We start from the raw sequence: 57,671 nt of genomic DNA on the forward strand, positions 1-57,671 counted from the left end.
AGTCCGACGTCGATCTCGACGGCGCTGGTGCGATACAACCGGGTGAACTCGAACGGCAGGCGCCCATCCAGCGTGCCATCGGTGAGGGTCAGCAGTTCTTCGCCGGTGACCATCGACACCGGACAGCCGTTGGTGCACGTCAGCAGGGCGCAATCGGCGCTGTCGCCGTTGGGGTTTTTCGCTTGATTCGAAGCGTCGTCGCGAGGTTCGTGACGCTCCATCCGGGTTGTGTTCCGCGATTTGTCCCGTGCCATGGGCGCGGGGTTCGGCACGGTCAACACCTGCGAGTCAGCCTGACGAATGTTCAGCGGGATCGCCGGCGTCGGCTTCAATGGCACGTCGCGGGCATTGACCAGCAGTGGCTTCAACGCGCTCGCATGCTGCAGCAGTTTTTCACTGTTGGCCTGCAGGTCGGCGAGTAGCGCAAACAGCTGTTTAATGTCATCCCAGATGTCGTGCAGGGCCTTCTCGAGCCCGCGCCAGTCGGCCTGTTGCAACTGGCGGTAACGATCACCGAAACCGGCGCTGGAAAATTCCGTCCACAAAGGCTGAAACCCCGCCCACTCGTCGCGAAGCCTGCCCTCCAGCCCGCCCAGAATCCCTTCGTAAGAGGCGTAAAGCGCTTTGACCTGCGCGGTGGAAACATCGGGAAAGAAGGTGATGCGATAACGCTGGCCCCGGTCGCAGTCGCTGACTTGCAGAATGCCGCTCGGGCCGATGCTGTTGTTCAGGGCGAGAAGCCGATCGGTTTGGAACATTCGCAGGCACTCGCGCACGTGAAAGAGGTGCGCGGACTTTGCGGGGGATCAAACAGGAAAGAAGTCGGGCAAGTAGGCGTTAGCTGTAGGGCATTCGTTAAATATCAGCGAGCCATTCAACGGCCCGCCGACATTGCCCGTTGCTGAATGTCCGTTGGCCTCGCTATGCTGCTGAACCCATTAATCAGGTCCGAGCAGCGGCGCCGACGATGCCGCCTGGGATGTTTTTGATAACGGATCCGATGATGAATGCACCGATGAAGGCGTTTGGCCCGATCAAGGCCGTGATTTTCGACATGGACGGTTTGTTGCTGGACACCGAAGGCATCTACACCGAAGTCACGTCGCTCATTGCCGAGCGTTACGGGCGGACTTTCGATTGGAGCGTTAAACAGAACATCATCGGTCGTGGGGCCAACGATCTGGCGAACTACGTGGTGCAGGCACTGGATCTGCCGATCAGCGCCGAAGAGTTTCTGGTGATCCGCGAGCCGTTGATGCGCGAGCGTTTCCCCAAGGCGCAGGCGATGCCGGGTGCGGAGGAACTGATTCGTCACCTCAAGGCGCACAACATTCCGATCGCCGTGGGCACCAGTTCATCGCGACAGTCGTTTGGCCAGAAAACCACGTTGCACCGCGACTGGTTTGCGCTGTTCGATTTCATCGTCACTGCGGACGATCCGGAAGTCGGTGCCGCCAAGCCGGCGCCGGATATCTTCCTGACCGCCGCTCGGCGTCTGGGCGTCGCGCCCGAAGATTGTCTGGTGTTCGAGGATTCGCCATTTGGCGTCACCGCAGCCAAGGCGGCGGGGATGACAGCCATCGCGATTCCCGATGCGGCCATGGCCGATGAGAAATACGCCCATGCCGACGGGATTTTGCGCTCGCTCAAAGCGTTCGCCCCGAGTGCCTGTGGCTTGCCGGCGCTGGAGTGGGCTTGATCAGCCGATAAGCACGCATAAAAAAACGCCACCCTCTGCAAAGAGGCGGCGTTTTTTTGTACCCGGGATTCAGCGTAATCAGGCGCCAAAACCACCGTCGATGGTCAGGCTGGCACCGGTGATGTAGCCGGCTTCAGGGCCTACCAGGTAAGCGACGAAACCGGCGATTTCATCGGCAGTGCCATAACGACCGACCGCCATCAGCGGGATCAGGCTTTCGGCAAAATCACCATGGGCCGGGTTCATGTCGGTGTCTACCGGGCCGGGCTGCACGTTGTTGATGGTGATGCCGCGCGGGCCGAGATCGCGCGCCAGACCTTTGGTCAGGCCGACCAGCGCCGATTTGCTCATCGCATACACACCGCCGCCGCCGAAGGGCATGCGGTCGGCATTGGTGCTGCCGATGTTGACGATGCGCGAGCCTTCGCCCATGTGTCTGGCGGCTTCCTGAGAAGCAATGAACACACTGCGCACGTTGATGGCCAGGGTCTGGTCGAAGTCTTCCAGTTTGAAATCTTCCAGTGGCGCGATGGCCAGTACGCCGGCGTTGTTCACCAGAATATCGAGGCGGCCAAAGGCTTCGACAGTGGCGCTGACCGCGTTGCGGATGGCTGTTTCATCAGCGCTGTCGGCCTTGATCGCCAAGGCTTTGCCACCCTTGGCGGTGATGCTGTTCTGCAGTTCTTCGGCCTTGGCGGTGGAGCTGACGTAGGTGAACGCGACAGCGGCGCCTTCGGCAGCCAGACGCTTGACGATGGCGGCGCCGATGCCGCGGGAACCGCCTTGAATCAGAGCAACTTTACCGCTGAGGTGTTGAGTGGTCATGTTCGATCTCCAGAAAATTCAAGGCAGGGTGCCTTGTTGTTGGAGCCGAGTATCGGCCGCGCATCGACAACCGTGTAGACCATGATTGCTATAGTCTGTGTAAACCAGAAGTTTATAGTGGCGATCATGGAAACGTTCAGCAGCATCGAATGCTTTGTGCGAAGTGCCGAAGTCGGCAGTTTTGCCGAGGCCGCCCGGCGCTTGAGCCTGACTCCGGCAGCTGTCGGCAAGAGTGTGGCAAAGCTCGAGGTGCGCCTCGGTGTAAGGCTGTTCCAGCGTAGTACACGCAGCCTGGCGCTGACCGAGGCCGGTCAGTTGTTCTTGAGTCAGGTCAGCGCCAGCCTGACGACCATCCAGAATGCCGTGGCCAACCTGGCCAGTGTCGAAGGGCTTCCGGCGGGGTCGCTGAAAGTCAGCATGGGCACGGCTTTCGGCTGCCTGCATATCGTGCCGATGCTCGGCGAGTTTTTGCGGCGATACCCGGCAATCAGCCCGGATTGGCACTTCGATAACCGCCAGGTCGATCTGATCGGGCAGGGGTTCGACGCGGCCATCGGCGGCGGTTTCGAGTTACCCCAAGGCGTCGTCGCCCGCAGGCTGAGTCCGGCGCATCGGGTGTTGGTGGCGTCCACGGATTATCTGCAGGCCAATCCGTCCATTACTGAACCGGACGAACTCAAGTATCACGACGGCATTCTGATCCGCTCGCCGCAAACCGGGCGCGTGCGTTCCTGGCAGTTGACCGGCCGTGATCCACAGATCTGTCGCCCATTGACGATCAAGGCGCGCATGACCATGAGCGACTCCGAAGCGGCTTGTATCGCGGCGAGCCAAGGCCTGGGCGTTGCCCTGGTGAGCATGCCGTTTGCCTCGGGGTATCTGGAGTCGGGTCGGCTGCAGCGGGTGCTGCCGGACTGGTACATCGACGACGGCTACACCTCGATCTACTACGCCGAGCATAAGTTGCTGCCGGGCAAGACCCGGGCGTTTGTCGACTTTGTGATCGAGCAGTTTGCCGAGCGCGGGTTGGCGCAGCGGTTCAGTGCTATCTGAGTTCGGCTTTTGACCGAGTTGCGGCCATCGCGAGCAGGCTCACTCCTACAGGGGAACGCATTCCAAATTGTAGGGGCAAGCCTGTTCGCGAAGCACGATAACGTGGTCTAGCGGGCAAACCGCTCCGCCCAGCCAATGATCTGTTTCGGCCGTGGCGTCGCATACGTCCGCACCTTGGACGTCGACAACCCCAGGCGCACCAGCGATTCGGCGATGGTCACCGCCGCCGTCACGCCGTCGATCACCGGTACTCCGGTACGCCGACGAATCTGTTCATCCAGTCCGGCCATGCCGCCGCAACCGAGACAAATCACCTCGGCCTTGTCCTGGGTTACCGCCAGTTCCGCCTGCTGCACGATGGCTTCCAGCGCCCGTTGCGGCTCGTGTTCCAGCTCCAGCACCGCCAGACCGCTGGCCCGCACCGAGGCGCAGCGATCCCACAGGCCCGAGAGTTTCAAACGGTCCTCGATCAGCGGCACGGTGCGATCCAGCGTGGTCACCACCGAATAGGCGTGGCCGAGAAACATCGCGGTGCTGGCGGCGGCGTCGGTGATGTCCACCACCGGCACGTTGAGCAGCTCCTGCAATCCTTCGCGGCCGTGCTCGCCGTAGCCGGCCTGAATCACCGCGTCGAACGGTTGATCGTAAGACATCACCCGGTCCATCACGGCGATGGCCGCCAGGTAACTTTCGAAATTGCCTTCCACCGAGTCGGCGCCGAAGAACGGCGTCAGGCCGACGATTTCCGTACCGGGGGCTGCGACCGCCTGCGCCGAGCGGGCGATGGCCTGGGTGATGGATTCGGTGGTGTTGACGTTGACCACGAGAATTCGCATGAGAAGTCCTTATTGCGGGCAGTTCAGCGGCCCGAAGCCCGGGCCGCGAGGGAGTTAATGGCTGACGTTGTCGACGGCAATGGATTCGCCGCTGACGTCGGCGTAGTGCGGCTGACGCTTGGCGATGATCAGGTAAAGCATGGCGGCGATGCCGGCACCCACCAGCCAGGAGAACGGCGAGATGCTGTGGAAACCCGGCACCAGCGCCAGGACGATGGCGATCAACGCAGCGGGAATGAACGCCGCCACCGCGCGGAAATTCACCCCGCGGCTGTAGTAATAAGCGCCGTTGGGATCTTCGCTGTAGAGCTGCGGGACGTGGATCCGGCCTTTGCGGATCAGCCAGTAGTCGACCATGATCACCCCGTACAACGGGCCGAGCAGGGCGCCGAGACCGGACAGGAAGTACACGATCACCAGCGGGCTGTTATAGAGGTTCCACGGCAGGATCAGCACCGCGATGGTCGCGCTGATCAGCCCGGCGCGGCGGAAGGTCAGGTACTTCGGCGCCAGGTTGCTGAGCACGAAGGCCGGAGCGACGAAGTTGGCCATGATGTTCACCGCCACGGTGACGATCAGGAACGCCAGGCAACCGAGCACCAGGAAGAGCGTGTTGGGGATCGAAGCGATGATTTCGGTCGGGCTTTCGATGATCCGCCCGTTGATCTGAAATTGCGCGCCGCACAGCAGGACGGTGATGGTGGCGAACACCAGAATGTTCACCGGCAAGCCCCAGAAATTGCCGATCCTGATGGTCTTGCGGCATGGCGAAGAGCGGGCGAAGTCGCAGAAGTTCAGGATCAGCGTGCCGTAGATCGCCAGCCACAGGGCGCCGCCGGCAAAGATGTTGCGCCACATCTCGCCGCCGCTCAGCGGTTCGCGGATCGACCAGGCAATGGTGCCGTTGGCCTGGGTGTACATCCAGGCGGCGAGGGCGGCGACAGTCAGCAGAATCACTGGTCCGGCAAAGGCTTCGTAACGGCGGACCATCTCCATGCCGTAGGCGAGGATTGCCAGTTGCACGAACCAGATCACCACGAAACATACCCAGCCCAAGGTCGACAGGCCAAGGATTGAATTGTGGTCGTAATCGGCGAAGCCGGGGTGAATTGCCGTCAACAGCACGCGAAACACTACCGACGCCAGGTACGTCTGAATCCCGAACCAGGCGATGGCGATTACCGCCCGGATCAACGCCGGAATCTGCGCGCCGTGGATGCCGAAACTGATCCGGCTGATCACTGGAAACGGCACCCCGGTTTTCTGTCCCATGTAGCCGGACAGGTTCATGAAGAAGTACACCAGCGCCGCGCCGATCCCCAATGACAGCAGAATCTGCCAGCCCCCCAGGCCCAATGCATACAAGCCGATGGCGAACGAGTAGTTGGCGATGTTGTGCACATCGTTGGTCCACAGGGCGAAGATGCTGTATTTGCCCCAGCGCCGACCTTCGGCCCGGGTCGGTGCCAGGTCGCTGTTGTGCAGACGGGGGCTGAGTTGTAACGGTTCAGCCAGGCCATCGTGGGACGATGGCTGGTCGAGGGCAGAGGCGGGCAGATTCAGCGCGATATTGTTGGAGAGACTTGTACGCATTCCGGCAGGCTCCTGATGAGCGGGCCGCGATGACTGTGCATGAGCCGAAGGCTCGACAAATCTTCGTCGCGGCCAGCAAACATCACTGGTTACGGGGCATCTGCAGCCTGTACGGGATAGGGCGCTTCAGGCTTGCGGATCGAAAGTGTGAGTTTATGTTTTGCAGTTTTGTATACAAAACATGTATGCACTTAAGCCAGATCTGTGCCAGGTGACGATCTATGCGTAGCCGTCCTCATTTCGAAAAGTTATCGATGAGCGCTAAGTATTTGAAAATAATTGGTTATAAATTGACCGATTGAACAGGTATTTATTTTTGACAGGGGATTTTGCGCAGGTGGCAAAACGCAGGGACGTGCAGAAGGGATGTAACTTTTCAGGGCGTGAAAACCAAAAGTGCACACATAAATGGCACCGATGGTGACATTCGTGTGTACACATTTTTCATGGCACCACAAAACGAATGTGGGAGCGGGCTTGCTCGCGAATGCGGTCTGTCAGTCACTGGATTTGTTGACTGAAACGACGCCTTCGCGAGCAAGCCCGCTCCCACAGGGGGACATCATTCGGGCAGAGACTTACGCCTTGCTGATGATATTCCCCGCATGCAGCCCGCATTCTTTCTGCGTTGCTTCTTCCCACCACCAGCGACCTTCGCGTTCGTGCTGGTTCGGCAGGACCGGGCGGGTGCAGGGTTCGCAGCCGATGCTGATGAAACCGCGTTCATGCAGGCTGTTGTACGGCAGTTCGAGCATGCGGATGTAGCCCCAGATCTCTTCGCTGGTCATCTGCGCCAGCGGGTTGAACTTGTACAGGGTGCGTTCCGGGGTGGAGAACGCGGTATCGATTTCCATCACCGCCACGGCGCTGCGGGTGCCGGGGCTCTGGTCGCGGCGCTGGCCGGTGGCCCAGGCTTTGACGCCGGAGAGCTTGCGGCGCAGCGGTTCGATCTTGCGGATGCCGCAGCATTCGCCATGGCCGTCCTTGTAGAAGCTGAACAGGCCTTTTTCCTTCACGAACGGTTCCAGCTTCGTGTAGTCCGGCGACACCAGTTCGATCTCGATCTTGTAATGCTCGCGCACCTGATCGATGAAGCGATAGGTCTCCGGGTGCAGCCGGCCGGTGTCGAGGCTGAACACCTTGACGTTCTTGTTCAGCTTCCAGGCCATGTCCACCAGCACCACATCCTCGGCGCCACTGAAAGATATCCACAGTTCATCGCCGAACTCGGCAAACGCGAGTTTCAGGATGTCCTGGGCGGATTTGTTGGCATAGGTCGTGGCGAGTTCCACGACATCGAACGTTGGGCTCATCAGGGCGGCTTCCTACAGGTCGGTGGCGCTGGGCGCTCTATATGGCGGCGATGTTAGCAAAAAGTGGCGGGGTACGGGGTGCCCGCTGCATTGCGCCGTGGCAGGGGAGTCGCTAGAGTTCGGGCTGGCTGGACCCAATAATCAATGCAAATGGAGTGTCTTGTGGAAATTGCTTGCCTGGATCTTGAAGGGGTACTGGTACCGGAAATCTGGATCGCTTTCGCCGAAAAAACCGGAATCGAATCCCTCAAGGCCACCACCCGGGACATTCCCGATTACGACGTACTGATGAAGCAGCGCCTGCGCATCCTCGACGAGCACGGCCTGAAGCTCTCGGATATTCAGGAAGTGATCGCCACGCTCAAACCGCTGGACGGTGCAGTGGAGTTCGTCGACTGGCTGCGTGAGCGCTTCCAGGTGGTAATCCTCTCGGACACCTTCTACGAGTTCTCTCAGCCGCTGATGCGGCAACTGGGCTTCCCGACCTTGCTTTGCCACCGTCTGATCACTGACGACAGCGGCCGGGTGACCAGCTATCAATTGCGTCAGAAAGATCCCAAGCGTCAGTCGGTCCTGGCGTTCAAGAGCCTGTACTACCGGGTGATTGCGGCGGGGGATTCGTATAACGATACGAGCATGTTGGGCGAGGCGGATGCGGGGATTCTGTTCCATGCGCCGGAGAACGTGATTCGCGAGTTCCCGCAGTTCCCGGCGGTGCATACGTTTGCCGAGTTGAAGCAGGAATTCTTGAAGGCCTCGAACCGGGATTTGAGTCTTTAGTCGTCGGGTCTGACGCCTTCGCGAGCAAGACCGCTCCCACATTTGGAATGCATTCCAGGGTGGGAGCGGGCTTGCTCCGGGCGGGCGTTCCGACGAAGCTTTTAAGCTTTTAGAGGTTCTGCAAGGTGTCGAGTAGAACCTTCACTTTAGTAATCGACTCCTGATACTCCGCCTGCCAGTCCGAATCGGCAACAATCCCGCCACCGCCCCAGCAACACACCTGCCCATCCTTGACCAGCAGGCTGCGAATGGCGATGGAACTGTCCATCTCGCCGCGCACGTCCAGATACAGCAGCGAGCCGCAATACAAGCCCCGCCGCGTTGGCTCCAGTTCGTCGATGATCTGCATCGCACGAATCTTCGGTGCGCCGGTGATCGAACCGCCGGGGAAGCTGCCGGCAATCAGGTCCAGTGCGTCGCGGTCATCCGCCAGTTCCCCGGTCACGCTGCTGACCAGGTGATGCACGTTGGGATAGCTTTCCAGACTGAACAACTCCGGCACCCGCACCGAGCCGATGCGGCAGGTGCGGCCGAGGTCGTTGCGCAGCAGGTCGACGATCATCAGGTTTTCTGCGCGATCCTTGGGGCTGGCCAGCAGTTCGGCGGCGTTGGCCGCGTCTTCGGCAGGCGTCAGGCCACGGGGGCGGGTGCCTTTGATCGGGCGGGTTTCCACCTGCCTTTGGCTGACTTTGACGAAACGTTCCGGCGACAGACTCAACACTGCGCCGCCGTCGGGCAGGCTCTGGAAGCCGGAAAACGGCGTCGGGCAGGCCTCGCGCAACGCGCAATAGGCCAGCCACGGATCGCCCTGACACGGCGCGCGGAAGCGCTGGGCGAAGTTGACCTGATAGCAATCACCGGCCTGGATGTATTGATGAATGCGCTCCAGTGCCTGGCGATAGTCATCGGCTGACAGGTCGGCGGTCATCGGCGTGTTCAGTGTGAACGGCGTCAGTGTCGCCGAAGCTGGCTGAGTGAACAGCGCGATCAGCCGCTGTTGCTCACTGTCGGCCAGCGACGGGTGAAACACCAGTTGGCTGGTGGCTGTCTGGTGATCGCTGATCAGCGCCCAGTCGTACAGACCGAAACGCGCGTCGGGCAGTTGCAGGTCGTCCCGGGCCTGGCTCGGCAGGTTTTCCAGATGCCGGCCGAAATCGTAGCTCAGATAGCCGATCAGGCCGCCGGCGAAGGGCAACTGATAGTCTGCCGGCAGCTGCGCTTCGCCCAGGCGGGTCAGGTTATCGCGCAGGCGTTGCAGGAACAGGCTGCCGCTTTCGTTCGGCAACACCGCCAGTTGTTCCAGCGGCCAGGCGCTGAGCAGGTCGTAACGGCCACGGTCGGCACTCGGTCGGCCGCTGTCGAGCAGCACGGCGCCGGGCGCATGACGGATGGCCGCGAAGTAGTCGGCGGGATTGGTGCGGTAGGGCAGCGGGTGTACGGAACAGGTCAACATGGGCGGGGCAGATCGGCCATTGAGGCGGGGTGGGGATTGTAGTCCTCTGCGGGAGTTGCTCCTAGAGGGGATGTCGGCGATGAGCGGATTGGGTGCGGGGAGTCCGTCTTCGCGAGCAAGCCCGCTCCCACATTGGATCTTCAGTGTTGATCAGATCTCAGTGGGAGCGGGCTTGCTCGCGAAGGCCGCGCCTCGATGCTGGATCAGCCCTCGACCGCTGGAATATGCCCAAACATTTCCTGAGTAAACGCCACCCGTTCCTCGACCGACTCCGTCACCCCGCGTGCTTTCAGATCCTCCAGATGCGCCTCGACCGCATGCGTACGCTGGGTCAGCCCGCAATCGTTGGCAATCTGGATATTCAGCCCCGGCCGCGCATTCAGCTCCAGAATCAGCGGGCCTTTCTCCTGGTCCAGCACCATGTCCACACCGATATAACCCAGCCCGCACAGCTCGTAACAGCCAGCGGCGAGTTTCATGAAACCGTCCCAGTAGGGCAGTTGCACACCGTCCACCGCGTTGGTGGTGTCGGGGTGTTTGTTGATGATGTTGTTCAGCCAGGTGCCGCGCAGTGTCAGGCCGGTGGCCAGGTCGACACCGACGCCGATGGCGCCCTGGTGCAGGTTGGCCTTGCCGCCGGACTGGCGGGTCGGCAACCGCAGCATGGCCATCACCGGGTAGCCCATCAGCACGATGATGCGGATGTCCGGCACGCCTTCGTAGCTGATGCTCTTGAAAATCTGGTCCGGGGTTACCCGGTATTCGATCAGCGCGCGGTCGCGATGGCCGCCCAGCGAATACAGGCCGGTGAGGATGCTGGAAATATGGTGCTCCAGCTCCTCGTGGGCGAGGATCTTGCCCGACACCGTGCGATAGCGGCCCTCGAAGCGGTCGGCGATCACGATGATGCCGTCACCGCCGGCGCCCTGAGCCGGTTTGATCACGAAGTCGTTGCGCCCGCCGATGATCTCGTCGAGCTTGTCGATTTCCTTCTCGGTGGAGATCACGCCATACAGCTCCGGCACATGGATGCCGGCGGCGATCGCGCGTTCCTTGGTGATGATCTTGTCATCGACGATCGGGTACAGGCTGCGCTTGTTGTACTTGAGCACGTAGTCGGCGTTACGCCGATTGATGCCCATGATGCCCCGGGCCTCCAGGGCCTTCCAGGTCTTCCAGAAACCGAACATCAGGCGTCAGCCTTCTTCAGGAAAGCCTTGAAACGCACCAGTTCGGTCAGGCGGTAGCCGCGATAGCGACCCATCGCCAGCATGAAGCCCACCAGAATCAGCAGGATCGCCGGGAAGGTGAACACGAAGTACACCAGCTCCGGCACGGTCATGATCAGGTGCGCCAGCGAGGCGGCGAACAGCGTGCCGATCGCCACTTTCAGCGCATGGCTGGCACCGCGTTCTTCCCAGGTGATCGACAGGCGTTCGATGGTCATGGTCAGAATCACCATCGGGAACAGCGCCACCGACAAGCCGCGCTCCAGGCCGAGTTTGTGGCTGAACAGGCTGATCGCCGCAATCAGCACCACCACGAAGGTCAACACCACCGACAATCGCGGCAGCATCTGCAGCTTCAAGTGTTCCAGGTACGAGCGCAGCGACAACCCCAGCGCCGTGATCACGGTAAACAGCAGGATGCCGAAGCCCAGTTGTGTTTCGCGGAAGGCCAAAGCGATCAGTACCGGGGTGAACGTGCCGAGGGTCTGCAGGCCGATGAGGTTGCGCAGGATCAGGATCACCAGCACGCCGATCGGGATCATCACCATGATCATGAACGTCTGCTGGGTCTGCAGCGGCAGGCCGTACAGCGAGTATTCGAGGAAGTTGGCGTCGGTGTTTTCGTCGGTCAGCTTGGCCAGACGAATCGCGTTCATCTCGCTGTTGTTCAGGCTGAAGGTCACGTTGGCTTTCTTCGCGCCGTCGACGGTGATCAGGTTTTCATCGCCGGTCCACCACAGCAGGCGGTCGGTCGGTAGGCCTTGTTCACCGGTTTCCGGGTTGAAGTACAGCCAGTCGTTGCCGTTGAAGCTGCGCAGCCACAGTTCCGGGGTTTGCGGTTGATCGGCGACGAGGCGGATGGTGTGGACTTTTTCCACCGGTACGTGGGCAATCGACAGCAGCAGTTCGACGATCTTCGCCTTGTGCGGCGTCGACGGGTCGCCGGCCAGCAGCAGTTTGACGTTGTCATCGTTGGCGTTGTTGACGCGTTTGATCGCCTCGCCAATGAAGGTTTCGACGTCGGCCGAGTGCTGGCGGATCGGTGCGAGCAGGGCTTCGGCGGCGATTTTTTCCGGGCCTTCGATGGCAATGCTGTCGCGGAAGGTCGGGCCTTTGATCTTGGTTTTTTCGGCGGTGTAACGCTTGGTCAGCACCAAACGGTAATAAAGAGTCTGGTTGCCCTTGGCCCGGCGTGCCGACCAGGTGACCTTGCGGTTGCCGTCGACACGATTGACCGCCACGCCGTAGTTATTGGAGATGAAGCTCTCATTGAGGCTGACGTAATCGCGGCTCAGCGGCGGCACGAACATCTGGATCTTCACCGGATCCTTGGTGCTGGCGACGAACTCGACCTTGGCGTCGATATTCCACAGGTCGTCGGTGGCGTCTTCGGTCACCGGGATGCCGAGCACGAAAATCTGATAGGCCGTAACCGAAACGCCCAAGAGCACCAGAATGGTGATCAGGATTTTCAGGTGGAAGGTTAGAGAACGCATGGAAATTACTCGGCGGTATGAGCGGCGATGGTGCAGGCGGGTTTGCCGGCAGCGTATTTAAGACTGGGGTCGACCAGCGCGTCGAAGCGTTTCAGGGCTTCGGAGCCGATCAAAAGCGGGTATTGGAACGCACTACGGTCGGTCAGGTTCACTTCGATGCTGCGCAGCGCCGTCCCCATGCAGATGTCCAGCTCGATCACCGGGCGGGCTGTGTACTTTTTGCCTTCTTCCGGGTCGTAGTCGCCGGCGCGGCGCTTGATCTTGCTGACCCGGGCCAGCGGTCGTTCGATCGGGTGCGAGTGCGCGGCGTCAATTGCCAGATAGAAGCGCACCCAGGACTCGCCATTGCGTTTGAAGCGTTTGATGTCGCGGGCGCTCAGCGAAGCGGTTTTGGCGCCGGTGTCGAGTTTGGCCGCCACTTGCAGATTGATGCCATCAAGCGATGCATATTCGTTGAGGCCGTACACGGTTTTTTCCCCCGCGGCAGCCAGGCCGGGCAGGCAAAACAGTGCAAAAAATGTGGGGAAGGGCTTGAGTCTCATAAATCCTGGTGCGCAGCGTTCCGTTCTCGGTTCAGGTTCCTGGCAAAACTTGCGCAAGCGCCTTCGTGTGCCTATCAGCTTTTTATGACAAGCCGTGCAAATGGCCAGCAAATGCGGGCGGCATTCTAGCACGGTGGTTTTATGGCGCCAGCGCCTGCACAGGTCTATACCCCTTGAGGATTCCCAGTGGGAGCTAGCCCGCCCGCGAAGGCGGTCGGGCATCCTGGAACCGATCTCGACTGACACTACGCTTTCGCGAGCAGGCTCGCTCCCAGATTGGAAGATTACTGACGGTTATTAGACGATTGTCGACAATGTGTATTTATCCTTTGACTGATTCGGGTGAATTGGCTAGTTTTTGCCGCATTGGATTTTAAGGTGTCGACAATATGCTGGATCAACTCGATCCCCCGGTCATCAGTGGCGACGACTCCGAGACGCTCTCGGAAAACGTCTTCCGACGCATCCAGGCGGCCATCGTCAAAGGCGAGATCGCCCCGGGCAGCAAGATCTCCGAGCCTGAATTGGCGCGCACCTACGGCATCAGCCGCGGGCCACTGCGCGAGGCCATTCATCGGCTCGAAGGCCAGCGCCTGCTGGTGCGGGTACCGCATGTCGGCGCACGGGTGGTGTCGCTCAGCCACGCCGAATTGCTCGAACTCTACGAAATCCGCGAATCCCTCGAAGGCATGGCCTGCCGTCTGGCGGCCGAACGCATGAGTGTCGAAGAAATCGACGAACTGCGCCGGGTGCTGGAGACCCACGAGCGCGATGCCGCGTTTCAGGCCGGCGTCGGCTATTACCAGCAGGAAGGCGATTTCGACTTTCATTACCGGATCATCCAGGGCAGCGGCAACCGCACGCTGACGCAGATGCTCTGCGGCGAGCTGTACCAACTGGTGCGCATGTACCGCATCCAGTTTTCCACCACGCCCAACCGGCCGCGCCAGGCCTTCGCCGAACACCACCGGATTCTCGATGCCATCGCCGACCGTGACGGTGAACTCGCGGAATTGTTGATGCGCCGCCACATCGGCGCCTCGAAACGCAACATCGCCCGTCATTACCAGGACGGCGCCGACAATAAGACAGCCACTGAACGAGGTGAGTCATGAGTTCCAAGCAGAACACTCCAGGCCAGCGTTTCCGCGATGCGGTCGCCAGCGAGCACCCATTGCAGGTGGTCGGCGCGATCAACGCCAACCACGCGCTGCTGGCCAAGCGCGCCGGTTTCAAGGCGATCTACCTGTCCGGTGGCGGGGTGGCCGCAGGCTCCCTCGGCGTGCCGGACCTGGGCATCACCGGCCTGGATGACGTGCTGACCGACGTGCGCCGCATCACCGACGTCTGCGATCTGCCGCTGTTGGTGGACGTGGATACCGGTTTCGGTTCGTCGGCGTTCAACGTCGCGCGCACCGTGAAGTCGATGATCAAGTTCGGCGCGGCGGCGATTCACATCGAAGACCAGGTCGGCGCCAAGCGTTGCGGCCACCGTCCGAATAAAGAGATCGTCAGCCAGCAGGAAATGGTCGACCGCATCAAGGCCGCCGTTGACGCCCGCACCGACGACAGCTTCGTGATCATGGCGCGCACCGACGCGCTGGCCGTTGAAGGTCTGGAATCGGCACTGGATCGCGCCGCCGCGTGCATCGAGGCCGGCGCTGACATGATCTTCCCGGAAGCCATCACCGAGCTTGAGATGTACAAGCTGTTCGCCAACCGCGTGAAGGCGCCGATCCTCGCCAACATCACCGAGTTCGGCTCGACGCCGTTGTACACCACCGAGCAGCTTGCTGGAGCGGATGTGTCGCTGGTGCTATACCCGCTGTCGGCATTCCGCGCGATGAACAAGGCGGCGGAAAACGTCTACACCGCGATCCGCCGCGATGGCACGCAGCAGAATGTCATCGACACCATGCAGACGCGCATGGAGCTTTACGATCGCATCGACTATCACACTTTCGAGCAGAAGCTCGACGCGTTGTTTGCACAAAAGAAAGGCTGAATAAAATTCTGTGGGAGCGAGCCTGCTCGCGATGGGCGTTAACGATAACGCGATGTTCCTGATGCGCCGAGGTGTTCCAGCCACCTTCGCGAGCAGGCTCGCTCCCACACGTTTCCCCATACAAATTCAAAAAGATTGGAGAACACAATGGCCGAAGCAAAAGTACTCAGTGGCGCCGGACTCCGGGGCCAGGTTGCCGGGCAAACCGCACTGTCCACCGTGGGCCAGGCCGGCGCCGGGCTGACCTATCGCGGCTACGACGTGCGTGAACTGGCGGCGGACGCGCAGTTCGAAGAAGTGGCCTACCTGCTGCTGTACGGCGAGCTGCCCACCCAGGCGCAACTCGACGCCTACCAGCAAAAACTGGGCAAGCTGCGCGACTTGCCGCAAGCGCTGAAAGAAGTGCTCGAACGCATCCCCGCCGACGCTCACCCGATGGACGTGATGCGCACCGGTTGCTCGTTTCTGGGCAACATCGAGCCGGAGAAAGACTTCTCCGAGCAACGCGACAAGACCGACCGCCTGCTGGCCGCGTTCCCGGCGATCATGTGCTACTGGTATCGCTTCAGCCATGACGGCAAGCGCATCAACTGCGTGACCGACGAGCAGTCCATCGGCGGCCATTTCCTGCACCTGCTGCACGACAAGAAGCCGAGCGAGCTGCACGTCAAAGTGATGAACGTGTCGCTGATCCTCTATGCCGAGCACGAATTCAACGCCTCGACCTTCACCGCTCGGGTGTGCGCTTCGACCCTGTCCGACCTGTATTCCTGCGTCACCGCGGCCATTGGTTCGCTGCGTGGTCCGCTGCACGGCGGTGCCAACGAAGCGGCGATGGAAATGATCGAGCGCTTCTCATCGCCCGAAGAAGCGATCAAGGGCACCCTCGGCATGCTCGAGCGCAAGGACAAGATCATGGGCTTCGGTCACGCGATCTATAAAGACAGTGATCCGCGCAACGAGGTGATCAAGGGCTGGTCGAAAAAACTCGCCGACGAAGTGGGTGACAAGGTGCTGTTCGCAGTTTCCGAAGCCATCGACAAGACCATGTGGGAGCAAAAGAAACTGTTCCCCAACGCCGATTTCTACCATGCCTCGGCGTACCACTTCATGGGCATCCCGACCAAGCTGTTCACGCCGATCTTTGTCTGCTCGCGCCTGACCGGCTGGGCCGCGCATGTGTTCGAACAGCGTGCCAACAACCGCATCATCCGCCCCAGCGCCGAATACGTCGGCGTCGAACAGCGCAAGTTCGTGCCAATCGAACGTCGCTGAATGGTGAAGCTGCCACACAGGTAACGGGATAAACCGGAGCCAATGTGGGAGCGGGCTTGCTCGCGAATGCGGTGTATCAGTCGACAAATCCGTTGAATGACACTCCGCATTCGGGAGCAAGCCCCCTCCCACCGTTGACCGAGTTGGATTCAGTGCCGGTGTCGTGCCCACCCTTTGAAACTACCGTGACCCGAGTCCTGACCCGATGAACACAGAATTCCGCAAAAACCTGCCCGGCAGCTCCCTGGATTACTTCGATGTCCGTGCGGCGGTCGAGGCGATTCAGCCCGGCAGTTACGACACCCTGCCGTACACCTCCCGCGTGCTGGCGGAAAACCTCGTGCGTCGCTGCGACCCGGCCACGCTCACCGATTCGCTGAAACAACTGATCGAGCGCAAACGCGACCTCGACTTCCCATGGTTCCCGGCGCGCGTGGTGTGCCACGACATTCTCGGCCAGACCGCACTGGTCGACCTCGCCGGCCTGCGTGACGCAATTGCCCTGCAGGGCGGCGACCCGGCACAGGTCAACCCGGTGGTGCCGACGCAACTGATCGTCGACCATTCGCTGGCAGTGGAAGCGGGCGGTTTCGACAAGCAGGCGTTCGAGAAGAACCGTGCCATCGAAGACCGTCGCAACGAAGACCGTTTCCACTTCATCAACTGGACCAGGAAGGCCTTCAAGAACGTCGACGTGATCCCGCCGGGCAACGGCATCATGCACCAGATCAATCTGGAAAAAATGTCCCCGGTGATCCAGGTGCGCGACGGCGTGGCGTTCCCTGACACCTGCGTCGGCACCGACAGCCACACCCCGCACGTCGATGCGCTGGGCGTGATCGCCATCGGCGTCGGCGGCCTCGAAGCCGAGAGCGTGATGCTCGGTCGCGCCTCATGGATGCGCCTGCCGGAAAGCGTCGGCGTCGAATTGACCGGCAAGCTGCAACCGGGCATCACCGCCACCGACATGGTGCTGGCGCTGACCGAATACCTGCGCAAGCAGAAAGTCGTCGGCGCGTGGCTGGAGTTCTTCGGCGAGGGGGCTGCCGCGCTGACCCTGGGCGACCGCGCGACCATCTCCAACATGGCCCCGGAGTACGGCGCCACGGCGGCGATGTTCTACATTGATCAGCAAACCATCGACTACCTGAAACTCACTGGCCGTGAAGACCAGCAAGTGCAGCTCGTCGAGCAGTACGCCAGGCTCAACGGCCTGTGGGCCGACAGCCTGAAAGGCGCGCAATACGAGCGCGGCCTGAGCTTCGACCTGTCGTCGGTGGTGCGCAACATGGCCGGCCCGAGCAACCCGCACGCTCGCGTGGCAGTGGCGGATCTGGCGGCCAAGGGCATTTCCGGGCAATGGGATGATGTGCCGGGGCAAATGCCCGACGGCGCCGTGATCATCGCCGCCATCACCAGTTGCACCAACACCAGCAACCCGCGCAACGTGATCGCTGCCGGCCTGCTGGCGCGCAATGCCAACAAGCTCGGGCTGACGCGCAAACCGTGGGTCAAATCCTCGCTGGCGCCGGGTTCGAAAACCGTCGCGCTGTACCTCGATGAGGCCGGGCTGACCACGGAGCTGGAGCAACTTGGTTTCGGTGTCGTCGCGTTCGCCTGCACCACCTGCAACGGCATGTCCGGTGCACTCGATCCGGTGATCCAGCAAGAGATCATCGACCGCGATCTGTATGCCACCGCCGTGCTCTCGGGCAACCGCAACTTCGACGGCCGCATCCACCCTTACGCCAAGCAGGCGTTCCTTGCGTCGCCGCCGCTGGTGGTCGCGTACGCCATCGCCGGCACCATCCGTTTCGACATCGAGAAGGATGTGCTGGGCGTGGTCGATGGCAAGCAAATCCGCTTGAAAGACATCTGGCCGAGCGACGAAGAGATCGACGCGGTGGTCAAGTCGTCGGTCAAGCCTGAGCAGTTCCGTCAGGTCTACATTCCGATGTTCGCCATCCACGAAGACACCGGCCCGAAAGTCACGCCGCTGTACGACTGGCGCGAAATGAGCACCTACATCCGCCGTCCGCCGTACTGGGAAGGCGCGCTGGCTGGCGCTCGACCACTCAAGGGCATGCGCCCGCTGGCGGTGCTCCCGGACAACATCACCACCGATCACCTGTCGCCCTCGAACGCGATCATGCTCGACAGCGCCGCCGGTGAATACCTGGCAAAAATGGGCCTGCCGGAAGAGGACTTCAACTCGTATGCAACGCACCGCGGTGACCACCTGACCGCGCAGCGCGCAACCTTCGCCAACCCGAAACTGTTCAATGAAATGGTTATGGAAAACGGCAAGGTCAAACAGGGTTCGCTCGCTCGTGTGGAGCCGGAAGGCAAGGTCATGCGCATGTGGGAGGCCATTGAAACCTACATGGAGCGCAAGCAGCCGCTGATCATCATTGCTGGCGCCGACTACGGTCAGGGCTCGTCCCGTGACTGGGCGGCCAAGGGCGTGCGCCTGGCCGGTGTCGAGGCGATTGCCGCCGAAGGTTTCGAGCGCATTCACCGCACCAACCTGGTGGGTATGGGCGTGTTGCCGCTGGAGTTCAAGCCGGGCACCGACCGCAAGACGCTGGGCATCGACGGCAGCGAAACCTACGACGTGATTGGCGCCCGTACACCGCGCGCCGACCTGACGCTGGTGATCCATCGCAACAACGGCGAGCGCCTCGACGTGCCGGTGACCTGTCGTCTGGATACCGCTGAAGAAGTGTCGATCTACGAGGCCGGCGGCGTGTTGCAGCGCTTCGCTCAGGACTTCCTCGAAGAGTCGGCGGTTGCCGTTTAAATCAACTGATACAGGCGTGAGATCTACCTCTCACGCCTGTGGTTAAGGAGCACCATGGCTCACGCACCACAAATCAAGATCCCTGCCACCTACATGCGCGGCGGCACCAGCAAAGGCGTGTTTTTCAGCCTGCAGGATTTGCCCGAAGCCGCGCAGGTTCCCGGCCCGGCCCGCGATGCCTTGCTGCTGCGAGTGATCGGCAGCCCCGACCCGTACGACAAGCAGATCGACGGCATGGGCGGCGCCACCTCGAGCACCAGCAAAACCGTGATCCTGTCAAAAAGCATCAAGGCTGATCACGACGTTGATTACCTGTTCGGTCAGGTATCCATCGACAAACCGTTTGTGGACTGGAGCGGCAACTGCGGCAACCTCTCGGCGGCAGTCGGTTCGTTCGCCATCAGCAACGGTCTGGTCGATGCCAGCCGTATTCCGCACAACGGTGTGGCGGTGGTGCGCGTGTGGCAGGCCAACATCGGCAAGACCATCATCGCCCACGTGCCGATCACCCATGGTGAAGTGCAGGAAACCGGTGATTTCGAACTCGACGGCGTGACCTTTCCGGCAGCCGAAGTGCAAGTCGAATTCATGGACCCGGCGGCGGAAGAAGAGGGCGGCGGTGGCTCGATGTTCCCCACCGGCAACCTGATCGATCAGTTGGAAGTGCCGGGTGTCGGCACCTTCCAGGCGACCATGATCAATGCCGGGATTCCGACGATTTTCGTCAACGCCGAAGACATTGGTTACACCGGTACCGAGCTGCAGAGTGCGATCAACAGTGATCCCAAAGCGCTGCAGATGTTCGAAACCATCCGCGCCTACGGTGCGCTGCGCATGGGCCTGATCGCCAATCTGGATGAAGCGGCCAAGCGGCAGCACACGCCGAAAGTGGCCTTCGTCGCCAAGCCTGCGGATTACGTCGCGTCCAGCGGCAAGGCGATTGCCGCCGGTGATGTCGACCTGCTGGTGCGCGCGCTGTCGATGGGCAAACTGCACCACGCGATGATGGGCACGGCGGCGGTAGCGATTGGCACGGCGGCGGCGATTTCCGGAACCTTGGTCAATCGTGCGGCAGGCGGCGTTGAGCGCAATGCCGTGCGCTTCGGCCATCCGTCCGGGACCTTGCGCGTCGGGGCCGAGGCCAGTCTGGAAAACGGCGAATGGACGGTAAAAAAAGCCATCATGAGCCGCAGTGCGCGCGTCCTCATGGAAGGCTACGTCCGCGTGCCCGGCGACGCTTTCTGACTCGACACCGAACAAAATTGTAGGAGTGAGCCTGCTCGCGATTGCTGACTGACATTCAACATTGATGTTGCCTGACACACCGCTTTCGCGAGCAAGCCCGCTCCCACAGGGGATAGCATTTCAAGGCGGGAGCATTTAGTGCCGGACAGTACTGTTCGCGTGCCCGGCGACGCTTCCTGACTCGACACCGAACCAAACTGTGGGAGCGGGCTGCTCGCGAAGGCGTAGTGTCAGTCGACATTTGCGTTGCCTGATCCACCGCTTTCGCGAGCAGGCTCGCTCCCACAGGGGATAGCATTTCAAGGCAGGAGCATTTAGTGCCGGACAGTACTGTTCGCGTGCCCGGCGCCGCTTTCTGACCCGACACCGGGCAAAACTGTGGGAGCGGGCTTGCTCGCGAAGGCGTAGTGTCAGTCGACATTTGCGCTGGCTGACACACCGCTTTCGCGAGCAGGCTCACTCCCACAATGGATTGCATTTCAACCATAAGAAAAAATTAGCCCTGAACCGAGGTCCCATCAACGAACCACTGCAAGAGTGAATCGAACATGAGCGCCAACGTCGACCTGAACAACCGTCCCGACTACGACCGTGTCCTGCAGGACATCGCCGATTACGTCCTCACCTACCAAATCGAATCTGCCGAAGCCCTCGACACCGCCCGCAACTGCCTGATGGACACACTCGGCTGTGGCCTGCTGGCGCTGCGTTTCCCCGAATGCACCAAACACCTTGGCCCGATTGTCGAAGGCACCGTCGTGCCGTTCGGGGCGCGGGTGCCTGGCACGCCGTATCGGCTCGACCCGGTGAAGGCTGCGTGGGACATCGGCTGCATCGTGCGCTGGCTCGATTACAACGACACCTGGCTGGCCGCCGAATGGGGGCATCCGTCGGACAACCTCGGCGCGATTCTCGCGGTGGCCGATCACTTGTCGCAAAAGCGCATCGTCAACGGCGAAGCACCGCTGACGGTGCGTGATGTGCTGGAAGCGATGATCATGGCTCACGAGATTCAAGGCGTGATCGCTCTGGAAAACTCTTTCAACCGCGTCGGGCTCGATCACGTCCTGCTGGTGAAAGTCGCCTCGACCGCCGTCACCGCGAAACTGATGGGCGCCAACCGCGAGCAATTGTTGTCGGCGCTGTCCCATGCCTTCGCCGACGGTCAGGCGCTGCGCACCTATCGGCATGCGCCGAATGCCGGGTCGCGCAAATCCTGGGCGGCGGGGGATGCGACCAGCCGTGGCGTGCGTCTGGCCGACATTGCCTTGCGCGGCGAGATGGGGATTCCCGGGGTGCTGACGGCCAGGCAGTGGGGCTTCTACGACGTGTCGTTCAGCCACACCAACAACGATCTGGCATTAAAACCCGAAGGCAAACGCGCCTTCAGCTTCTCGCGGCCCTACGGCAGTTACGTGATGGAAAATGTCCTGTTCAAGATCAGTTTCCCCGCCGAGTTCCATGCACAAACCGCCTGCGAAGCGGCCGTCATCCTGCACCCGCTGGTGCGCAACCGGATGCACGAAATCGACCGCATCTTCATCACCACGCACGAGTCGGCGATACGCATCATTTCCAAGGTCGGGCCGCTGGCCAATGCGGCCGACCGCGACCACTGCATCCAGTACATGACCGCTGTGCCGCTGGCGTTCGGCAATCTGGTGGCGGAGCAGTACGAGGACGATTTCCACGCCGCGCACCCGATCATCGATGTGCTGCGCGAGAAAATGGTCATCGTCGAGGACCCGCGTTTCACCCGCGAGTATCTGGAGGCCGACAAGCGCTCGATAGCCAACGCGGTGCAGGTGTTTTTCAAGGATGGCAGCAGCACCGAGAACGTGGTGGTGGAATACCCGATCGGCCATCGTCGTCGCCGCGCCGAGGGCATTCCATTGCTGGAGGACAAGTTCAGGGCCAACCTGGCGACGCGGTTCACCGGGCAGCGCAGCCACGCGATCTTCTCCCTGTGCAAGGATCAGCAAACGCTCGAAGCCACACCAGTGAACCGCTTTGTCGATCTGTTTGTCATTTGACTGCAGCCCCGGACGTGTCGCGGGCTAGAGGCTGCCCTCGACATCCTCCAGGCTGAACGTTTCGGTGTGGTCATCGTAGGAAAAAATCTCCGCATAACGACCCCAGGCCACCACCACTTCCAGGGTTTTCTCGACGAACGCTTCGGTCAGCGAGTCCTCCAGCTCCTGCTCGAAACGCACCCGCGGTGCGCGGTGACCGTTGCGCTCCAGCAACACCTGGCGGATGCGTGCGGCCAGCGGCACATTGCGGATCAGGTGCTCGGCGAACAGGGTTTTGCGCTCCTGGGTGCCGTAGTCGGCGAACAGTTTGCCGGCATCGGTCAGGGTGATGTCGGCGCCCTTGAGCTCGGCGAAACCGAGGTGTTCGAGTATCTCGGCCACCGGAAACAGATCGTCCACTTCCAGCAAGCGTCGCTCGGCCACGGTAGGCAGGCCGGCGTGGCCGTTGTAGGGCTCGGCGGCAAGGGTTTCGATCAGGCCGGCCATCAGGTTGGTCGAGACTTCCGGCAGCGGGCTGCTCATTTTCAGCTCGGGCTTGCCGGCGCTGGCGTCCGCGCTGCGCCGGTCAGTCATCTGCGCGTAGATATCATCGACCATCTGCCGGAAGGCCGGATCCAGGCGGTTGCGTGGATGGGCGAACGGTACTTTGATTTCCGCCACCACCCGTCCCGGGTTGGAAGACAGCACCAGAATACGGTCGCACATCAGCACCGCTTCTTCGATGTTGTGGGTCACGATCAGGATCGATTTGATCGGCAGTTGCTTGCCGCTCCACAGGTCCAGCAGATCATTTCTCAAGGTCTCGGCGGTCAGCACGTCCAATGCCGAGAAGGGTTCGTCCATCAGCAACAGGGTCGGATTGACCACCAGCGCACGGGCGAAGCCCACACGCTGGCGCATGCCGCCGGACAACTCGCGCGGGTAGGCGTTTTCGAAACCGTCGAGGCCGATCAGGTCGATGGCGGCCAGGGCGCGTTTGCGCGCAGCCTTGCGCTCGACCTGCAAGGCTTGCAGGCCGGCTTCGACGTTTTCCAGCACGGTCAGCCACGGGAACAGGGCAAAGGTCTGGAACACCATGGCCACGCCTTCAGCCGGGCCGTGCAGCGGTTTGCCGTTGTACAGCACGTCGCCCGACGAAGGCTCGATCAGTCCGGCAATGATCCGCAGCAAAGTGGATTTGCCCGAGCCCGAGCGCCCCAGCATGCCGACGATCTCGCCTTCAAGCAGGGTCAGGTCCACGCCGCTGAGCACTTGCAGTTCTTCCTTGCCTTTGCCAAACACCCGGTTCACCTCGCTGAGCGAGTAGATTTGCGGGCTGGCGGCGGTTTGTTCGGTAGAGGTATTCATCGCAGCGAATCCCATCAGTTCAGGCGGAGTTTGTTTTCGGCCACGGCGTACATCGGTCGCCAGACCAGACGATTGAAGGCCACGACGAAAAACGCCATCACCACCACGCCCAAGGTGATTTTCGGAAAGTCGCCGGCAGCCGTGGTCTGGGCGATGTAGGCCCCGAGGCCGTGGGCGACGACTTTGTCCTGACCCCAGGAGACGAATTCGGAAACGATGCTGGCGTTCCAGGCGCCGCCCGAGGCGGTAATGGCGCCGGTCACGTAGTACGGAAAAATCCCTGGCAGCATGACCTTGCGCCACCACAACCAGCCGCGAATGCGGAAGTTGGTCGCGGCCTCTTTGTAGTCATTGGGGAAGGCGCTGGCCCCGGCGATCACGTTGAACAGGATGTACCACTGGGTGCCGAGCACGATCAGCGGGCTGAGCCAGATGTCCGGGTTCAACTGGTAGCGCAGGATCACGATGACGAACACCGGAAACAGCAGGTTCGCCGGAAACGCCGCGAGAAATTGCGCCAGTGGCTGGATCTTTTCCGCCAGTGCCGGGCGCAGGCCGATCATCACCCCCAGCGGCACCCAGATCAGCGAGGCGATGAAGATCAGGCCGGCTACCCGCAGCAGGGTGAAGAACCCCAGCAGGAACACGTGACCGACCTCGTCGAGTGTCACTTCGGTGCCGACATACAACACGATGTGGTACAGCGCGTAAGCAGTCAGCAACGCGATCAACGTGCCCCAGATCCAGTCGATCATCTTCGACGTCGCCGGGTTATCCGACGCGATGGCCTGGCGTGTCGCGCGCGGCAGGTTCAGGCGCATGTTGCCCAGCCGGCTGATGACGCGGGAAAACGGGCGCAGCAGGCGCTGGATCAACCGGGTGCGCTGGATCAGATTCAGTACCCATGACTCCGGTGCGGCGGTCTGCGAGGCGGTGTTCTCCATGCGGAACTTGTCGGCCCAGGCCACCAGCGGGCGAAACAGGAACTGGTCGTAGATCAGGATCACCACGATCATCGTCAGGATCACATAACCCACCGCGTGCAGGTTCTGCTGCGCGATGGCCAGCGCCAGGTATGAACCGATGCCCGGCAGGGTGATGGTCTGATCGCCCACGGTGATTGCTTCGGACGCGACCACGAAGAACCAGCCGCCGGACATGCTCATCATCATGTTCCACACCAGCCCGGGAATGGCGAAAGGCACGTCGAGTTTCCAGAATCGCTGCCAGCCGGACAGTTGAAGGTTGGTCGAGACTTCCAGCAGATCGCGCGGCAGCATGCGCAGCGACTGGTAAAAGCTGAAGGTCATGTTCCATGCCTGGCTGGTGAAAATGGCAAAGATCGCGGCGAACTCTGCACCCAGTACCCGGCCGGGAAACAGCAGCAGGAAGAAGGTCACGGTGAACGAGATGTAGCCCAGCACCGGCACTGATTGCAGGATGTCCAGCACTGGCACCAGCAGTTTTTCGGCGCGGCGACTCTTCGCCGCCAACGTGCCGTAGAGCAAGGTGAAAATCAGTGCCGCGACCATCGCCGCGAGCATGCGCAGGGTGGTGCGCATGGCGTATTCCGGCAGGTTGCCCGGGTCGAGGGAAATCACCTCGCTCTGCAAGGTGGCGATCGGCGCCCAGGTTTCCCGGGCAGTGATCGAGAAAAACAGCAAAAAGCCGATCACCAGCGGCATGGCGATCAAGTCCCAGCGATTGGGCAGCAGGCGCCGGGTCGTGGCCGGGATGTAGTGACGGAACACTTTCTTCATAAGCAGTGATTCCAGCGGGTTCCAAGTGGGGCGCGGCAGTCTGAGCGTAGCTTCTGTCTGCACGACCCACCGAGAATGAGCGCGCGCTCGTTCTTCAGGTTCAAGTGGGAGGTGGGTGATGCAGGCCTGTTGAATTCGACAGGCCGAGAGGGCGGGCGCATCCGGGTTTTCGCCCGGATGCGCTGCTTGCGCGGATTGTAGGGTTTGAGATGTTACAAAGACGTAAAGAACGCTTCGGTTTTGGGTGAAGAAATTTTCATCCTCGCCATGCTTGGCAGTTCAGGCAAAACGCAGGGTCACCCGGCGGTTGTGCTGGCTTTTCTTCTCGATTTTTTCGCAATACACCCGGCCGATTTCCCGGGTGTTGAGCACATGCGTGCCGCCGCAGGGCTGCAGGTCGATGCCCGCGACTTCGATCACGCGCAGATCGCCCTGGATCGCCGGTGGCCTGCTGCTCTTGCTGCCGATCTTTTCCTGCAGGGCCGGGTACTCCGCAGCCGGCAGGGTCAGGACGTTGATCGGGCAGGCTCGTTCGATCAGTGCGTTGAGATCGCGGGTGATGCGCTCCTTGTCGAGGGTCATCTCCGGCAGATCGAAATCCAGCCGACCCTTGTCGGCGCTGATGCTGCAGCCAGTGACCGGCGCATCGATAAGCGCGCCCAGCAGATGCAAACAGGTGTGCATCTTCATGTGTTGATAACGCCTCTGCCAGTCGAGGCTGGCGTTGAGCAGTGCGCCAGTGCACAGCTGCGGCGGACACTCCTGCACCTGATGCCAGATGATCGACGGCAACAGAGGATCGCGCACGGTGCCGGTCACCGCGATCCGGGTGCCATCCACCAGGCTGAAATACCCCGTGTCACCCGGCTGCCCGCCGCCGGTGGGGTAGAACAGGGTGTGCTCCAGCACGACGGCCTGATCGACCACGGCGATTACCCGGGCACCAAAGGCCCGCCGGTAGGGTTCACTGTTAAACAGGCTGAGGGTTTCCATGGTGTGTACCGACATTTGAACCTCCAATGTTCAAAGTTGAGTGTTGTGTGTGAGCCCTTGTGCTCACGCTGTTCAGCGTTTGAGCGGCAGTTTGGTGATCGCGAAACCGGCCAGCAGGATCGTCGAGTACAACATCAGGTCCCGAGAGATTGGCGTGCCTTCGTACCAGGCGCCGATGAGCAGGGCGAACACCGGAAAAATGATGAACACGAACGACAGCAGCACCGGGCTCAAACGTTTGAGCAAGAGGAAATACACGATGAAGCCGCCCACTGACGCCACCAGTCCGAGGTAGAGCAGGGCGCCCCAGGAGCGTGCAGTGATGTCCTTGAGGACCGGTGTTTCGAGGTTGAGTCCGACAATGAATAACATCAGCCCGGCGATGCCGATCGGCAGGGTGTTGTAGGTGATCACGCTGATCGCGCTGCCGTGTTTCTTGGTCACCACGTAACACAGCGCGTGCATGATCGCGGCGCACAGAATCGCCAGCACGCCGAGCCATTCGGCCTGGTCCAGATGCAGGCCCTGGCTGCGGATGATCATGAACAGACTGGCGAAACCGATGGCGATGCCGAGCATCTGCGTGGGGAGGATTTTCTCGCGCAGAAACAGCGCGGAAAAAATCAGGATAAACACCGGCATGCAACTGAACAGCAGCGCGGTCAGCCCCGATGAAACATGCAGTTCGCCGTAGTTGAGCAAGTAGTACGGCAGACTGAAATACGACAGCGTGACGAACACGAAAAACCAGCGACTCTGCCGAGGGAACAGCAGCGGCTCCTTGCGCAACACGGCGAAGCTCAGGAATAGCGGAAAGGCAATCAGAAAACGCAGCCCCGCCGCTGTCAGCGGCGGCACGCTTTCCACGGCAATCTTGATCCCCAGCCAGGTGGTGCCCCAGCTCAGACAGACAATCAGAAACAGCGTGCTGGTGAGCAATCCGGCGAGCCAGGGTTTGCTGACGTTCAACGGTGCGCCGATGGCAGTCGACATGCTTTGTGCTCCACAGCAGAGAAATTGACCTGGTGGGTGAAAAGGGTTATCCCTGATTGCACCTGTTTCAAGCACGCTATTCGGGGTGACAATGACTGTCAAAGTAAGTATTGCCATGGTGTCAATCCTGCGTGACGGGCTCGTCAATGGCGTGGGCGTGAAGTACAAGCGCCTGGCGGATGCGGCGGAAAAAGCCATTACTGAAGGGGTGATCGGCGCGGGAGCGAAGTTGCCGCCGCACCGGTTGTTGGCCGACAGCCTGGGCGTGACCATCGGCACCATCAGTCGCGCCTATGGCGAGCTGGAGCGGGTCGGGCGGGTAGTGGCGCGTGTTGGCGATGGCACTTACGTGCGTGAACGCGGCATGGAGCGGCCGCAGGACAAAGGCTTTCGCAATGTCAGCGATGAGCCGCGCGCCTGTTTCGACATGAGCCGTAATCAACCGATTCCCGGGCAGGAAGCGGCGTTCATGAGCCAGACCTTGCACAGCCTTGCCAGCGATTCGTACAGCGTGCAGCAATTGACCGGCTACACCGCCGAAAGCGGCTTGCTGCGGCATCGCCAGGCGGGGGCGCACTGGTTGAGCCATGGCGCGTTCCGGCCGCACGCCGACCAGGTGTTGTGCGTCAACGGCGGCCAGCATGGCTTGCTGTGCGCCTTGATGGGCCTGCTCAAGGCCGGCGACACGGTGGTCACCGAGCATCTGACCTATCCCGGGTTGATCGGCGTTGCGCGTCAATTGGGGATCAAGCTCATCGGTGTCGCGATGGATGACCAAGGGCTGCTGTCGGCGGCGCTGGACGACGTCTGCCGCCAGCACCGTGTGTCGGCGTTATATTGCACACCGACGATTCAGAACCCTACGGCGGCGGTCATGTCGGTCCCGCGGCGTGAGGCGATTGCCGACATCTGCCGGCAGCACAATCTGCTGATTTTCGAAGACGACGCGCATGCGGTGCTGGCCCGTCAGCGGCCGTTGCCGCTGAGTCATTTCGCCGCTGAGCGTTCGGTGTTGATCGGCAGTCTGAGCAAGGCGGTTTCAGCCGGCCTGCGGGTCGGTTACCTGCAGGCGCCGCAAGCACTGATCGGGCGCCTGAGTTCGGCGATTCGCGGCACGTGCTGGATGGCCAATCCGTTGGCGATGGAAGTGGCGAGCCGCTGGATCGAAAACGGCATGGCCGAGCGCTTGCTGGAGGAACAGATCGGCGAGATCGGTCGGCGCAAGGCGCTGGTCGCGCCGCTGCTGGAGGGGCTGACCTACAAGGCCGATGCCCATAGCCCGCACTTCTGGATCGAGGTGCCCGCGCTGTGGCGCGCATCGCAGATTGCTGCGGAGCTGAAGGAAAACAATTACCTGGTGAGCACCGCCGAGGCCTTTGCGGTCGGGCACGGCGCGGTGCCGCAGTTCATTCGGGCGAGTGTGTGCAATTCGGTGGGGGATGACCGGTTGTTGCAGGCAGGTTTCGAGGCCTTGGCCAAGGCATTGACAGAGACCGTGTAATCGTTCTTCGCGAGCAAGCCCGCTCTCACATTCGATCGCATTCCAACGCGAGGAACTCGATCAAATTGTGGGAGCGGGCTTGCTCGCGAAGGCGTCAGAACACGCCACAAAATTATTTGAAACGCCGCTCCACGCCTTTCTCAACCAGAATCTTCGCCGAAATCTCCTCCACCGAAAAATGTGTGGAATTGATATGCGGAATGTTCTCGCGGCGGAACAGGTTTTCCACTTCGCGCACTTCGAATTCGCACTGGGCGTAGCTCGAATAGCGGCTGTTGGGCTTGCGCTCGTTGCGGATCGCGGTGAGGCGGTCCGGGTCGATGGTCAGGCCGAACAGTTTGTGTTGATGGGCGCGCAGGGCGGTCGGCAGGGTCAGGCGCTCCATGTCGTCTTCGGTCAGCGGGTAGTTGGCCGCGCGGATGCCGAACTGCATCGCCATGTACAGGCACGTCGGCGTCTTACCACATCGCGACACGCCCACTAGTATCAGATCGGCCTTGTCGTAATAGTGGGTGCGCGCGCCGTCGTCGTTGTCGAGGGCGAAGTTCACCGCCTCGATGCGCTCCATGTAATTGGAGTTGTGCCCGATCGAATGCGACTTGCCGACGGTGTAGGAAGAATGCTCGGTCAGTTCCTGTTCGAGCGGGGCCAGGAACGTCGAGAAAATGTCGATCATGAAACCATTGGAGGTTGCGAGAATCTCACGGATGTCCTGATTGACGATGGTGTCGAAGATGATCGGGCGCAAGCCGTCGGTTTCAGCGGCTTTGTTGATTTGTTGTACCATGGCCCGCGCTTTGTCCGCGTTGTCGATATACGGCCGCGTGAGCTTGGTGAAGGTAATGTTTTCGAACTGCGCCAGAAGGCTTTGACCCAGGGTTTCGGCGGTAATGCCGGTGCCATCGGAGATAAAGAAAGCAGATCGTTTCATTTGCACCTTGGGCCTTAAGCTAATGAGCATTCTTGGATATGATAGGCGCGATTTGCCGGCCGCCATTGGCCCGCATTCTCACTTATTTTCCAGGTCCAGGCCATACAGCCGGCCAACGCTCCCCCGAGCTGCCGGTTTCTGAGCTTTTCCAACACAGTTAGTGGAGAGATCACCTTGGTAGAGTACGTAGTTTCCCTCGATAAGCTCGGCAAACACGATGTTGAGCATGTGGGGGGCAAGAACGCATCCCTGGGCGAGATGATCAGCAACCTGGCGGGTGCCGGTGTGTCGGTCCCCGGCGGTTTCGCCACCACCGCGCAGGCCTATCGCGACTTTCTCGAACTGAGCGGCCTCAACGAGCAGATCCACAAGGCTCTCGACGCCCTGGACGTCGATGACGTCAACGCGCTGGCCAAGACCGGCGCGCAGATCCGTCAATGGATCATGGAAGCCGAATTCCCTGAAAAACTGAATGCCGAGATCCGCACCGCGTTCGCCGCGCTGTCGGCCGGCAACCCTGACGTGGCCGTGGCCGTGCGTTCCTCGGCAACCGCCGAAGACTTGCCGGACGCCTCGTTTGCCGGTCAGCAGGAAACCTTCCTGAACATCCGTGGTGTGGAAAACGTTATCCGCGCCGCCAAAGAGGTATTCGCCTCGCTGTTCAACGACCGTGCGATTTCCTACCGCGTGCACCAGGGCTTCGACCACAAACTGGTCGCCCTGTCGGCTGGCGTACAGCGCATGGTGCGTTCGGAAACCGGCACCGCCGGTGTAATGTTCACCCTCGATACCGAATCCGGTTTCCGTGACGTGGTGTTCATCACCGGCGCCTACGGCCTGGGCGAAACCGTCGTACAAGGCGCGGTCAACCCGGACGAATTCTACGTACACAAAGGCACCCTGGAAGCTGGCCGCCCGGCCATTCTGCGACGCAACCTGGGCAGCAAAGCGATCAAGATGATCTACGGTGACGAGGCCAAGGCCGGCCGTTCGGTCAAGACCGTCGATGTCGACAAGGCCGAGCGCGCGCGTTTCTGCCTGACCGACGCCGAAGTCAGCGAGCTGGCCAAGCAGGCGATGATCATCGAGAAGCACTATGGCTGCCCGATGGACATCGAATGGGCGAAGGACGGTGACGACGGCAAGCTGTACATCGTGCAGGCCCGTCCGGAAACCGTGAAGAGCCGCACCCAGGCCAACGTCATGGAGCGTTACCTGCTCAAAGAAACCGGTACCGTGCTGGTGGAAGGTCGCGCGATCGGCCAGCGCATCGGCGCCGGTAAAGTGCGGATCATCAAGGACGTGTCCGAGATGGACAAAGTCCAGCCGGGCGACGTGCTGGTGTCCGACATGACCGACCCGGACTGGGAGCCGGTGATGAAACGCGCCAGCGCCATCGTCACCAACCGTGGCGGGCGTACCTGCCACGCGGCGATCATCGCCCGTGAACTGGGCATTCCAGCGGTTGTGGGTTGCGGCAACGCCACCCAATTGCTGAAAGATGGCCAGGGCGTGACCGTATCCTGCGCCGAGGGCGACACCGGTTACATCTTCGAAGGCGAGTTGGGTTTCGACGTCAAGAAGAACTCCGTGGACGCCATGCCGGAGTTGCCGTTCAAGATCATGATGAACGTCGGCAACCCGGACCGCGCCTTCGATTTCGCACAGCTGCCGAACGCCGGTGTGGGCCTGGCCCGTCTGGAGTTCATCATCAACCGCATGATCGGTGTACACCCCAAAGCGCTGTTGAACTACGACGGCCTGCCGCAGGAAATCAAGGACAGCGTCGACAAGCGCATCGCCGGTTACAGCGATCCGGTCGACTTCTACGTCGACAAACTGGTGGAAGGCATCAGCACTCTGGCTGCGGCGTTCACGCCGAAGAAGGTCATCGTGCGCCTGTCGGACTTCAAGTCCAACGAATACGCCAACCTGATCGGCGGCAAGCTCTATGAGCCGGAAGAAGAAAACCCGATGCTGGGCTTCCGTGGCGCTTCGCGTTACATCAGCGAATCGTTCCGCGACTGCTTCGAACTCGAGTGCCGCGCGCTGAAGCGTGTGCGCAACGAGATGGGCCTGACCAACGTCGAAATCATGGTGCCGTTCGTGCGCACCTTGGGCGAGGCCAGCCAGGTCATCGATCTGCTCGCCGAAAACGGTCTGGCTCGCGGCGAAAACGGTCTGCGCATCATCATGATGTGCGAACTGCCATCCAACGCGATACTCGCTGAAGAGTTCCTCGAATTCTTTGACGGTTTCTCGATCGGTTCCAACGACCTGACTCAACTGACGTTGGGTCTGGACCGCGATTCGGGCATCATCGCGCACCTGTTCGACGAGCGTAACCCGGCGGTCAAGAAGCTGCTGGCGAACGCCATTGCCGCGTGCAACAAGGCCGGCAAGTACATCGGCATCTGCGGTCAGGGTCCTTCGGATCACCCGGATCTGGCCAAGTGGCTGATGGAGCAGGGCATTGAAAGCGTGTCGCTGAACCCGGATTCCGTACTGGAAACCTGGTTCTTCCTCGCCGAAGGCCAGGCGCAGGCTTGATAAGTAGGTGAATGGCCCGCTCCCCCTGTGGGAGCGAGCCTGCTCGCGAAGACGGACTGACAGGCAACAATGATGTCGACGGATGTACCGCTTTCGCGAGCAGGCTCACTCCTGCAAGGGGCGGGTTTTGAGATTTGAGTAGGGCGGGCTCCTGTAGATGCCGCCCTTTTTTGTGCAAGAGCATTATGCAAAGCAGCAGCAACCTGTTTCCTGTCGCCCTGATCAGCGCCGAACGACGCGGTGATCTGAGCGAAGACGTTTATCGATTGAAACCCGGCAACAGCCCGGACTGGTCCGTGGAGATCGCCGTCACCCGTTTGGGCATGGCCGACGACACGGCGCCCCGTGGCGCGCCGGTGATTTTGTTGCACGGCAGTTTTTCCAATCGACGCTTCTGGTTTTCGCCAAAAGGCCTCGGGCTTGGCGCGTATCTGACGCGACTGGGTTTTGATGTGTGGATTCCGGAGATGCGCGGCCATGGTCTGTCGCAGCGCAACGAGGAATACCGCAGGAACCGTGTTGCCGACTACGCCAAATACGATCTGCCGGCGATTGCTGCATTCGTGCGTGAGCAGAGCGGGCAGGTGCCGCACTGGATCGGTCATTCGCTGGGCGGCATCACCCTGGCGGCGGCGCTGGGCGGTGAATACTTAGGCGAACCGGCGGTGGCTTCGGCGGCGTTTTTCGGCACCCAGGTCAGCCGCACGTACTGGCCGCTAAAGATCCCGCCGGTGGAGTGGAGCGGGCGCTTCATTCTCAAGCGTTTCGCGCAATTGTCTGGCTCGCGCCTCAAGCGCGGCCCGGAAGACGAACCGATCGGGCTGGCGCTGGAAAGCATGCGCTGGTACGGCCTGTTCGGCCGCTTTGGCGACAAGGACAAGGATTGGTGGGCCGGGCTTGCCGAGGTTCAAGTGCCGGTGCTGGCGGTGACGGCGGCGGGGGATCATCAGGATCCGGCGTGGGCCTGTCGCAAACTGTTCGAACAGATCGGCTCCGAGCACAAGCAGTTCGTCAATCTGGGGCGGGAACAAGGCTTCAGCGACAATTTCGGGCATGTCGAGATGCTGGTGAGCAAGGCAGCACAGGCCGAGGTCTGGCCGCTGGTGGCGCGCTGGCTGCAGGATCAGCACACACCGCTGCTGGGCGAGAAGCCGGACCTGGCCGCGGCGGTTTGAGCGCAGGCTCTGAAAAGGGCATTTCGTTCGTATCGGCTTGCGGCTAAGATATGACGCATTGTGCAATTCTGGTCATATTTGGTGGCTGTTTAGCTATTACGTTTCAGCGTTTGTTCAGGTTCGTTCAGCGACCATTGCATGAACTAAGGTAAACAGCGACCGCCGGGACTCGTTTCAACAGAGTGCGACATCCTTGATCGTCTTCCTTGTTACAGGAGTTTTTCGATGAACCATTACCTCACGCCTGACCTGTGCGACGCCTATCCGGAGCTGGTGCAGGTGCTGGAACCGATGTTCAGCAATTTCGGCGGCCGTGATTCCTTCGGCGGCGAAATCGTGACCATCAAATGTTTCGAAGACAACTCGCTGGTCAAAGAGCAGGCCGAACTCAAGGGCAACGGCAAAGTGCTGGTGGTCGATGGCGGCGGTTCGCTGCGTCGTGCGCTGCTGGGCGACATGATCGCCGAGAAAGCGGCGAAAAACGGCTGGGAAGGAATGGTCATCTACGGTTGCATCCGTGACGTCGACGTCATCGCTCAGACCGATCTCGGTGTCCAGGCGCTGGCCAGCCATCCGATGAAGACCGAAAAGCGCGGTATCGGCGACCTCAACGTGCCGGTGACGTTTGCCGGTGTGACGTTCCACCCAGGCCAATTCATTTATGCGGACAACAACGGCGTGATCGTTTCGCCGAGCCCGCTGAAGATGCCTGAATAAAGTTTTCGACAAAGGGATGCGGATGTTCGAGGAAGAAAACGCGCAGTGGGGGCTGGTGCATGCCCTGGTACTGGACGGTAAAGGCGGTGCGCGTTCGATAGCCCGGACTGAGCTCGACGATCTGCAACTGCAGGCTCATGAGAGTCTGTGGCTGCATTGGGATCGCAGTCATCCGCAAACCCAGACCTGGCTGCGCAAATCCAGCGGCCTGAATGAGTTCAGCTGCGACCTGTTGCTGGAAGAAAACACCCGTCCGCGCCTGCTGCCGTTGCCGGATGCCGAGCTGTTGCTGTTTCTGCGCGGGGTCAACCTCAACCCGGGGGCCGAGCCGGAAGACATGGTCTCGGTGCGGATTTTCGCCTCCGCCCAGCGCGTGATCTCGTTGCGTCTGCGCCCGCTGCGCGCCACCGATGAACTGCTGGCGCTGTTGAGCGAGGGCAAGGGACCGAAAACCTCCTCCGAACTGATCCTGTATCTGGCGCAATTCCTCACCAACAAGGTGCAGGATCTGGTCACGTGCCTGTCGGAACTGGTCGATGAAGAGGAAGAAAAACTGGATGCCGACGAACGGTATACCCCCGAGCATGGCTCGATTTTGCACATCCGTCGCCGGGCTGCCGGACTGAAGCGTTTCCTGGCGCCGCAGCGGGATATTTTCGGACAGCTGACGCGGATAAAACTGCCGTGGTTTGTCGACGATGACGCCGACTACTGGAACGAATTGAACAACAGTCTGACCCGCTATCTCGAAGAGCTCGAATTGACTCGAGAGCGCATGGGGCTTGTGCTGGAGGCCGAAGACCGGCGTTTGAACGTGCGCATGAATCGCACGATGTACCGCTTCGGCATCATCACCTGCATCTTTTTGCCGATGAGTTTTCTCACCGGTCTGTTGGGCATCAACGTGGGCGGAATTCCGTTCTCGAGCAGCCCTTATGGTTTCCTCATTGCCTGTCTGACGGTGTTGGCCATGGCCTTTGGTCAATGGTGGTTATTCCGCCGTTTGCGCTGGGTATGAAAATGCAGCATGTGACCCGACCAAATTTGCCCGCGTCTTTCACAGACATCACGAGAGGTGCGTATGCACGATCCGTTTGAACAGTCTTTGCGCGACATGCTCAACGCCTCGCCGTCCAGCCGCGACGACGATGCCTGCCTGGGTCGCGTACTCAAAACCGCCAACCGCCAGGTCGGCGCCGGTGATCTGTTCAGCTTGCTGGGCCGCTGGCTGCCCGCGCTGATGATCGCCCTGAATAACGGCTCGGCCCACGTCTCGCCGGTTTCCCGTCTTCGTAAAACTACCGCTCGCACTGCTGATAAGGCTGATTGAATATGGAACTTGATCTCTGGACTCAGAGCCTCGTCACTGCAATGACTGCGTTGTGGACCAAAGTCGCCAACTTTATCCCGAACCTGTTCGGCGCACTGGTGGTGCTGCTGTTGGGCTTCGTGGTGGCCAAGCTGCTCGATACCTTGCTGTCCAAGTTGCTCGCCAAGCTGGGCCTCGATCGCTTGATGGGCGGCACCGGGCTGACCAAATTGATGTCGCGGGCCGGGCTGCAAGTGCCGATCTCGACCCTGATCGGTAAAATCGTCTACTGGTTCGTTCTGCTGATTTTCCTGGTTTCTGCAGCAGAGTCCCTTGGACTTGAGCGAGTTTCAGCTACGCTGGACATGCTGGCGTTGTATTTGCCGAAAGTTTTCGGCGCCGCGCTGGTGCTGTTGGTGGGTGTTTTGCTTGCCCAACTGGCCAACGGACTGGTGCGCGGTGCGGCAGAAGGCGTAGGGCTGGACTACGCTTCGGGTTTGGGTCGAATTGCTCAAGGGCTGGTGATCATCATCAGTATCTCGGTGGCGATCAGTCAGCTTGAGGTCAAAACCGACCTGTTGAACCATGTGATTGTCATCGTTTTGATTACCGTTGGTCTGGCCGTTGCGCTGGCCATGGGTTTGGGAAGCCGGGAAATTGCCGGTCAGATTCTTGCGGGAATCTATGTGCGTGAGTTGTATCAGGTTGGGCAACAAGTGCGTGTTGGTGAGGTCGAAGGCCAGATCGAAGAGATCGGCACGGTTAAAACCACATTGCTGACCGATGAGGGTGAGCTAGTCTCACTTTCCAATCGGATCCTGCTGGAACAGCATGTGAGTAGCCGCTAACCCGGCAAACCCTGCTAATGTATGCCGCCGCAAAATGCCCTGAGAGGGTAGCGGCGGACATTGACCTGACTGTCGGCACGACTTGTTTTGAATAAAGCCCAAACGCTATCCACGCGCTATGACCCCCGTGAGCTCTCTGATGAGGAGTTGGTCGCGCGCTCGCATACCGAGCTGTTTCACGTGACGCGCGCCTATGAAGAGCTGATGCGGCGTTACCAGCGAACATTATTTAACGTTTGTGCGAGATATCTTGGGAACGATCGCGACGCAGACGATGTCTGTCAGGAAGTGATGCTGAAGGTGCTGTACGGCCTGAAGAACTTCGAGGGGAAATCGAAGTTCAAAACGTGGCTGTACAGCATCACTTACAACGAATGCATCACGCAGTATCGGAAGGAACGGCGAAAGCGTCGCTTGATGGACGCCTTGAGTCTGGACCCCCTGGAAGAAGCGTCGGAAGAAAAGGCGCCGAAACCCGAGGAGAAGGGCGGACTCGATCGCTGGCTGGTGTATGTGAACCCGATTGACCGTGAAATTCTGGTGCTACGATTTGTCGCAGAGCTGGAGTTTCAGGAGATCGCAGACATCATGCACATGGGTTTGAGTGCGACAAAAATGCGGTACAAACGTGCTCTAGACAAATTGCGTGAGAAATTTGCAGGCATTGCTGAAACTTAGTTCAGCGCAAATATCTCTTACGTGTAGGCAAGTTCTGATAGACTTGCCGCCGAGTTGTCCCCCGGTTTGCGGGACTGCTTCACAATCACCAGATGGGGATTTAACGGATGAAACTGAAAAACACCTTGGGCTTGGCCATTGGTTCTCTTATTGCCGCTACTTCGTTCGGCGCACTGGCACAAGGCCAAGGCGCAGTTGAAGGCGAGATCAACTACAAGAAGCAGTACAACGACAGTGTTGATCACGTCGAAGACGGCTTCAACCCAGGCGCCAAAATCGGTTACTTCCTGACCGATGACGTCTCGATCAACTTCGGCTGGGATCGTAACAACCACACCCGTTCGAACGATGGCACCGGCAGCCAGAAACTGCGCGGTGACAACTTCGGTCTGACCGCTCAATACCACTTCAACAACGCTGGCGACGCTCTGCGTCCATACGTTGAAGGTGGCGTTAAGCACGGCACTCTGACCAACGTAGCTGATGACGGCCACACCGGTCGCGACCAGTCGACTTTCCTGACTGCTGGCGCTGGCGTTAAGTACTACTTCGCCGAAAACTTCTTCGCCCGTGCTGGCGTAGAAGCTGACTACAAACTGGACAACGGCCGTTGGGACTACGCACCATCGGTTGGTCTGGGTGTGAACTTCGGTGGCGGCGGCAAGCCAGTTGCTGCTCCAGTTCCAGCTCCGGCTGAAGTCTGCTCCGACAGCGACAACGATGGCGTTTGCGACAACGTTGACAAGTGCCCGGACACCCCAGCCAACGTAACTGTTGACGCTGATGGCTGCCCAGCAGTTGCTGAAGTTGTTCGTGTAGAGCTGGACGTGAAATTCGACTTCGACAAGTCGGTCGTCAAGCCAAACAGCTACGCTGACATCAAGAACCTGGCTGACTTCATGAAGCAGTACCCAGCCACTCACACCACTGTTGAAGGTCACACTGACTCCGTCGGTCCTGACGCTTACAACCAGAAACTGTCTGAGCGTCGTGCAAACGCCGTTAAGCAAGTTCTGACCCAGCAGTACGGTGTTGAGTCGTCCCGCGTTCAGTCGATCGGCTACGGCGAATCCCGCCCAGTTGCTGACAACAAAACTGAAGCTGGTCGCGCTGTTAACCGTCGCGTAGAAGCGCAGGTTGAAGCTCAAGCTAAGTAATTAGCTCGCCGCTTTGAGAAAAGCCCGGCTCAGGCCGGGCTTTTCTTTGCCTGCGATTTGGTGAAGCGCAAATATTTACGCCCACACAATGGCCGGCAGACTGCACACCCGTCCTTGGTTCAGCCTCATCAGCACCGCCATGTCGCGGGGGGGAGGGCTAAGCCGCCGGTGCCCAGATGCACGGCGTAAATCAGCCCGTACGGGCTGCGGGCGACCTTCCCGGGCTTTGCCCAGACCAAACCGCTGACGACCCCATTGTCCGTGCCTGCACGCCGCCATATGCCAGTCGGGCTGATTTGCCTGTGTGCCTCGCGCCGAGGGGCGTTGCCCGGCTATAATCGCCGCCTCTTTTCACCGCCCGAGTCATCGCCGCCCATGTACACCCTGGCCCGTCAGCTGTTGTTCAAACTTTCCCCGGAAACCTCCCACGATCTGTCGCTGGATCTGATCGGCGCGGGTGGGCGTTTGGGCCTCAACGGCATGCTGTGCAAGAAGCCGGCGAACGTGCCGGTGACGGTCATGGGCCTGGACTTCCCGAACCCGGTGGGTCTGGCGGCCGGTCTGGACAAGAACGGCGCGGCCATCGACGGTTTCTCGCAACTGGGTTTCGGTTTTGTCGAGATCGGCACCGTGACCCCGCGTCCGCAGCCGGGCAACCCGAAGCCACGGATCTTCCGCCTGCCGGAAGCCGAGGCGATCATCAACCGCATGGGCTTCAACAACCTCGGTGTCGATAACCTGCTGGCGCGGGTCGCGGCGGCCAAATACAAGGGCGTGCTGGGGATCAATATCGGCAAGAATTTCGACACCCCGGTCGAGCGTGCAGTGGATGACTACCTGATCTGCCTGGACAAGGTTTACACCCACGCCAGCTACATCACCGTCAACGTCAGCTCGCCGAACACCCCGGGCCTGCGCAGTCTGCAGTTCGGTGATTCGCTCAAGCAGTTGTTGGCGGACCTGGCCACGCGCCGTGCCGAACTGGCCCTGCGTCACGGCAAACATGTTCCGCTGGCGATCAAGATCGCCCCGGACATGACCGACGAAGAGACCGCGCAAGTGGCTCAGGCGTTGATTGAGACCGGTATGGACGCGGTAATCGCCACCAACACCACCCTGAGCCGCGTGGGCGTCGAAGGCATGGAGCATGGTGACGAGGCCGGCGGTCTGTCCGGCGCACCGGTACGCGAGAAGAGCACGCACACGGTGAAGGTGTTGGCGGCTGAGCTGGGTGGTCGGTTGCCGATCATTGCCGCTGGCGGTATCACCGAGGGCAAGCACGCGGCCGAGAAGATCATGGCGGGTGCGAGCCTGGTACAGATCTATTCCGGGTTCATCTACAAAGGCCCGGCGTTGATTCGCGAATCGGTCGACGCGATCGCCGCCCTGCGCTGATCCCCTTGTGGGAGCGGGCTTGCTCGCGAAAGCACTGTGTCAGTCACCGAAGATGCTGACAGAAGCACCGCTTTCGCGAGCAAGCCCGCTCCCACAGGTTATGTGTGCAGTTCAAGTGATTTTGCAGGCATAAAAAAGGGCTCCTCGAAGGAGCCCCTGGGCCGCAGCCCGCCGTCCGGGAAGGACGTGCATGGTAAGTCGCTAAAAATTCAGATTGTCGTGTCGGAATTAATGCCCTGTGTCAGCCGACGGCGTGAAGTTCGTTGAGTCTGTGGATCCCCGCAGTGCCGGTCATACCGTCCCAGTTGTCGCCGCGTCCTTCTCGCCAGCCGTTGATCCAGGCTTGACGTACCGACGGTAGAGTAAATGGGCAAAGCTCGCGGGATTTGCCACCAACGCCATATTGATATCCGCGCAAAAATGCTCTTTCCAACGGATCACGCTTAAGTCTTCTCATAGGGTGTTTCCCTCACTTGTTGACTGTTTGTGTCGCGTTGACCTCAACCGAGGTCTGGCAGAAAAACTCTGCCGGGGGCGGCTCGCTGCCGGCGTGGCGAGCCAAGGTGTTGACGCCGTTGCGACGTCAACCTGTGTTCAGTTCTAACCAATGAGTCACACCGAGGGAATGATCGTTTTGTCATAAGGACGTAACGAAAATAGTGCTACAGCCATAAGTAACGACGGGTTTCATGAACGTTTTTTCACCAAACCCCGGTATGATCGGCCCCGCGCTGGATGATGGGGTTAATCCTTTAGTGAGAATGACCCACGTTTGCGCTGGGGTACTAAGCGACGAAGGGTCGCTTTAAGACTTTTTGTTTCATCAACTTTTTTATCTGTCCTTGCATCTAAGCTCTTTTAACCCGAGCAGCAGGGATGGAACGGCACACCTTCGTGCCACGCGGGCGCTCTTTTAGAAAAGCGCCTGATTGAAAACCGGATCGGCAATGCGTTGCCGATTCACTAGCCAAAGGCTCTGGAAATACCATGTCCGATCGTTTCGAACTCTTCCTCACTTGCCCCAAAGGCCTTGAAGGCCTGCTCATCGAGGAAGCCGTCGGGCTTGGCCTTGAAGAAGCCCGCGAGCACACCTCCGCCGTGCGTGGCATGGCGACCATGGAAACCGCCTACCGCCTGTGCCTCTGGTCGCGTCTGGCCAACCGAGTATTGCTGGTGCTCAAGCGTTTCCCGATGAAGGACGCCGAAGACCTGTACCACGGCGTACTCGACGTCGAGTGGCAGGACCACATGCTCAGCGACGGCACCCTGGCCGTTGAATTCAGCGGCCACGGCTCGGGGATCGACAACACTCACTTCGGCGCCTTGAAGGTCAAGGACGCCATCGTCGACAAACTGCGCACTCCGCAAGGCGACCGCCCGTCCATCGACAAGCTCAATCCGGACCTGCGCATCCATCTGCGCCTGGATCGCGGCGAAGCGATCCTGTCGCTTGATCTCTCCGGCCACAGCCTGCACCAGCGCGGTTACCGCCTGCAGCAGGGCGCTGCACCGCTGAAGGAAAACCTCGCGGCGGCGATCCTGATCCGTTCCGGCTGGCCGCGCATTGCTGCCGAAGGTGGCGCGCTGGCTGACCCGATGTGCGGTGTCGGTACGTTCCTGGTCGAGGCCGGCATGATCGCCGCCGACATGGCGCCGAACCTGCGCCGTGAGCAGTGGGGCTTCACCGCATGGCTGGGCCACGTGCCGGCGCTGTGGAAAAAGCTCCATGAAGAAGCGGTCGAGCGTGCCGCTGCCGGTCTGGCCAAACCACCGCTGTGGATTCGCGGTTACGAAGCCGACCCGCGCCTGATTCAACCGGGCCGCAACAACGTCGAGCGTGCGGGTCTGAGCGAGTGGATCAAGATCTACCAGGGTGAAGTCGCGACCTTCGAGCCGCGTCCGGACCAGAACCAGAAAGGTCTGGTGATCTGCAACCCACCGTATGGCGAGCGTCTGGGTGATGAAGCCAGCCTGCTGTACCTCTACCAGAACCTTGGCGAGCGCCTGCGTCAGGCCTGCCTGAACTGGGAAGCAGCGGTGTTCACCGGTGCGCCGGATCTGGGCAAGCGCATGGGCATTCGCAGCCACAAACAGTATTCGTTCTGGAACGGCGCGCTGCCGTGCAAGCTGTTGTTGATCAAAGTGCTGCCGGATCAGTTCGTCACTGGCGAGCGCCGCACCCCGGAGCAGCGTCAGGCCGAGCGCGAGCAAGCCGCTTACGACCAGACCCCGGACGAGCCGCAAGAGCGCAAGTTCAACAAAAACGGCAACCCGATCAAGCCGACGCCAGCCCCGGCTCCGGTGATCGAGCAGCCGCGCTTGAGCGAAGGCGGGCAGATGTTTGCCAACCGTCTGCAAAAAAACCTCAAGGCCATGGGCAAGTGGGTCAAGCGCGAAGGCATTGATTGCTACCGCGTCTACGATGCCGACATGCCGGAATACGCCATGGCCATCGACCTGTATCACGATTGGGTGCACGTGCAGGAATACGCTGCGCCGAAGTCCATTGATCCGGAAAAAGCCTCGGCGCGCATGTTCGATGCCCTGGCCGCGATTCCGCAGGCGCTGAACGTCGACAAGAGCCGCGTGGTGGTCAAGCGCCGCGAGCGCCAGAGCGGCACCAAGCAGTACGAGCGTCAGGCCGCGCAAGGCAAGTTCAACGAAGTCAGCGAAGGCGGCGTCAAGCTGCTGGTAAACCTTACCGACTACCTTGACACCGGGCTGTTCCTCGACCACCGGCCGATGCGTATGCGCATTCAGAAAGAGGCGGCCGGCAAGCGCTTCCTCAATCTGTTCTGCTACACCGCGACGGCCAGCGTGCACGCGGCCAAGGGCGGTGCGCGCAGCACCACCAGCGTCGACCTGTCGAAAACCTACCTCGACTGGGCGCGCCGCAACCTGTCGCTGAACGGTTTCTCCGACAAGAACCGTCTGGAGCAGGGCGACGTGATGGCATGGCTGGAAAACAGCCGGGACGAGTACGACTTGATCTTCATCGATCCGCCGACCTTCTCCAACTCCAAGCGCATGGAAGGCATCTTCGACGTACAGCGTGATCAGGTGCAGTTGATCGACCTGGCCATGGCGCGTCTGGCGCCGGGTGGCGTGCTGTACTTCTCCAACAACTTCCGCAAGTTCCAGTTGGAGGAGAACCTGGCCGAGCGTTACGCGGTCGAGGAAATCAGCGCGCAGACCATCGATCCGGATTTCGCCCGCAACACCAAGATTCATCGCGCCTGGAAAATCACGGCTCGTTGACACTTGCCCAGGTTGGATCCACAGAGCCTTGATTTTTAACGGCTCTTGGATCCGATCAACGCTAGCCAAATTAATGGCTAATAGCTATAACTCACTCATGGCCAATGGGGCTTTCCCGGAACACTGGCGTAGTGAGTTGCCCTTATGTCGTTGCACCCCGTGCGCCCAAGGATTCTGGGTTTTATCAGCGAAGAAGTCTCGGCCTGGCTGGTCGCGCTGCTGGTATTGCTCGCCGGCGGGATTCTCACGGGGCTGCTCGCCTGGGCCACCCTCAACCAGTTTCATCATCAATTGCTTCAGCGTTTTCAACTGCTCGCCAATGAGCGCTACAGCCGCATCGAAGAACGCTTTCAGGATCAGGAGCAGCGCCTCGACGGTCTGCGCCGTTTCTTCGCCAACTCCGAATCCGTGTCCCGTGCCGAGTTCGACGGCTACACCCAACCTCTATTACTGCGCACCCAGGCCTATTCGTATGCGCCGCGGGTCAGTGCGGCCGAGCGCCCGGCGTTCGAGCAGCGTGTGCGGGACGAAGGCCTGAACACCTTTACCATTCGCGAACTCAACGCACAGGACGAACTGCAACTGGCGGCCGTGCGTGATGAATACGTGCCGGTGTTGTACAGCCAGACCCAGAGCCGCCTCGGCTCGCCCTTGGGCTACGATTTGCTCGCGCAACCGCTGCGCCGCGACACCCTGCAGCGCGCCGAAAAACTCGGCAATCTGGCGGTGTCGCAACCGATGCACCTGGTAAGTATCGAACCCTCTTACGCGCGCGGTGTGCTGCTGGTGGCGCCCGTAACCCGTGAGGTCGGGCGGCGGCCGTTTGGCTACGTGATGGCGGTGATCAGCATGCGTCAGTTGCTGGCCGATGGTTTGCCGGATGCGTTCCATGACTACCTCTCGGTGCGCATCCTCGATCTGTCGACCAACGATCAACACGAGGTACTGTTCGAGTCGAGCAATCAACCGGCCGCCAGTGAATTGTCGGCGACGCGCCTTGTACGCCTGGCCGATCACGACTATCAGGTCGATATTCTGCCGAGCGAAGCATTTATGCAGGCCAATCATTCGTCAGTCGGCAGTGTGGTGATTCTCGGCGGATTATTGAGTGTGTTGCTCAGCGCATTGCTCTACGTGCTGGTCAGCCAGCGCCAGCGCGCCTTGCGCATGGTCGAACTGCGCACTCAGGAACTGCACGCTCGCGAGCAGGAACTGCGCGGCACCCACGGTCAATTGCGCGGGGTGCTGAACGCCGCGACCCAGGTTGCAATCATCGCCACCGATTTGCGCGGGGTGATCAACACCTTCAACCCCGGCGCGGAACAGATGCTCGGCTACAGCAGCGCCGATGTCGTTGGCCATATGACCCTGGAAAACCTGCACCTGCCGCGCGAACTCACAGCGCGCTCGGCGGAGTTGAGCGCGCGTTACGGCAAGAGCATTCCGACCTGTCACGCGATGCTGGTCGAGGGCGGCGAGGTGGGCGGTCATGAGGCGCGCGAGTGGACGCTGGTGCGCAGCGATGGCAGTCATCTGCCGGTGAACATGCTCGCCACCCCGGTGCTCGATGAACAGGGCCTGTGGGTCGGTCATCTGGCGATCTGCATCGACATCACCGAGCGCAAGCGCGTGCACGAGGCACTCGCGGCGCGTGATGTGCTGCTGAAAAAACTCAGCGCCCATGTGCCCGGCGGCATCTACCAGTTCAAGATGGAGTTCGACGGACGCTTCAGCGTGATCTATGCCAGCGACGGCATCCGCGAGATCTACGAGCTGGAGCCGGATGTGCTGCTGCTCAATGCCGAGGCAATTTTCACCCGCATTCATCCGCAGGATGTCTCGCGGGTACGCAGCTCGATCCGGGCGTCGGCAGACAGCCTCAGCCCGTGGCGCGAGGAATACCGCGTGCAGTTGCCCGAGCGCGGCCTGCGCTGGGTGCGCGGCGAGGCGACGCCGGAAGAGCTGCCGGGCGGCGGTGTGCTGTGGCACGGCTACATCTCGGACATTTCCGATCTGAAGCGGGTGGAAGAAGAACTGCGGGCGCTGTCGGTTACCGACTCACTGACCGGCATCCACAACCGGCGTTATTTCCAGGAACGCCTGACCACCGAAATGGCCCGGGTCGAGCGTGGCGGTGGAGAGCTGTCGGTGATCATGCTCGACATCGATCACTTCAAACGGATCAACGACCAGTACGGCCATGCCGTGGGCGACCGCGTGTTGCAGGCAGTGTGCGAACGCATCGGCCATCGCTTGCGCCGCACCGATGTGTTCTGCCGTCTGGGCGGCGAGGAATTCATGGTGCTGTGCCCGGATATCGACGGCAAGCACGCCTATATCCTTGCCAAGGAGTTATGGCAGGGGCTGCGCAGTTCGCCGGTGGATGTGGTCGGGGTGGTGACGGCCAGTTTCGGCATCGCCAGCTGGCGACCGGGGGAGGGCGCAGATGCGCTGTTGTTGCGAGCGGATTCCGGCGTGTACGCGGCGAAGCAGGCCGGACGGGATCGGGTTGAGCAGATGAGCTAGCCTGTTACGCCAATCCCCTGTGGGAGCGGGTTTGCTCGCGAAGGCGGCGTGTCAGTCACCAAAAATACTGACTGCACTGACGCCTTCGCGAGCAAGCCCGCTCCCACATTAGATCGGCTGTGTTTTTACAGCGCCGAAGCGGTCTGCGGCAAGCGCGGCTGCTTGTACAGATCCAGCAGCACCTGATCCAGCACCGACGATGCGCCGAACGGGGCCTTGTCGTTGAGGATCGCCACCACCGCCCAAGTGTTGCCATTGACGTCACGGCTGAAGCCGGCAATGGCACGCACGGTGTTCAGGGTGCCGGTCTTGACGTGGGCTTCGCCGCGCATCGCGGTGGTCTTCAGGCGTTTGCGCATGGTGCCGTCAGTGCCGGCAATCGGTAGCGAGCTGATGTACTCGGCGGCGTACGGGCTGTGCCAGGCCGCTTGCAGCATGTTGGCCATCTCGCGGGCGCTGACGCGTTCAGCGCGCGACAGCCCGGAGCCGTTCTCCATCACCAGGTGCGGCGCGGTGATGCCTTTCTTCGCCAGCCATTGGCGGACCACGCGTTGCGCGGCCTTGGCGTCGTCACCGTCGGCTTCGTTACGGTATTTCTGGCCCAGGCTCAGGAACAGCTGCTGGGCCATGGTGTTGTTACTGTATTTGTTGATGTCGCGGATGATTTCTGCCAGATCTGGCGAATAGGCGCGGGCCAGCAATTTGGCGCTGCTCGGGGTCGCGGCGAGGCGATCCTTGCCCTGAATGCTGCCCCCCAATTCTTTCCAGATCGCGCGCACAGCACCGGCGGTGTAGGTCGCGTGGTCGAGCAGCGACAGGTAAGTCTGCGAGCTGCAGCCATCGCCCAGTTGACCGGCGACGGTCACGGTCACGCTGCCATCAGGCTGGGTCACCGGGTTGTAGCGCACGCCACCGGTGCACTGTTTGGAATTGAGCGCCTTGACCGTGTTCTCGATGTGCACGCTGGCAATCGGCGGCTCCACCGAGATCAGCACCCGACCACCGTCATTGCGCGCTACAAAGCGCAGGGCCTTGAGGTTGACCAGCAGCGAGTCCGGCTTGACCAGGAACGGCTTGTTCTCGTCGTTGCCGTCGTCGTTGAACTCGGGCAGTTGCGGCTGGATGAAGAAGCTGCGGTCGAGGATCAGGTCGCCGGTGACCTGGGTCACGCCGTTGGCGCGCAGGTCGCGCATCAGCAGCCAGAGTTTTTCCATGTTCAGCTTCGGATCGCCGCCACCCTTGAGGTACAGGTTGCCGTTGAGGATGCCGCCGCTCAGGTCGCCGTCGGTGTAGAACTCGGTTTTCCACTGATGGTTGGGGCCGAGCATTTCCAGCGAGGCGTAGGTGGTGACCAGTTTCATGGTCGAGGCAGGGTTGACCGAGACGTCGGCGTTGTACACGGTCGGGTTGCCCGGGCCGTCGAGCGGGATCATCACCAGCGACAGTGCAGTGGGCTGCAGTTTGCTGGCCTTGAGGGCTTTTTCGACGTTAGGCGTGAGGGCGGTGTTGATGGTGGCCGCAGAAACCGGCAGGGCCAGGGGCAGAAGAAGGCCGGCGAGAAACAGTGGACGCAACGATTTGATCATATGAATTAAAACCCTGCAGAAGAGGGGGAAAATAACGAGGGCATGGATGAAAAAGCCCTCAGTGGTCATGAAAGTGTCGGCATTATGCCCCAAGGTGTAACAGCTTGTGCCTTGCCCGTGGCGGCCATTTCGTTATTTTTTTACAGCCGGTCGGCCACGGCACCCAGAGAGTCGGGCAATTGACCGCTTAAACTGGTAAAGTGCCGGCCGTTATTACTTAAGAGGATTGTTCCAATGGCGACTAACCGTTCCCAGCGTCTGCGCAAAAAACTGTGCGTTGATGAATTCCAAGAGCTGGGTTTCGAACTGAACCTGGACTTCAAAGAAGACTTGTCCGAAGAAGCCATTGACGCTTTCCTCGAAGCATTCATCAAAGAAGCCATGGAAGCCAACGGTCTGGGCTATGTCGGCGGCGACGACTTCGGTCTGGTGTGCCTGCAGAAGCGTGGCTCGGTCAACGAAGAGCAGCGCGCTGCCGTTGAAGCCTGGCTGAAAAACCGTAGCGAACTGACCGGCATGACCGTCAGCCCGCTGCTGGACGTTTGGTATCCGGAAAAGCCGATCAACGCGGCTAAGTGATACTGAAAAAAAACGGCGACCTTCGGGTCGCCGTTTTTTTATGCCTGGGTTTTGCGCCAATTCAGGATCAATAACGTCAGCACACCCGCCACAATCCCCCAGAATGCCGAGCCGATGGAAAACAGCGTCAGCCCCGACGCCGTGACCATGAAGGTGATCAGCGCCGCTTCACGTTCCTTCACTTCGGTCATGGCAATGCTCAGTCCGTTGATGATCGAGCCGAACAGCGCCAGCGCGGCAATCGACAGCACCAGTTCTTTCGGCAACGCGGCAAACAACGCCGCCAAAGTTGCGCCGAACACCCCGGCAATCCCGTAGAAAATCCCGCACCACACCGCGGCGGTGTAGCGCTTGTTGCGATCTTCATGGGCGTGCGGCCCGGTGCAGATCGCCGCGCTGATGGCCGCGAGGTTGATGCCGTGGGAGCCGAACGGCGCCAGCAGCAGCGAGGCGATGCCGGTGGTGGTGATCAGTGGCGAGGCCGGAACGTTGTAGCCGTCGGCGCGCAGCACGGCGATGCCGGGCATGTTTTGCGAAGTCATGGCCACCACAAACAGCGGGATGCCGATGCTGATGGTCGCGGCCAGCGAAAAATGCGGCGTGGTCCACACCGGCGTCGCCACTTCCAGATGAAAGCCGCTGAAGTCCAGCAGGCCCATGAAGCCCGACAGTGCGGTGCCAATCAGCAGCGCAGCCAGCACGGCGTAACGCGGCGACAGGCGCTTGACCACCAGGTAAGTGAAGAACATCCCCAGCACCAGCCCGGTGCGGTGCTGCGCGGCGACGAAGATTTCGCTGCCGATCTTGAACAGAATCCCCGCCAGCAACGCCGCTGCCAGCGAGGCCGGGATCTTTTTCACCAGGCGTTCGAAGCTGCCGGTCAGGCCACAGATCGTTACCAGCACCGCGCAGGTGATGTAGGCGCCGATGGCCTCGCCGTACGTGACGCCGCCCAGACTGGTGATCAGCAGGGCCGCGCCCGGTGTCGACCAGGCGATGGTGATCGGCGTGCGGTAGCGCAGCGACAGGCCGATCGAGCACACCGCCATGCCGATCGAGATTGCCCAGATCCACGAGGAAATCTGCCCGCTGCTCAGGCCCGCCGCTTGCCCGGCCTGAAACATCAGCACCAGGGAACTGGTGTAGCCAGTCATCATCGCGATGAACCCGGCGACGATGGCCGAAGGCGAAGTGTCGGCGAGCGGGCGCAGCCGGGTGTAGGTGGCGTCGTTCATGACGGCGATGTTCCTTATACAGATGAAGATCTCCGCCACACCACAGGGGGATTGTGTGTAAAAGGCGGATTCTGCGATCAAGCCTAAACTCAATCGTAACGGATCGTTGCAATACAGCCGTGGACACAAACAGCCATACAGTCGTGTTGCCACCTTCCATTGTGTACAATCGCGCTGTTTTTTACGCGATACTTGCCAGCGACCTACTGTGCCGTATTACAGTCACGGTCTATTCGCCGCAGTTCTCCCGACTCGAGTGCCCATGAACGAACAGTTGCAACCCCTCAAGAAACAACCGCGAGCAGGCAAAGCCGGCCGCAGCGGAACCCAGGACGATATTGTCTACGCGCATATCTTCGAGGCCATCCTCGAACAGCGTCTGGCGCCCGGCACAAAATTGAGCGAAGAAGCGCTGGGGGAAATCTTCGGGGTCAGCCGCACCATCATTCGCCGCGCGCTGTCGCGTCTGGCCCATGAAGGCGTGGTGCTGTTGCGGCCGAACCGTGGCGCTGTGGTCGCCAGCCCGAGCGTTGAAGAAGCGCGTCAGGTGTTCATGGCCCGGCGTCTGGTAGAGCGCGCGATCACCGAACTGGCGGTGCAGCATGCCACTGCCGAGCAGATCGCCGAGTTGCGCCAGATGGTCAACGACGAACGCGACAGCTTTTCCCGTGGCGATCGCGGCGCCGGTATCCGGCTGTCGGGCGAATTCCACCTGAAACTGGCTGAAGCGGCGAAAAACGCGCCACTGATCAGCTTCCAGCGCAGCCTGGTCTCGCAGACGTCGCTGATCATCGCCCAATACGAAAGTGGCAACCGTTCGCACTGCTCGTATGACGAACACACCCAGTTGATCGACGCCATCGAAGCGCGCAACGGTGAACTGGCGGTGGACCTGATGATGCATCACATGGACCACATCGACAGCAAGCTCAACCTCGACGAGGAAAGCGCTTCGGACGACCTGCATGCGGTGTTCTCGCATCTGTTGCAGACCAAGAAGCCTGGGCGGCCTGCGGCCAAGCTCTGACCGGCACCGAGTCGCGGCATTCGCGAGCAAGCCCGCTCCCACATTGATCCTCAGTGAATGCAGGATTTGTGAGTGACTGATACCCCCTGTGGGAGCGGGCTTGCTCGCGAATACGATCCAGCAGGCAACAAAAATCCCCCGGGGCTAACACCACCGGGGGATTTTTTTGCCCGCAGAAAACTAGCGCTGATGCACCAGCGCGCCCGCCGCATACGTCTGCTGCACCGTCCGGTCATCCCCCAGCGTCATCAACACGAACAGCGTTTCGGCGATGTTGTTGGCTTGCTTCAGGCGATAGCTCAGCAGCGGTGTAGCGTTGTAATCCAGTACCAGGAAGTCGGCGTCGGAACCCGGTTGCAGGTTGCCGATCTTGTCTTCCAGACGCAGCGCCCGCGCGCCACCGAGGGTCGCCAGGTACAGAGACTTGAACGGGCTCAGCCGCGCACCTTGCAGTTGCATCACTTTGTAGGCTTCGTTGAGGGTTTGCAGCAGCGAGAAACTGGTGCCGCCGCCGACGTCAGTGCCCAGGCCGACATTCAGTTTGTGCTTCTCGGCCATTGGCAGGTTGAACAGGCCGCTGCCGAGGAAGAAGTTCGAGGTCGGGCAGAACGAGATCGCCGAGCCGGTCTCGGCCAGGCGCGCGCACTCGTCATCGCACAGGTGCACGCCGTGGGCGAATACCGAGCGCTCGCCGAGCAATTGATAGTGATCGTAAACGTCGAGGTAGCCCTTGCGCTCCGGGAACAGTTCCTTGACCCACTCGATTTCCTTGAGGTTCTCGCTGATGTGGGTCTGCATGTACAGATCCGGGTATTCGGTGAGCAACTGGCCGGCGAGGGTCAGTTGTTCCGGGGTACTGGTCGGGGCGAAGCGCGGGGTGACCGCGTAGTGCAGACGGCCCTTGCCGTGCCAGCGTTCGATCAGCGCCTTGCTCTCGACGTAGCTCGATTCGGCGGTGTCGGTCAGGTAGTCCGGAGCGTTGCGGTCCATCATCACCTTGCCGGCGATCATCCGCAGGTCGAGCTTCTCGGCGGCTTCGAAGAACGAGTTCACCGATTGCGGGTGCACGCTGCCGAACACCAACGCGGTGGTGGTGCCGTTGCGCAGCAGTTCCTTGATGAAAATGTCGGCGACGTCATCGGCGTGAGCCTTGTCGCCGAACTGGCTTTCGCACGGGAAGGTGTAGGTGTTCAGCCAATCGAGCAGTTGCTCGCCGTAGGCGCCGACCATGCCGGTTTGCGGCAGGTGGATGTGGGTGTCGATGAAGCCCGGGGTAATCAGCGCATTCTGATAATGCGTGATCTCGATGTCTGCCGGCAGGGTCGGCAGCAGGTCGCTGGCGTGGCCAAGGGCGCTGATCTTGCCGCCATCGACCACCAGCAGGCCATCCTCGAAATATTCGTAGGAGGCTTCGATCCCGACTTCGGCGGGGTCGGCGATGCTGTGCAGGATGGCGGCGCGGTAGGCTTTGCGAGTCAGAGGCATGAGGGTTCTCTAATCAGTTTGAGGCTTTGAGTTTGGCGGCCTGGCTGCGCCGGGAAACCGGCAGCAGTTTGGCAATCGGTTCGGCGCTGGCGGTGTGCTGGCCGAAATTGGCGTTATAGGTGGCGATGATTTCGCCGGCGATGGAGATGGCGATTTCCACAGGCAGCTTGCCTTTGACTTCGCCGATGCCCATCGGGCAGCGCATGCGTTGCACGACGCCGCTGTCGAAACCGCGATCACGCAGGCGATGTTCGAACTTGGCGCGTTTGGTCTTCGAGCCGATCAGGCCGAAGTAGGCAAAGTCGTTGCGCTTGAGAATCGCGGCGGTGAGTTCCAGGTCCAGCTGATGGTTGTGAGTCATGACGATGCAGTAGCTGCCGGCTGGCAGGTCGTCGATTTCATCCACAGGCTCTTCGGCGACGATTTTACGCACGCCGTGGGGGATCTGTTGGGGGAATTCCTTTTCCCGCGAATCGATCCAGCGTACCCGGCAGGGCAGGCTGGCGAGCAGTGGCACCAGTGCGCGGCCGACGTGGCCGGCGCCGAACACAGCAATCTGCGCCTGCACCTGGCCCATCGGTTCGAACAGCAACACCGTGGCGCCGCCGCAGCACTGGCCGAGGCTGGCACCGAGGCTGAAGCGCTCCAGATGGGTGTCCTGCTTGCCGCTGGCGAGCATTTCGCGGGCGATCTGCATGGCTTTGTATTCCAGATGCCCGCCACCGATGGTGTCGAAGGTCTGATTCGCGCTGACGACCATTTTCGAGCCGGCATTGCGCGGGGTCGAGCCGAGTTCTTCGATGATCGTCACCAGAACGCAGGGTTCGCCCTGGTTCTGCAGGTCGGCGAGGGCGTCGATCCAGTTGTACATGTTCACCTCGACATCTGTCGTTGTCTGTTCGGGCCTCTTCGCGAGCAAGCCCGCTCCCACATTTGGATTCGCACCAGTCCAACAGTCAGCGCATATCCTTCCCGCATTGGATTTGCACCAGTCCAACAGTCAGCGCATATCCCTGTGGGAGCGGGCTTGCTCGCGAAGGCCGCGCCTCGGTCCTTAAAGCGGAGCCAACTCGGTTTCAGCCTCGACGGCTTTCACCGCTTTCAACTGGCGCATCTGCTCACACCCCCACAACACCCGCTCCGGGGTCGCCGGCGCGTCGATCTGCGGTTGATGCTTGTAGTCGCCAAGGCTGGCCACCGCATCCTTGATCGCACACCACGAAGCAATCCCGAGCATGAACGGCGGCTCACCCACAGCCTTGGAATGGAACACCGTGTCTTCCGGGTTCTTGCGGTTTTCCACCAGCTTCACCCGCAGGTCCAGCGGCATGTCGGCCACGGCCGGGATCTTGTAGCTGGCCGGGCCGTTGGTCATCAGCTTGCCCTTGTTGTTCCACACCAGCTCTTCCATGGTCAGCCAGCCCATGCCCTGGATGAAGCCACCCTCGACCTGGCCGATGTCGATTGCCGGGTTCAGTGAGGCGCCGACGTCGTGGAGGATGTCGGTGCGCAACATCTTGTACTCGCCGGTCAGGGTGTCGACGATCACCTCGCAACATGCCGCGCCGAAGGCGAAGTAATAGAACGGCCGACCACGGGCCTGGCTGCGGTCATAGTAGATTTTCGGGGTCTTGTAGAACCCGGTGCTCGACAGCGACACCTGATTGAAATACGCCAGCTGGATCAGCGCTTCGAAGGTCAGGATGTGGTCACGCACGCGCACGTGGCCGTTGTGGAATTCGACGTCTTCTTCGCTGACCTTGTAGTGCCGCGCCGCAAATTCCACCAGCCGCTGCTTGATGATCTCGGCGGCGTTCTGCGCTGCCTTGCCGTTAAGGTCGGCACCGCTGGACGCGGCGGTCGGCGAGGTGTTCGGCACCTTGTCGGTGTTGGTCGCGGTGATCTGCACCCGGTCCATTTCCACCTGGAACACTTCGGCCACCACCTGCGCGACCTTGGTGTTCAGGCCCTGGCCCATTTCCGTGCCGCCGTGGTTGAGGTGGATGCTGCCGTCGGTGTAGACGTGCACCAGTGCACCGGCCTGATTGAGGAAGCTGGCGGTGAAGGAAATGCCGAATTTCACCGGGGTCAGCGCCAGGCCTTTTTTCAGGATCGGGCTGTTGGCGTTGTAGCGCCGGATCGCTTCGCGGCGTTCGTGATACTGGCTGCTTTCTTCCAGTTCCGCGGTCATTTCCTCGAGCATGTTGTGCTCGACGGTCTGGTAGTAGTGGGTGACGTTACGCTCGGTCTTGCCATAGTAGTTGGCCTTGCGCACGGCCAGTGGATCGAGGTTGAGGTGCCGGGCAATCGCGTCCATCACTTCTTCGATCGCGACCATGCCTTGCGGGCCGCCAAAACCACGGTAGGCGGTGTTCGACGCGGTGTTGGTCTTGCAGCGGTGACCATTGATCGTCGCGTCACCGAGGTAGTACGAGTTGTCCGAGTGAAACATCGCCCGGTCGACAATCGACGCCGACAAGTCCGGCGAGCAGCCGCAGTTGCCGGCCAGGTCCATGTTGATCCCGTGCAGGCGACCGGTGCTGTCGAAGCCGACGTCGTATTCGACGTAGAACGGGTGACGCTTGCCGGTCATCAGCATGTCTTCGACGCGCGGCAGACGCATCTTGGTCGGCTGGCCGGTGAGGTGGGCGACCACGGCGCACAGGCATGCCGGGCTCGCGGCCTGGGTTTCCTTGCCGCCGAAACCACCGCCCATGCGGCGCATGTCGACAACGATTTTGTTCATCGACACGTCGAGCACTTCGGCGACCAGTTTCTGCACTTCGGTCGGGTTCTGCGTCGAACAGTAAACGATCATGCCACCGTCTTCGGTGGGCATCACGGAGGAGATCTGCGTCTCCAGGTAGAAGTGTTCCTGACCGCCGATGTGCAGCGTGCCCTGAATGCGATGCTCAGCCGTCGCCAGCGCGGAAACCGAATCGCCGCGCTGATGGGTGTGGCTGTCGAGCACGAAATGACGTTTGCGCAGGGCTTCAACCACGTCCAGTACCGGTTCGAGGTCTTCGTATTCGATGATCGCGGCCATGGCGGCTTTGCGCGCGGTTTCCAGATCTTTGGCGGCAACGGCAAGCACCGGTTGACCAACGAATTGCACGTCGTCGATGGCCAGCAACGGGTCGCCAGGCATCAATGGGCCGATGTCTTTCAAGCCCGGCACGTCTTCGTGGGTGATCGCAATGCGCACGCCTTCGAAGGCATAACAAGGCTTGGTGTCGATGCTGATGATTTTCGCGTGGGCGCGGTCCGACATGCGTGCGTACAGGTGCAGCTGGTTCGGGAATTCCAGGCGATCATCGATGTACTGCGCTTCACCGGACACGTGCTTGGCGGCGCTGTCGTGCTTGACGCTGCGACCGACACCGGTGGTCAGGTCCCTGGCGAACAGTTCAGCCAGTTCAGCTTGAGTTTTCTCTACGCCGTGATGGTTAGACATAAGCGGTCACCCGAGTCTCGATGTGCGGTGTTTGCAGTTCGATGAAGTATTTGCGCAGCAGGTTCTGCGCACTGAGCAGGCGATATTCCTTGCTGGCGCGAAAGTCCGAGAGTGGCGTGAAGTCTTCGGCCAATGCAGCGCAGGCGCGTTCGACCACGGCGCTGTTGAACGGCGCACCGATCAGCACGGCTTCGCAGTGGGCAGCGCGTTTCGGGATCGCGGCCATGCCGCCGAAGGCCATGCGGGCATCGGTGATGACACCGTTTTCAACGCGCAGGTTGAAGGCGGCGCAGACGGCGGAAATGTCGTCGTCCAGGCGCTTGGAGACTTTGTAGGCGCGGAAACGCTGCTCGGCGGTGGCGCGCGGGACGATGATCTTCTCGATGAACTCACTTTCCTGACGCGCGGTAACCTTGTAGTCGATGAAATAATCGTCGAGGTTCAAGGTGCGGCGGGTTTCACCCTTGCACAGCACGACCTGCGCGCCGAGGGCGATCAGCAGCGGTGGCGAGTCACCGATCGGCGAGGCGTTGCCGATGTTGCCGCCGAGGGTGCCCTGGTTGCGGATCTGCAGGGAAGCGAAGCGGTGCAGCAGTTCGCCGAAGTCCGGGTATTCGGCATTCAGCGCTTCGTAGCAGTCGGAAAGGGCGGTGGCGGCGCCGATTTCGAGGCGGTCATCGAAGGTCTCGATGCGCTTCATTTCGGCGACGTTGCCGACGTAGATCATCACCGGCAGGGTGCGGTGGAACTGGGTGACTTCCAGCGCCAGATCGGTGCCGCCGGCGAGCAGCCGCGCTTGTGGGTAAGCGTCGTAGAGATCAGCCAGATCGGCGACGGTCAGCGGCACCAGGCAGCGCTTGTCGCCGCTGTTGAGTTCGCCGATATCGGTCGGGGCGATGGCTTTGAGGCGGGCGATGGTCTCGGCTTCGCGGGCATCGAACTGGTCCGGTTGCTTGCCACAGCACGATTGCTCGGCGGCGGCGAGGATTGGCCGGTAGCCGGTGCAACGGCAGAGGTTGCCGGCCAGCGCTTCGTGGGCCTTGGCATGATCGGGCGCATCGCTGTTCTTTTGCAGGGCGAACAGTGACATGACGAAACCGGGGGTGCAGAAACCGCATTGTGAGCCGTGGCACTCGACCATGGCTTTCTGCACGCTGTGCAGTTCGCCCTGGTGCTTGAGGTCTTCGACGCTGATCAGTTGTTTGCCGTGCAGCGACGAAACAAAGGTCAGGCACGAATTGAGGCTGCGGTAGCGAATGTGTTCGCGGCCGTCGTCATCCGTTTGCAACTCGCCGACCACCACGGTGCAGGCGCCACAGTCGCCGCTGGCGCAGCCTTCTTTGGTGCCGGATTTGCCTACGTGTTCGCGCAGGTAATTGAGCACGGTCAGGTTCGGGTCCAGGGCGTGCTCGCTACGGAGTTCCTGGTTAAGTAAAAACTGGATCACGGAAGGCCTCGCAGACTCATTATTGTTGTTAACCGACTTGAGCCGAATTTAGCAGGTCTGACTTTTCGGTCAATGGTTTTCTGACTTAAAGGTCAGGAAAATCCGTTTTGTCGATTAACCTGTGCTCCATTGAGTATTGACCCTGAGCGGATCCACTGCTTTTTTTGCTTGAATCGTGCCAAAAACCGCGCTGCGGGCACTCCGCCATGCGCCCGCATTTGCGCTACACTGCGCCGCTTGTGCAGATCGAAGAGTTTGAAGGACAACCATGACGTTCAAGGCGCCGGACAGCCTCGCCGAGCAAATTGCTCACCACCTCGCCGAACGCATCATTCGTGGCGAAATGAAGCCGGGAGAGCGCATTCAGGAACAGAAGGTCACGCTGGCCCTCAATGTCAGCCGCGGATCGGTCCGCGAAGCCCTGCTGATTCTCGAACGCCGCCACCTGATCGCGATCCTGCCGCGACGTGGCGCCCATGTCACTGAACTCACCGCGCACAAGGTGCAGAGCCTGTGCACGCTGATGAGCGAGCTGTACATCCTGCTCGGCAACGCGGTCGCCAATGGCTGGCAGACCCAGGCCGACATGGCGCCGTTCGTGCAGATCCAGCAGCGCCTGACTGCCAGTTACGAGCGTCAGGACATCCGCACCTTCGTCGACGACAGTTTCAGCGTGATGCGCGCTGCGTACCCGTTCGCCAACAATCCGTACCTGCAAGAGACCGTCGAGAACCTGCAGCCGGCCATGAGCCGTGCGTACTTTCTCGCCCTCGAACAGCGCAAGGCCGAAATGAGCGAGTTCCTCGAACTGTTCGAGCGCCTGCTGGCCGCCGTCCTCGCCCGTGATTTGCCGCAGATCCGCATCGTGCTGACGGCTTACGCCCAGCGCAGCTGCGATCTGGTGGTTTCCGCCTTGACGGTTGCCTGAAGGTGCGGCTGAAGTGCATCAAACTGGCGGGGTTCAAGTCCTTCGTCGACCCGACCACGGTGAACTTCCCCAGTAACATGGCGGCGGTCGTCGGGCCGAACGGTTGCGGCAAGTCGAACATCATCGATGCCGTACGCTGGGTGATGGGCGAAAGCTCGGCGAAAAACCTGCGTGGCGAGTCGATGACCGACGTCATCTTCAATGGCTCGACCAGCCGCAAACCGGTCAGTCAGGCAAGTATCGAACTGGTGTTCGACAATTCCGCCGGCACACTGCTTGGCGAGTACGCGGCCTACGCGGAGATTTCCATCCGTCGCAAGGTGACCCGCGACAGCCAGACCACGTATTACCTCAACGGCACCAAATGCCGTCGCCGCGACATCACCGATATCTTCCTTGGCACCGGTCTGGGCCCGCGCAGTTATTCGATCATCGAGCAGGGGATGATCTCCAAGCTGATCGAGTCCAAGCCCGAAGACCTGCGTAATTTCATCGAAGAAGCGGCCGGTATCTCCAAGTACAAGGAGCGCCGGCGCGAGACCGAAAACCGCATCCGCCGCACCCACGAAAACCTTGCCCGTCTGACCGACCTGCGCGAAGAACTCGAACGCCAGC

The 57,671-nt window shown here is 60.7% G+C and carries 46 protein-coding genes (1 of these 46 running past the window's edge); 25 read left to right on the forward strand and 21 right to left on the reverse strand.

Going from position 1 to position 57,671, the window contains the following annotated elements; all coding sequences use genetic code 11:
* A partial coding sequence (locus U862_RS29165) for a DUF6531 domain-containing protein (RefSeq protein WP_256214654.1) occupies positions 1–758 on the reverse strand: 758 nt, incomplete at its 3' end.
* A 245-nt stretch (positions 759–1,003) separates the two neighbouring features.
* Here U862_RS29165 and U862_RS0110170 point away from each other — a divergent pair.
* Entirely contained in the window at positions 1,004–1,699 is a 696-nt protein-coding gene (locus tag U862_RS0110170) for an HAD-IA family hydrolase (protein ID WP_025110308.1), read from the forward strand.
* Positions 1,700–1,777: 78 nt separating this feature from the next.
* Here U862_RS0110170 and U862_RS0110175 read toward each other — a convergent pair whose 3' ends face one another.
* The gene (locus U862_RS0110175) at positions 1,778–2,524 is read right to left on the reverse strand and encodes a 3-oxoacyl-ACP reductase family protein (RefSeq protein ID WP_025110309.1); all 747 of its coding nucleotides are present in this window, start codon (positions 2,522–2,524) and stop codon (positions 1,778–1,780) included.
* A gap of 126 nt (positions 2,525–2,650) precedes the next feature.
* Here U862_RS0110175 and U862_RS0110180 point away from each other — a divergent pair, with 126 nt between their 5' ends.
* Entirely contained in the window at positions 2,651–3,577 is a 927-nt protein-coding gene (locus U862_RS0110180) for a LysR family transcriptional regulator (RefSeq protein WP_025110310.1), read from the forward strand.
* A gap of 107 nt (positions 3,578–3,684) precedes the next feature.
* Here the strand turns inward: U862_RS0110180 and U862_RS0110185 are convergent, their stop codons facing one another.
* The 3 genes from U862_RS0110185 to U862_RS0110195 form a co-directional block, all read right to left on the reverse strand.
* Entirely contained in the window at positions 3,685–4,413 is a 729-nt protein-coding gene (locus tag U862_RS0110185; RefSeq protein ID WP_025110311.1) for an aspartate/glutamate racemase family protein, read from the reverse strand.
* A 54-nt stretch (positions 4,414–4,467) separates the two neighbouring features.
* A complete protein-coding gene (locus U862_RS0110190) occupies positions 4,468–6,006 on the reverse strand; it encodes an NCS1 family nucleobase:cation symporter-1 (protein WP_025110312.1) in 1,539 nt (512 codons plus the stop codon).
* A gap of 578 nt (positions 6,007–6,584) precedes the next feature.
* Entirely contained in the window at positions 6,585–7,319 is a 735-nt protein-coding gene (locus U862_RS0110195; protein WP_025110313.1) for a phosphoadenylyl-sulfate reductase, read from the reverse strand.
* Positions 7,320–7,481: 162 nt separating this feature from the next.
* Between U862_RS0110195 and thrH the strand changes: the two genes are divergently transcribed.
* A complete protein-coding gene (thrH, locus tag U862_RS0110200; RefSeq protein ID WP_025110314.1) occupies positions 7,482–8,099 on the forward strand; it encodes a bifunctional phosphoserine phosphatase/homoserine phosphotransferase ThrH in 618 nt (205 codons plus the stop codon).
* Positions 8,100–8,208: 109 nt separating this feature from the next.
* Here thrH and pabB read toward each other — a convergent pair whose 3' ends face one another.
* The 4 genes from pabB to U862_RS0110220 form a co-directional block, all read right to left on the reverse strand.
* Positions 8,209–9,552 (reverse strand): aminodeoxychorismate synthase component I, encoded by a 1,344-nt coding sequence (pabB, locus tag U862_RS0110205; protein ID WP_025110315.1) that lies wholly within the window; start codon positions 9,550–9,552, stop codon positions 8,209–8,211.
* Between the two features lie 203 nt (positions 9,553–9,755).
* Positions 9,756–10,742 carry an alpha-L-glutamate ligase-like protein gene (locus U862_RS0110210; RefSeq protein WP_025110316.1) on the reverse strand — a complete coding sequence of 329 codons (987 nt, stop codon included), beginning with the start codon at positions 10,740–10,742 and terminating at the stop codon, positions 9,756–9,758.
* On the reverse strand, positions 10,742–12,277 hold the full coding sequence (locus U862_RS0110215) for an inactive transglutaminase family protein (RefSeq protein WP_025110317.1): 1,536 nt from the start codon (positions 12,275–12,277) through the stop codon (positions 10,742–10,744). Before U862_RS0110215 ends, U862_RS0110210 begins: the two co-directional genes overlap by 1 nt.
* A gap of 5 nt (positions 12,278–12,282) precedes the next feature.
* The gene (locus tag U862_RS0110220; protein WP_025110318.1) at positions 12,283–12,819 is read right to left on the reverse strand and encodes an ATP-dependent zinc protease; all 537 of its coding nucleotides are present in this window, start codon (positions 12,817–12,819) and stop codon (positions 12,283–12,285) included.
* 392 nt (positions 12,820–13,211) lie between these two features.
* Between U862_RS0110220 and U862_RS0110225 the strand changes: the two genes are divergently transcribed.
* The 6 genes from U862_RS0110225 (at position 13,212) to prpD (ending at position 22,177) form a co-directional block, all read left to right on the forward strand.
* The gene (locus U862_RS0110225) at positions 13,212–13,934 is read left to right on the forward strand and encodes a GntR family transcriptional regulator (protein ID WP_169432611.1); all 723 of its coding nucleotides are present in this window, start codon (positions 13,212–13,214) and stop codon (positions 13,932–13,934) included.
* Entirely contained in the window at positions 13,931–14,824 is an 894-nt protein-coding gene (gene prpB, locus U862_RS0110230) for a methylisocitrate lyase (RefSeq protein WP_007960897.1), read from the forward strand. Before U862_RS0110225 ends, prpB begins: the two co-directional genes overlap by 4 nt.
* 147 nt (positions 14,825–14,971) lie before the next feature.
* Positions 14,972–16,099 (forward strand): 2-methylcitrate synthase, encoded by a 1,128-nt coding sequence (gene prpC, locus U862_RS0110235; protein ID WP_025110319.1) that lies wholly within the window; start codon positions 14,972–14,974, stop codon positions 16,097–16,099.
* A gap of 205 nt (positions 16,100–16,304) precedes the next feature.
* On the forward strand, positions 16,305–18,899 hold the full coding sequence (acnD, locus tag U862_RS0110240; RefSeq protein WP_025110320.1) for a Fe/S-dependent 2-methylisocitrate dehydratase AcnD: 2,595 nt from the start codon (positions 16,305–16,307) through the stop codon (positions 18,897–18,899).
* A gap of 54 nt (positions 18,900–18,953) precedes the next feature.
* Positions 18,954–20,144 carry a 2-methylaconitate cis-trans isomerase PrpF gene (prpF, locus tag U862_RS0110245; protein WP_025110321.1) on the forward strand — a complete coding sequence of 397 codons (1,191 nt, stop codon included), beginning with the start codon at positions 18,954–18,956 and terminating at the stop codon, positions 20,142–20,144.
* 548 nt (positions 20,145–20,692) lie between these two features.
* A complete protein-coding gene (gene prpD / locus U862_RS0110250; RefSeq protein ID WP_025110322.1) occupies positions 20,693–22,177 on the forward strand; it encodes a 2-methylcitrate dehydratase in 1,485 nt (494 codons plus the stop codon).
* Positions 22,178–22,201: 24 nt separating this feature from the next.
* Here the strand turns inward: prpD and U862_RS0110255 are convergent, their stop codons facing one another.
* The 4 genes from U862_RS0110255 to U862_RS0110270 form a co-directional block, all read right to left on the reverse strand.
* Positions 22,202–23,524, reverse strand: coding sequence for an AAA-associated domain-containing protein (locus tag U862_RS0110255; RefSeq protein ID WP_025110323.1), 1,323 nt, complete (start codon positions 23,522–23,524; stop codon positions 22,202–22,204).
* A 14-nt stretch (positions 23,525–23,538) separates the two neighbouring features.
* Complete coding sequence (locus U862_RS0110260; RefSeq protein ID WP_025110324.1) at positions 23,539–25,284, reverse strand: ABC transporter permease subunit; 1,746 nt, start codon at positions 25,282–25,284, stop codon at positions 23,539–23,541.
* A 279-nt stretch (positions 25,285–25,563) separates the two neighbouring features.
* Positions 25,564–26,292, reverse strand: coding sequence for an alanyl-tRNA editing protein (locus tag U862_RS0110265; protein WP_025110325.1), 729 nt, complete (start codon positions 26,290–26,292; stop codon positions 25,564–25,566).
* A 57-nt stretch (positions 26,293–26,349) separates the two neighbouring features.
* Positions 26,350–27,270 carry a DMT family transporter gene (locus U862_RS0110270; RefSeq protein WP_025110326.1) on the reverse strand — a complete coding sequence of 307 codons (921 nt, stop codon included), beginning with the start codon at positions 27,268–27,270 and terminating at the stop codon, positions 26,350–26,352.
* A gap of 91 nt (positions 27,271–27,361) precedes the next feature.
* Here U862_RS0110270 and U862_RS0110275 point away from each other — a divergent pair, with 91 nt between their 5' ends.
* Positions 27,362–28,771: a PLP-dependent aminotransferase family protein gene (locus U862_RS0110275; protein WP_025110327.1), complete on the forward strand. Its 1,410-nt coding sequence runs from the start codon at positions 27,362–27,364 to the stop codon at positions 28,769–28,771.
* A gap of 112 nt (positions 28,772–28,883) precedes the next feature.
* Here U862_RS0110275 and U862_RS0110280 read toward each other — a convergent pair whose 3' ends face one another.
* Entirely contained in the window at positions 28,884–29,702 is an 819-nt protein-coding gene (locus tag U862_RS0110280) for a pyruvate, water dikinase regulatory protein (protein WP_025110328.1), read from the reverse strand.
* A gap of 174 nt (positions 29,703–29,876) precedes the next feature.
* On the opposite strand from U862_RS0110280, the gene ppsA reads away from it, so the two are divergent.
* The 9 genes from ppsA (at position 29,877) to U862_RS0110330 (ending at position 39,531) form a co-directional block, all read left to right on the forward strand.
* Positions 29,877–32,252 carry a phosphoenolpyruvate synthase gene (gene ppsA / locus U862_RS0110290; protein WP_025110329.1) on the forward strand — a complete coding sequence of 792 codons (2,376 nt, stop codon included), beginning with the start codon at positions 29,877–29,879 and terminating at the stop codon, positions 32,250–32,252.
* A gap of 185 nt (positions 32,253–32,437) precedes the next feature.
* Positions 32,438–33,427, forward strand: coding sequence for an alpha/beta fold hydrolase (locus tag U862_RS0110295; protein WP_025110330.1), 990 nt, complete (start codon positions 32,438–32,440; stop codon positions 33,425–33,427).
* Between the two features lie 225 nt (positions 33,428–33,652).
* Positions 33,653–34,144 (forward strand): ribonuclease E activity regulator RraA, encoded by a 492-nt coding sequence (gene rraA / locus U862_RS0110300; protein ID WP_025110331.1) that lies wholly within the window; start codon positions 33,653–33,655, stop codon positions 34,142–34,144.
* A 22-nt stretch (positions 34,145–34,166) separates the two neighbouring features.
* Positions 34,167–35,162: a zinc transporter ZntB gene (locus U862_RS0110305; protein WP_025110332.1), complete on the forward strand. Its 996-nt coding sequence runs from the start codon at positions 34,167–34,169 to the stop codon at positions 35,160–35,162.
* A 63-nt stretch (positions 35,163–35,225) separates the two neighbouring features.
* On the forward strand, positions 35,226–35,474 hold the full coding sequence (locus U862_RS0110310; protein WP_003223293.1) for a hypothetical protein: 249 nt from the start codon (positions 35,226–35,228) through the stop codon (positions 35,472–35,474).
* 2 nt (positions 35,475–35,476) lie between these two features.
* Positions 35,477–36,301, forward strand: coding sequence for a mechanosensitive ion channel domain-containing protein (locus U862_RS0110315; RefSeq protein WP_007916401.1), 825 nt, complete (start codon positions 35,477–35,479; stop codon positions 36,299–36,301).
* A gap of 87 nt (positions 36,302–36,388) precedes the next feature.
* On the forward strand, positions 36,389–36,979 hold the full coding sequence (sigX, locus tag U862_RS0110320) for an RNA polymerase sigma factor SigX (protein ID WP_011333251.1): 591 nt from the start codon (positions 36,389–36,391) through the stop codon (positions 36,977–36,979).
* A 107-nt stretch (positions 36,980–37,086) separates the two neighbouring features.
* The gene (locus U862_RS0110325; protein ID WP_025110333.1) at positions 37,087–38,136 is read left to right on the forward strand and encodes an OmpA family protein; all 1,050 of its coding nucleotides are present in this window, start codon (positions 37,087–37,089) and stop codon (positions 38,134–38,136) included.
* A 375-nt stretch (positions 38,137–38,511) separates the two neighbouring features.
* Positions 38,512–39,531 (forward strand): quinone-dependent dihydroorotate dehydrogenase, encoded by a 1,020-nt coding sequence (locus U862_RS0110330; RefSeq protein WP_025110334.1) that lies wholly within the window; start codon positions 38,512–38,514, stop codon positions 39,529–39,531.
* A gap of 241 nt (positions 39,532–39,772) precedes the next feature.
* Here the strand turns inward: U862_RS0110330 and rmf are convergent, their stop codons facing one another.
* Entirely contained in the window at positions 39,773–39,988 is a 216-nt protein-coding gene (gene rmf, locus U862_RS29510) for a ribosome modulation factor (RefSeq protein WP_003223300.1), read from the reverse strand.
* A 530-nt stretch (positions 39,989–40,518) separates the two neighbouring features.
* On the opposite strand from rmf, the gene rlmKL reads away from it, so the two are divergent.
* Together rlmKL and U862_RS0110340 are read left to right on the forward strand one after the other, a co-directional pair.
* Complete coding sequence (rlmKL, locus tag U862_RS0110335; RefSeq protein ID WP_025110335.1) at positions 40,519–42,789, forward strand: bifunctional 23S rRNA (guanine(2069)-N(7))-methyltransferase RlmK/23S rRNA (guanine(2445)-N(2))-methyltransferase RlmL; 2,271 nt, start codon at positions 40,519–40,521, stop codon at positions 42,787–42,789.
* A 144-nt stretch (positions 42,790–42,933) separates the two neighbouring features.
* Positions 42,934–45,315 carry a diguanylate cyclase gene (locus U862_RS0110340; RefSeq protein WP_025110336.1) on the forward strand — a complete coding sequence of 794 codons (2,382 nt, stop codon included), beginning with the start codon at positions 42,934–42,936 and terminating at the stop codon, positions 45,313–45,315.
* 125 nt (positions 45,316–45,440) lie between these two features.
* Here the strand turns inward: U862_RS0110340 and dacB are convergent, their stop codons facing one another.
* On the reverse strand, positions 45,441–46,901 hold the full coding sequence (dacB, locus tag U862_RS0110345; protein ID WP_025110337.1) for a D-alanyl-D-alanine carboxypeptidase/D-alanyl-D-alanine-endopeptidase: 1,461 nt from the start codon (positions 46,899–46,901) through the stop codon (positions 45,441–45,443).
* Between the two features lie 234 nt (positions 46,902–47,135).
* Between dacB and U862_RS0110350 the strand changes: the two genes are divergently transcribed.
* On the forward strand, positions 47,136–47,480 hold the full coding sequence (locus U862_RS0110350) for a YggL family protein (RefSeq protein WP_003223308.1): 345 nt from the start codon (positions 47,136–47,138) through the stop codon (positions 47,478–47,480).
* A gap of 38 nt (positions 47,481–47,518) precedes the next feature.
* Here U862_RS0110350 and U862_RS0110355 read toward each other — a convergent pair whose 3' ends face one another.
* Positions 47,519–48,715, reverse strand: coding sequence for a benzoate/H(+) symporter BenE family transporter (locus U862_RS0110355; protein ID WP_025110338.1), 1,197 nt, complete (start codon positions 48,713–48,715; stop codon positions 47,519–47,521).
* Between the two features lie 262 nt (positions 48,716–48,977).
* On the opposite strand from U862_RS0110355, the gene U862_RS0110360 reads away from it, so the two are divergent.
* Positions 48,978–49,742 carry a GntR family transcriptional regulator gene (locus U862_RS0110360; RefSeq protein ID WP_007961054.1) on the forward strand — a complete coding sequence of 255 codons (765 nt, stop codon included), beginning with the start codon at positions 48,978–48,980 and terminating at the stop codon, positions 49,740–49,742.
* A gap of 180 nt (positions 49,743–49,922) precedes the next feature.
* Here U862_RS0110360 and guaD read toward each other — a convergent pair whose 3' ends face one another.
* The 4 genes from guaD to xdhA all read right to left on the reverse strand — a co-directional run bounded on the left by guaD (position 49,923) and on the right by xdhA (position 56,128).
* Positions 49,923–51,227, reverse strand: a complete 1,305-nt coding sequence (guaD, locus tag U862_RS0110365; protein WP_025110339.1) for a guanine deaminase — start codon at positions 51,225–51,227, stop codon at positions 49,923–49,925.
* A gap of 13 nt (positions 51,228–51,240) precedes the next feature.
* A complete protein-coding gene (gene xdhC / locus U862_RS0110370) occupies positions 51,241–52,098 on the reverse strand; it encodes a xanthine dehydrogenase accessory protein XdhC (protein WP_025110340.1) in 858 nt (285 codons plus the stop codon).
* A 183-nt stretch (positions 52,099–52,281) separates the two neighbouring features.
* Entirely contained in the window at positions 52,282–54,681 is a 2,400-nt protein-coding gene (xdhB, locus tag U862_RS0110375) for a xanthine dehydrogenase molybdopterin binding subunit (protein ID WP_025110341.1), read from the reverse strand.
* Positions 54,674–56,128 carry a xanthine dehydrogenase small subunit gene (xdhA, locus tag U862_RS0110380; protein WP_025110342.1) on the reverse strand — a complete coding sequence of 485 codons (1,455 nt, stop codon included), beginning with the start codon at positions 56,126–56,128 and terminating at the stop codon, positions 54,674–54,676. Before xdhA ends, xdhB begins: the two co-directional genes overlap by 8 nt.
* Before the next feature lie 268 nt (positions 56,129–56,396).
* Here xdhA and U862_RS0110385 point away from each other — a divergent pair, with 268 nt between their 5' ends.
* A complete protein-coding gene (locus U862_RS0110385; RefSeq protein ID WP_025110343.1) occupies positions 56,397–57,056 on the forward strand; it encodes a GntR family transcriptional regulator in 660 nt (219 codons plus the stop codon).
* A 2-nt stretch (positions 57,057–57,058) separates the two neighbouring features.
* Positions 57,059–57,671, forward strand: the 5' portion of a protein-coding gene (smc, locus tag U862_RS0110390) for a chromosome segregation protein SMC (protein ID WP_025110344.1). The gene runs 2,876 nt beyond the window's last position; 613 of the gene's 3,489 nt are visible here — the first part of the coding sequence; its start codon is at positions 57,059–57,061; its stop codon lies beyond the right edge, outside the window.

Source organism: Pseudomonas sp. H1h, assembly GCF_000633255.1.
Lineage (GTDB): Bacteria > Pseudomonadota > Gammaproteobacteria > Pseudomonadales > Pseudomonadaceae > Aquipseudomonas.

Excerpts from the sequence above, each read along its gene's own strand:
- U862_RS0110170 (WP_025110308.1), top strand. The coding sequence starts at position 1,004 with ATGAATGCACCGATGAAGGCGTTTGGCCCGATCAAGGCCGTGATTTTC.
- U862_RS0110175 (WP_025110309.1), bottom strand. The coding sequence starts at position 2,524 with ATGACCACTCAACACCTCAGCGGTAAAGTTGCTCTGATTCAAGGCGGT.
- U862_RS0110180 (WP_025110310.1), top strand. The coding sequence starts at position 2,651 with ATGGAAACGTTCAGCAGCATCGAATGCTTTGTGCGAAGTGCCGAAGTC.
- U862_RS0110185 (WP_025110311.1), bottom strand. The coding sequence starts at position 4,413 with ATGCGAATTCTCGTGGTCAACGTCAACACCACCGAATCCATCACCCAG.
- U862_RS0110190 (WP_025110312.1), bottom strand. The coding sequence starts at position 6,006 with ATGCGTACAAGTCTCTCCAACAATATCGCGCTGAATCTGCCCGCCTCT.
- U862_RS0110195 (WP_025110313.1), bottom strand. The coding sequence starts at position 7,319 with ATGAGCCCAACGTTCGATGTCGTGGAACTCGCCACGACCTATGCCAAC.
- pabB (WP_025110315.1), bottom strand. The coding sequence starts at position 9,552 with ATGTTGACCTGTTCCGTACACCCGCTGCCCTACCGCACCAATCCCGCC.
- U862_RS0110210 (WP_025110316.1), bottom strand. The coding sequence starts at position 10,742 with ATGTTCGGTTTCTGGAAGACCTGGAAGGCCCTGGAGGCCCGGGGCATC.
- U862_RS0110215 (WP_025110317.1), bottom strand. The coding sequence starts at position 12,277 with ATGCGTTCTCTAACCTTCCACCTGAAAATCCTGATCACCATTCTGGTG.
- U862_RS0110220 (WP_025110318.1), bottom strand. The coding sequence starts at position 12,819 with ATGAGACTCAAGCCCTTCCCCACATTTTTTGCACTGTTTTGCCTGCCC.
- prpB (WP_007960897.1), top strand. The coding sequence starts at position 13,931 with ATGAGTTCCAAGCAGAACACTCCAGGCCAGCGTTTCCGCGATGCGGTC.
- prpC (WP_025110319.1), top strand. The coding sequence starts at position 14,972 with ATGGCCGAAGCAAAAGTACTCAGTGGCGCCGGACTCCGGGGCCAGGTT.
- acnD (WP_025110320.1), top strand. The coding sequence starts at position 16,305 with ATGAACACAGAATTCCGCAAAAACCTGCCCGGCAGCTCCCTGGATTAC.
- prpF (WP_025110321.1), top strand. The coding sequence starts at position 18,954 with ATGGCTCACGCACCACAAATCAAGATCCCTGCCACCTACATGCGCGGC.
- prpD (WP_025110322.1), top strand. The coding sequence starts at position 20,693 with ATGAGCGCCAACGTCGACCTGAACAACCGTCCCGACTACGACCGTGTC.
- U862_RS0110255 (WP_025110323.1), bottom strand. The coding sequence starts at position 23,524 with ATGAATACCTCTACCGAACAAACCGCCGCCAGCCCGCAAATCTACTCG.
- U862_RS0110260 (WP_025110324.1), bottom strand. The coding sequence starts at position 25,284 with ATGAAGAAAGTGTTCCGTCACTACATCCCGGCCACGACCCGGCGCCTG.
- U862_RS0110265 (WP_025110325.1), bottom strand. The coding sequence starts at position 26,292 with ATGTCGGTACACACCATGGAAACCCTCAGCCTGTTTAACAGTGAACCC.
- U862_RS0110270 (WP_025110326.1), bottom strand. The coding sequence starts at position 27,270 with ATGTCGACTGCCATCGGCGCACCGTTGAACGTCAGCAAACCCTGGCTC.
- U862_RS0110275 (WP_025110327.1), top strand. The coding sequence starts at position 27,362 with ATGACTGTCAAAGTAAGTATTGCCATGGTGTCAATCCTGCGTGACGGG.
- U862_RS0110280 (WP_025110328.1), bottom strand. The coding sequence starts at position 29,702 with ATGAAACGATCTGCTTTCTTTATCTCCGATGGCACCGGCATTACCGCC.
- U862_RS0110295 (WP_025110330.1), top strand. The coding sequence starts at position 32,438 with ATGCAAAGCAGCAGCAACCTGTTTCCTGTCGCCCTGATCAGCGCCGAA.
- rraA (WP_025110331.1), top strand. The coding sequence starts at position 33,653 with ATGAACCATTACCTCACGCCTGACCTGTGCGACGCCTATCCGGAGCTG.
- U862_RS0110305 (WP_025110332.1), top strand. The coding sequence starts at position 34,167 with ATGTTCGAGGAAGAAAACGCGCAGTGGGGGCTGGTGCATGCCCTGGTA.
- U862_RS0110310 (WP_003223293.1), top strand. The coding sequence starts at position 35,226 with ATGCACGATCCGTTTGAACAGTCTTTGCGCGACATGCTCAACGCCTCG.
- U862_RS0110315 (WP_007916401.1), top strand. The coding sequence starts at position 35,477 with ATGGAACTTGATCTCTGGACTCAGAGCCTCGTCACTGCAATGACTGCG.
- U862_RS0110325 (WP_025110333.1), top strand. The coding sequence starts at position 37,087 with ATGAAACTGAAAAACACCTTGGGCTTGGCCATTGGTTCTCTTATTGCC.
- U862_RS0110330 (WP_025110334.1), top strand. The coding sequence starts at position 38,512 with ATGTACACCCTGGCCCGTCAGCTGTTGTTCAAACTTTCCCCGGAAACC.
- rmf (WP_003223300.1), bottom strand. The coding sequence starts at position 39,988 with ATGAGAAGACTTAAGCGTGATCCGTTGGAAAGAGCATTTTTGCGCGGA.
- rlmKL (WP_025110335.1), top strand. The coding sequence starts at position 40,519 with ATGTCCGATCGTTTCGAACTCTTCCTCACTTGCCCCAAAGGCCTTGAA.
- U862_RS0110340 (WP_025110336.1), top strand. The coding sequence starts at position 42,934 with ATGTCGTTGCACCCCGTGCGCCCAAGGATTCTGGGTTTTATCAGCGAA.
- dacB (WP_025110337.1), bottom strand. The coding sequence starts at position 46,901 with ATGATCAAATCGTTGCGTCCACTGTTTCTCGCCGGCCTTCTTCTGCCC.
- U862_RS0110350 (WP_003223308.1), top strand. The coding sequence starts at position 47,136 with ATGGCGACTAACCGTTCCCAGCGTCTGCGCAAAAAACTGTGCGTTGAT.
- U862_RS0110355 (WP_025110338.1), bottom strand. The coding sequence starts at position 48,715 with ATGAACGACGCCACCTACACCCGGCTGCGCCCGCTCGCCGACACTTCG.
- U862_RS0110360 (WP_007961054.1), top strand. The coding sequence starts at position 48,978 with ATGAACGAACAGTTGCAACCCCTCAAGAAACAACCGCGAGCAGGCAAA.
- guaD (WP_025110339.1), bottom strand. The coding sequence starts at position 51,227 with ATGCCTCTGACTCGCAAAGCCTACCGCGCCGCCATCCTGCACAGCATC.
- xdhC (WP_025110340.1), bottom strand. The coding sequence starts at position 52,098 with ATGTACAACTGGATCGACGCCCTCGCCGACCTGCAGAACCAGGGCGAA.
- xdhB (WP_025110341.1), bottom strand. The coding sequence starts at position 54,681 with ATGTCTAACCATCACGGCGTAGAGAAAACTCAAGCTGAACTGGCTGAA.
- U862_RS0110385 (WP_025110343.1), top strand. The coding sequence starts at position 56,397 with ATGACGTTCAAGGCGCCGGACAGCCTCGCCGAGCAAATTGCTCACCAC.